The sequence below is a fragment of the Paenibacillus sp. J22FR83 genome, from assembly GCF_059691955.1.
The window spans coordinates 1-57,671 of the sequence record NZ_JCAUAM010000029.1; the positions used below are offsets into that span (position 1 = coordinate 1).

The 57,671-nt window shown below is 46.8% G+C and carries 54 protein-coding genes, 1 rRNA gene, 1 pseudogene and 1 riboswitch (1 of these 57 running past the window's edge); of the genes and pseudogenes, 3 read left to right on the plus strand and 53 right to left on the minus strand.

Annotated features, from left to right (window positions below; genetic code table 11):
- From AC58PV_RS32660 to pth, 40 genes are all read right to left on the minus strand, one after another.
- Window positions 1-59: ribosomal RNA gene (locus AC58PV_RS32660) — 16S ribosomal RNA — on the minus strand; the annotation flags it as partial.
- Between the two features lie 332 nt (window positions 60-391).
- Window positions 392-1,888, minus strand: a complete 1,497-nt coding sequence (lysS, locus tag AC58PV_RS32665; RefSeq protein WP_057313278.1) for a lysine--tRNA ligase — start codon at window positions 1,886-1,888, stop codon at window positions 392-394.
- 96 nt (window positions 1,889-1,984) lie between these two features.
- A complete protein-coding gene (greA, locus tag AC58PV_RS32670) occupies window positions 1,985-2,461 on the minus strand; it encodes a transcription elongation factor GreA (protein ID WP_497437169.1) in 477 nt (158 codons plus the stop codon).
- A 223-nt stretch (window positions 2,462-2,684) separates the two neighbouring features.
- A complete protein-coding gene (gene dusB / locus AC58PV_RS32675) occupies window positions 2,685-3,701 on the minus strand; it encodes a tRNA dihydrouridine synthase DusB (RefSeq protein ID WP_497437171.1) in 1,017 nt (338 codons plus the stop codon).
- A 17-nt stretch (window positions 3,702-3,718) separates the two neighbouring features.
- Window positions 3,719-3,931: a helix-turn-helix domain-containing protein gene (locus tag AC58PV_RS32680; protein ID WP_497437173.1), complete on the minus strand. Its 213-nt coding sequence runs from the start codon at window positions 3,929-3,931 to the stop codon at window positions 3,719-3,721.
- Window positions 3,913-4,425: a 2-amino-4-hydroxy-6-hydroxymethyldihydropteridine diphosphokinase gene (gene folK / locus AC58PV_RS32685; RefSeq protein WP_497437174.1), complete on the minus strand. Its 513-nt coding sequence runs from the start codon at window positions 4,423-4,425 to the stop codon at window positions 3,913-3,915. The genes AC58PV_RS32680 and folK overlap by 19 nt, the downstream gene beginning before the upstream one ends.
- Window positions 4,422-4,790: a dihydroneopterin aldolase gene (gene folB / locus AC58PV_RS32690; protein WP_497437175.1), complete on the minus strand. Its 369-nt coding sequence runs from the start codon at window positions 4,788-4,790 to the stop codon at window positions 4,422-4,424. Before folB ends, folK begins: the two co-directional genes overlap by 4 nt.
- 51 nt (window positions 4,791-4,841) lie before the next feature.
- Window positions 4,842-5,663, minus strand: coding sequence for a dihydropteroate synthase (folP, locus tag AC58PV_RS32695; RefSeq protein ID WP_497437176.1), 822 nt, complete (start codon window positions 5,661-5,663; stop codon window positions 4,842-4,844).
- Between the two features lie 22 nt (window positions 5,664-5,685).
- Entirely contained in the window at window positions 5,686-6,552 is an 867-nt protein-coding gene (gene pabC, locus AC58PV_RS32700; RefSeq protein ID WP_497437178.1) for an aminodeoxychorismate lyase, read from the minus strand.
- A gap of 7 nt (window positions 6,553-6,559) precedes the next feature.
- On the minus strand, window positions 6,560-7,141 hold the full coding sequence (gene pabA / locus AC58PV_RS32705; RefSeq protein ID WP_497437179.1) for an aminodeoxychorismate/anthranilate synthase component II: 582 nt from the start codon (window positions 7,139-7,141) through the stop codon (window positions 6,560-6,562).
- A 35-nt stretch (window positions 7,142-7,176) separates the two neighbouring features.
- Window positions 7,177-8,706 (minus strand): anthranilate synthase component I family protein, encoded by a 1,530-nt coding sequence (locus tag AC58PV_RS32710; RefSeq protein ID WP_497437180.1) that lies wholly within the window; start codon window positions 8,704-8,706, stop codon window positions 7,177-7,179.
- Window positions 8,707-8,824: 118 nt separating this feature from the next.
- Entirely contained in the window at window positions 8,825-9,766 is a 942-nt protein-coding gene (gene cysK / locus AC58PV_RS32715; protein WP_497437181.1) for a cysteine synthase A, read from the minus strand.
- A 112-nt stretch (window positions 9,767-9,878) separates the two neighbouring features.
- Entirely contained in the window at window positions 9,879-10,829 is a 951-nt protein-coding gene (locus AC58PV_RS32720) for a peptidyl-prolyl cis-trans isomerase (RefSeq protein ID WP_497437182.1), read from the minus strand.
- Between the two features lie 63 nt (window positions 10,830-10,892).
- The gene (hslO, locus tag AC58PV_RS32725; protein ID WP_497437183.1) at window positions 10,893-11,768 is read right to left on the minus strand and encodes an Hsp33 family molecular chaperone HslO; all 876 of its coding nucleotides are present in this window, start codon (window positions 11,766-11,768) and stop codon (window positions 10,893-10,895) included.
- A 23-nt stretch (window positions 11,769-11,791) separates the two neighbouring features.
- Entirely contained in the window at window positions 11,792-12,556 is a 765-nt protein-coding gene (locus AC58PV_RS32730) for a type III pantothenate kinase (RefSeq protein WP_497437185.1), read from the minus strand.
- Entirely contained in the window at window positions 12,553-13,422 is an 870-nt protein-coding gene (gene nadC, locus AC58PV_RS32735) for a carboxylating nicotinate-nucleotide diphosphorylase (RefSeq protein WP_497437186.1), read from the minus strand. Before nadC ends, AC58PV_RS32730 begins: the two co-directional genes overlap by 4 nt.
- A 1-nt stretch (window position 13,423) precedes the next feature.
- Entirely contained in the window at window positions 13,424-15,034 is a 1,611-nt protein-coding gene (gene nadB / locus AC58PV_RS32740; RefSeq protein ID WP_497437187.1) for an L-aspartate oxidase, read from the minus strand.
- A gap of 128 nt (window positions 15,035-15,162) precedes the next feature.
- Window positions 15,163-16,101, minus strand: a complete 939-nt coding sequence (gene nadA, locus AC58PV_RS32745) for a quinolinate synthase NadA (protein ID WP_028557389.1) — start codon at window positions 16,099-16,101, stop codon at window positions 15,163-15,165.
- Between the two features lie 202 nt (window positions 16,102-16,303).
- The gene (gene ftsH / locus AC58PV_RS32750; protein ID WP_497437188.1) at window positions 16,304-18,265 is read right to left on the minus strand and encodes an ATP-dependent zinc metalloprotease FtsH; all 1,962 of its coding nucleotides are present in this window, start codon (window positions 18,263-18,265) and stop codon (window positions 16,304-16,306) included.
- A 97-nt stretch (window positions 18,266-18,362) separates the two neighbouring features.
- Window positions 18,363-18,902 carry a hypoxanthine phosphoribosyltransferase gene (gene hpt / locus AC58PV_RS32755; RefSeq protein WP_497437189.1) on the minus strand — a complete coding sequence of 180 codons (540 nt, stop codon included), beginning with the start codon at window positions 18,900-18,902 and terminating at the stop codon, window positions 18,363-18,365.
- 61 nt (window positions 18,903-18,963) lie between these two features.
- Window positions 18,964-20,391 (minus strand): tRNA lysidine(34) synthetase TilS, encoded by a 1,428-nt coding sequence (gene tilS / locus AC58PV_RS32760; RefSeq protein WP_497437191.1) that lies wholly within the window; start codon window positions 20,389-20,391, stop codon window positions 18,964-18,966.
- A 35-nt stretch (window positions 20,392-20,426) separates the two neighbouring features.
- Window positions 20,427-21,332: a protein kinase domain-containing protein gene (locus tag AC58PV_RS32765; protein WP_497437192.1), complete on the minus strand. Its 906-nt coding sequence runs from the start codon at window positions 21,330-21,332 to the stop codon at window positions 20,427-20,429.
- Window positions 21,316-22,038, minus strand: coding sequence for a vWA domain-containing protein (locus tag AC58PV_RS32770; protein WP_497437236.1), 723 nt, complete (start codon window positions 22,036-22,038; stop codon window positions 21,316-21,318). The genes AC58PV_RS32765 and AC58PV_RS32770 overlap by 17 nt, the downstream gene beginning before the upstream one ends.
- A gap of 211 nt (window positions 22,039-22,249) precedes the next feature.
- On the minus strand, window positions 22,250-25,621 hold the full coding sequence (locus tag AC58PV_RS32775) for a collagen binding domain-containing protein (protein ID WP_497437193.1): 3,372 nt from the start codon (window positions 25,619-25,621) through the stop codon (window positions 22,250-22,252).
- Between the two features lie 154 nt (window positions 25,622-25,775).
- Window positions 25,776-26,525: a class D sortase gene (locus AC58PV_RS32780; RefSeq protein WP_497437194.1), complete on the minus strand. Its 750-nt coding sequence runs from the start codon at window positions 26,523-26,525 to the stop codon at window positions 25,776-25,778.
- Between the two features lie 164 nt (window positions 26,526-26,689).
- Window positions 26,690-29,182: a stage II sporulation protein E gene (gene spoIIE / locus AC58PV_RS32785; RefSeq protein ID WP_497437196.1), complete on the minus strand. Its 2,493-nt coding sequence runs from the start codon at window positions 29,180-29,182 to the stop codon at window positions 26,690-26,692.
- A gap of 742 nt (window positions 29,183-29,924) precedes the next feature.
- On the minus strand, window positions 29,925-30,524 hold the full coding sequence (locus AC58PV_RS32790; protein ID WP_065854339.1) for a S1 domain-containing RNA-binding protein: 600 nt from the start codon (window positions 30,522-30,524) through the stop codon (window positions 29,925-29,927).
- 220 nt (window positions 30,525-30,744) lie between these two features.
- Window positions 30,745-31,068 (minus strand): FtsB family cell division protein, encoded by a 324-nt coding sequence (locus AC58PV_RS32795; protein ID WP_497437197.1) that lies wholly within the window; start codon window positions 31,066-31,068, stop codon window positions 30,745-30,747.
- A 15-nt stretch (window positions 31,069-31,083) separates the two neighbouring features.
- Entirely contained in the window at window positions 31,084-31,659 is a 576-nt protein-coding gene (yabQ, locus tag AC58PV_RS32800; protein ID WP_497437198.1) for a spore cortex biosynthesis protein YabQ, read from the minus strand.
- Window positions 31,656-31,943, minus strand: a complete 288-nt coding sequence (gene yabP / locus AC58PV_RS32805) for a sporulation protein YabP (protein ID WP_497437200.1) — start codon at window positions 31,941-31,943, stop codon at window positions 31,656-31,658. Before yabP ends, yabQ begins: the two co-directional genes overlap by 4 nt.
- Window positions 31,944-32,020: 77 nt before the next feature.
- The gene (locus tag AC58PV_RS32810) at window positions 32,021-33,454 is read right to left on the minus strand and encodes a stalk domain-containing protein (RefSeq protein ID WP_497437201.1); all 1,434 of its coding nucleotides are present in this window, start codon (window positions 33,452-33,454) and stop codon (window positions 32,021-32,023) included.
- 95 nt (window positions 33,455-33,549) lie between these two features.
- Window positions 33,550-33,813, minus strand: coding sequence for an RNA-binding S4 domain-containing protein (locus tag AC58PV_RS32815; protein ID WP_028557379.1), 264 nt, complete (start codon window positions 33,811-33,813; stop codon window positions 33,550-33,552).
- Window positions 33,813-34,085 carry an HU family DNA-binding protein gene (locus tag AC58PV_RS32820; RefSeq protein WP_028557378.1) on the minus strand — a complete coding sequence of 91 codons (273 nt, stop codon included), beginning with the start codon at window positions 34,083-34,085 and terminating at the stop codon, window positions 33,813-33,815. The genes AC58PV_RS32815 and AC58PV_RS32820 overlap by 1 nt, the downstream gene beginning before the upstream one ends.
- A gap of 120 nt (window positions 34,086-34,205) precedes the next feature.
- On the minus strand, window positions 34,206-35,732 hold the full coding sequence (yabN, locus tag AC58PV_RS32825) for a bifunctional methyltransferase/pyrophosphohydrolase YabN (RefSeq protein ID WP_497437202.1): 1,527 nt from the start codon (window positions 35,730-35,732) through the stop codon (window positions 34,206-34,208).
- A gap of 56 nt (window positions 35,733-35,788) precedes the next feature.
- On the minus strand, window positions 35,789-37,579 hold the full coding sequence (locus AC58PV_RS32830) for a putative polysaccharide biosynthesis protein (protein WP_497437204.1): 1,791 nt from the start codon (window positions 37,577-37,579) through the stop codon (window positions 35,789-35,791).
- A 131-nt stretch (window positions 37,580-37,710) separates the two neighbouring features.
- Window positions 37,711-38,253, minus strand: coding sequence for a stage V sporulation protein T (gene spoVT / locus AC58PV_RS32835; protein ID WP_068663574.1), 543 nt, complete (start codon window positions 38,251-38,253; stop codon window positions 37,711-37,713).
- 341 nt (window positions 38,254-38,594) lie between these two features.
- Window positions 38,595-39,686, minus strand: a complete 1,092-nt coding sequence (locus AC58PV_RS32840; protein ID WP_497437205.1) for a peptidylprolyl isomerase — start codon at window positions 39,684-39,686, stop codon at window positions 38,595-38,597.
- Entirely contained in the window at window positions 39,673-43,194 is a 3,522-nt protein-coding gene (mfd, locus tag AC58PV_RS32845; RefSeq protein ID WP_497437206.1) for a transcription-repair coupling factor, read from the minus strand. The genes AC58PV_RS32840 and mfd overlap by 14 nt, the downstream gene beginning before the upstream one ends.
- Before the next feature lie 75 nt (window positions 43,195-43,269).
- Window positions 43,270-43,497, minus strand: coding sequence for an anti-sigma-F factor Fin (gene fin, locus AC58PV_RS32850; protein WP_068663572.1), 228 nt, complete (start codon window positions 43,495-43,497; stop codon window positions 43,270-43,272).
- 135 nt (window positions 43,498-43,632) lie between these two features.
- Entirely contained in the window at window positions 43,633-44,193 is a 561-nt protein-coding gene (gene pth, locus AC58PV_RS32855) for an aminoacyl-tRNA hydrolase (RefSeq protein ID WP_497437208.1), read from the minus strand.
- 128 nt (window positions 44,194-44,321) lie between these two features.
- Between pth and AC58PV_RS32860 the strand changes: the two genes are divergently transcribed.
- Window positions 44,322-44,522 carry a hypothetical protein gene (locus AC58PV_RS32860; RefSeq protein WP_497437209.1) on the plus strand — a complete coding sequence of 67 codons (201 nt, stop codon included), beginning with the start codon at window positions 44,322-44,324 and terminating at the stop codon, window positions 44,520-44,522.
- 217 nt (window positions 44,523-44,739) lie between these two features.
- Here the strand turns inward: AC58PV_RS32860 and glmU are convergent, their stop codons facing one another.
- The 11 genes and pseudogenes from glmU to AC58PV_RS32915 form a co-directional block, all read right to left on the minus strand.
- Entirely contained in the window at window positions 44,740-46,137 is a 1,398-nt protein-coding gene (gene glmU / locus AC58PV_RS32865; protein WP_497437210.1) for a bifunctional UDP-N-acetylglucosamine diphosphorylase/glucosamine-1-phosphate N-acetyltransferase GlmU, read from the minus strand.
- Window positions 46,138-46,281: 144 nt separating this feature from the next.
- Window positions 46,282-46,566 (minus strand): septation regulator SpoVG, encoded by a 285-nt coding sequence (gene spoVG, locus AC58PV_RS32870; RefSeq protein WP_028557369.1) that lies wholly within the window; start codon window positions 46,564-46,566, stop codon window positions 46,282-46,284.
- Between the two features lie 118 nt (window positions 46,567-46,684).
- Complete coding sequence (locus AC58PV_RS32875) at window positions 46,685-47,068, minus strand: RidA family protein (protein ID WP_497437212.1); 384 nt, start codon at window positions 47,066-47,068, stop codon at window positions 46,685-46,687.
- Between the two features lie 15 nt (window positions 47,069-47,083).
- On the minus strand, window positions 47,084-47,908 hold the full coding sequence (gene purR, locus AC58PV_RS32880) for a pur operon repressor (RefSeq protein ID WP_056617995.1): 825 nt from the start codon (window positions 47,906-47,908) through the stop codon (window positions 47,084-47,086).
- A gap of 195 nt (window positions 47,909-48,103) precedes the next feature.
- Window positions 48,104-48,958 carry a 4-(cytidine 5'-diphospho)-2-C-methyl-D-erythritol kinase gene (gene ispE / locus AC58PV_RS32885; protein WP_497437213.1) on the minus strand — a complete coding sequence of 285 codons (855 nt, stop codon included), beginning with the start codon at window positions 48,956-48,958 and terminating at the stop codon, window positions 48,104-48,106.
- 294 nt (window positions 48,959-49,252) lie between these two features.
- Window positions 49,253-49,426, minus strand: a pseudogene (locus AC58PV_RS32890) (small, acid-soluble spore protein, alpha/beta type); the annotation flags it as partial.
- Window positions 49,427-49,578: 152 nt separating this feature from the next.
- Window positions 49,579-49,854, minus strand: a complete 276-nt coding sequence (gene veg, locus AC58PV_RS32895) for a biofilm formation stimulator Veg (RefSeq protein ID WP_068663565.1) — start codon at window positions 49,852-49,854, stop codon at window positions 49,579-49,581.
- A 386-nt stretch (window positions 49,855-50,240) separates the two neighbouring features.
- Window positions 50,241-51,122, minus strand: coding sequence for a sporulation peptidase YabG (gene yabG / locus AC58PV_RS32900; RefSeq protein ID WP_497437215.1), 882 nt, complete (start codon window positions 51,120-51,122; stop codon window positions 50,241-50,243).
- A 56-nt stretch (window positions 51,123-51,178) separates the two neighbouring features.
- Window positions 51,179-52,087 (minus strand): 16S rRNA (adenine(1518)-N(6)/adenine(1519)-N(6))-dimethyltransferase RsmA, encoded by a 909-nt coding sequence (gene rsmA, locus AC58PV_RS32905; protein WP_497437216.1) that lies wholly within the window; start codon window positions 52,085-52,087, stop codon window positions 51,179-51,181.
- 49 nt (window positions 52,088-52,136) lie between these two features.
- Window positions 52,137-52,670: a ribonuclease M5 gene (rnmV, locus tag AC58PV_RS32910; protein ID WP_497437217.1), complete on the minus strand. Its 534-nt coding sequence runs from the start codon at window positions 52,668-52,670 to the stop codon at window positions 52,137-52,139.
- A 118-nt stretch (window positions 52,671-52,788) separates the two neighbouring features.
- A complete protein-coding gene (locus tag AC58PV_RS32915; protein WP_497437219.1) occupies window positions 52,789-53,928 on the minus strand; it encodes a resuscitation-promoting factor in 1,140 nt (379 codons plus the stop codon).
- A gap of 287 nt (window positions 53,929-54,215) precedes the next feature.
- Window positions 54,216-54,410: riboswitch (cyclic di-AMP (ydaO/yuaA leader) on the minus strand.
- Between the two features lie 283 nt (window positions 54,411-54,693).
- On the opposite strand from AC58PV_RS32915, the gene AC58PV_RS32920 reads away from it, so the two are divergent.
- A complete protein-coding gene (locus AC58PV_RS32920) occupies window positions 54,694-55,437 on the plus strand; it encodes an ABC transporter ATP-binding protein (RefSeq protein ID WP_497437220.1) in 744 nt (247 codons plus the stop codon).
- The gene (locus tag AC58PV_RS32925; RefSeq protein ID WP_497437221.1) at window positions 55,434-56,684 is read left to right on the plus strand and encodes an ABC transporter permease; all 1,251 of its coding nucleotides are present in this window, start codon (window positions 55,434-55,436) and stop codon (window positions 56,682-56,684) included. Before AC58PV_RS32920 ends, AC58PV_RS32925 begins: the two co-directional genes overlap by 4 nt.
- Here AC58PV_RS32925 and AC58PV_RS32930 read toward each other — a convergent pair.
- Both AC58PV_RS32930 and AC58PV_RS32935 read right to left on the minus strand, forming a co-directional pair.
- The gene (locus tag AC58PV_RS32930) at window positions 56,667-57,434 is read right to left on the minus strand and encodes a TatD family hydrolase (protein ID WP_068663558.1); all 768 of its coding nucleotides are present in this window, start codon (window positions 57,432-57,434) and stop codon (window positions 56,667-56,669) included. The two genes, AC58PV_RS32925 and AC58PV_RS32930, sit on opposite strands and share 18 nt — an antisense overlap.
- Before the next feature lie 91 nt (window positions 57,435-57,525).
- Window positions 57,526-57,671, minus strand: the final stretch of a protein-coding gene (locus tag AC58PV_RS32935) for an HD domain-containing protein (protein WP_497437223.1). Its footprint extends 1,132 nt past the window's final position; the window shows 146 of its 1,278 coding nt (coding positions 1,133-1,278); its start codon lies beyond the right edge, outside the window — the gene reads right to left on this strand; the stop codon is at window positions 57,526-57,528.

A 57,671-nucleotide genomic window follows, 5' to 3' on the forward strand; every position in this document is an offset into this window, starting at 1 on the left:
TGCATGTATTAGGCACGCCGCCAGCGTTCGTCCTGAGCCAGGATCAAACTCTCCATAATAGAAAAGCTTAATTGTACTCATTTGAAGCTAGCGAGATTTTGCAATCTCATTTATAGTCGATTACTCGACTGTGCTTACTCACTCGTTGTTCAGTTTTCAAAGATCAATGACTCTTGTCCAACCCGCTCTCTTTCGAAAGCCGGAAGACCAATATACCACACTGAGTTTTTATTTGCAACTCTTAATTTCGAGTTGTTTTTTGTTGTGTTTCTTGTGTTTCTCGTGTTGTCCTCAGCGGCAACTTTTATAAGATACCACAGACCACATATACTTTGCAAGTCCTAATTTCAAAAAAATTAGAGGCACCGAATGGCGCCTCTAAACGAAGGTATTATTCGCCTTGGCGTTCACGCATCAACGGGAATAATAAGACATCACGTATCGATGGCGCATTCGTCAATAGCATAACCAAACGGTCAATTCCTATACCTAATCCACCTGTTGGTGGCATACCATACTCAAGTGCACGGATGAAATCTTCATCCATTTCATGCGCTTCATCATTACCTAGATCTTTCTCGCGCAGCTGCGCCTCAAAACGTTCTCTTTGATCGATTGGATCGTTAAGCTCAGTAAAAGCATTCGCATGCTCACGTGCCACGATAAAGAGCTCAAAGCGATCCGTAAAGCGCGGATCCTCAGGGTTCTTTTTGGCAAGCGGAGAAATCTCTAATGGATGCCCATAGATGAACGTAGGCTGAATCAACGTCTCTTCAACAAACGTCTCGAAGAATTGGTTCACGATGTGACCAAACGTCATGTGCGGTTCAACAGAAACCTTGTGCTCTTTGGCCAGGCCGTGCGCTTGCTCATTCGTCATATGAACGCTAAAGTCTACACCTGTGACCTCTTTAATCGCATCAACCATGGAGACACGTCTCCAACCTACAGCCAAATCCACCTCATGATCACCATAAGGAATCGTCGTTTGACCAAGCACTTCTTGCGCAATATGAGCAACAAGCTCTTCTGTTAACTTCATGATATCTTTGTAGTCTGCATATGCCTCATACAATTCGATCATCGTGAACTCTGGGTTGTGGCGCGTAGAAATACCCTCATTGCGGTATACACGACCGATTTCGTACACTTTCTCCAGTCCGCCAACAATAAGACGCTTCAAATGAAGCTCGATCGCAATACGCATATGAAGCTGCATATCCAATGCGTTGTGATGCGTGTTAAAAGGACGTGCAGAAGCTCCACCTGCGATAGAATGCAGCGTTGGTGTCTCCACTTCCAAATAGCCTAAGGAATCTAAGTAACGGCGCATGGATTGAATGATTTTGGAACGCAGAATAAACGTCTTCTGAACATCCTGATTCATAATCAGATCCACATAACGTTGACGGTAGCGAAGCTCGACATCACTAAGACCATGGAATTTATCCGGCAATGGAAGCAAAGATTTCGTCAGTACCTCAAGAGATTTCACTTTAATAGAGGTTTCGCCTGTTTTCGTTTTGAAAACGACGCCTTCCACCCCTACCATATCGCCTAGATCAAGAATATCAAAAGCTTTATAAATATTCGCTTCTAAGGCATCTTCACGCACATAGATTTGAATTTTCCCCGTGATGTCTTGCAGATGCGCGAAGCTAGCTTTGCCCATACTTCTCTTCTGCATGATACGCCCTGCAATACGAACCTCTACGTTCGCCTCATCCAACTCTTCTTTGCTCATCTCTTGATAAGCCGCAAGAATATCCCCTGCCGCATGCGTTCTTACAAACTTGCCGCCGAATGGATCGACGCCAAGTCCGCGAAGCTCGTCCAATTTGTTGCGTCTAATAACGAGCAATTCATTTAATTCTAGTTCCTGACTCATGGTTTTCATCTCCTACGAATTAGTTTAGATCCGTGAACGGAAAAAACGGAAAAAAGCTTCCTGAGGGAAGCTTTCCAAAAGGCTTGCGGCTGCACGCTACTTTTTAATATCAATAATTTGATACTGAATGACGCCAGCAGGTACTACAACATCAACGTTGGTGCCCTTTTGCTTGCCTAGAATAGCTCTACCCACAGGGCTTTCATTAGAAATCTTATTCTGCAACGGATCGGATTCAGCCGAACCTACAATGTTGTATTCTACCAAGTCACCATATTCCAAGTCTTTCAGCGTAACAATCGATCCCACACTAACTGTGTTAATATCGACATCATCGTTATTAATAATCCGCGCATTGCGCAGCATTTTTTCTAAAGTAATGATTCTTCCTTCAATAAAGGCTTGCTCATTCTTCGCATCTTCGTACTCAGAGTTCTCACTGATATCGCCATAACCGATGGCAACCTTAATTCTTTCCGCAACTTCACGGCGTTTCACGGATTTCAGATGCTCAAGCTCATCCTCTAATTTCCGTAGCCCTTCTGGTGTAAGAATGACCTCTTTTTCAGCCATTGCCAACTGATCTCCCGTCATGTGAAAGATTTTCATATCGTTGAATCGATGCTTCCTGCTAGGAGTTGGGTCTTTATAGAGCTGATTCAAGTAGTATGAATTCACGTTTCATAATAAGTTGCTTACTCGTTAGTCTTTCAATATATGCAGGAACACACATTAATATTGACTGATTATATTGCAACGGTTTCAAAATGTCAATGTCAACCATAGCTGCTTCTTTTTAATGCAGTACAGCTGATTCTTCGGCTGTCCCAGACACGGAATTCGTCGCAAGATGTTCAACATAAGCGTCCAATGTACGAACCATTTCGTCCCGCTTCTCAGTCTCCATAATGATGTCTTTCACACGAGCTGCTCCTGTCATTCCTTTGAGATACCAAGCCATGTGTTTACGCATTTCTTTCACAGCCACATGTTCACCCTTGAGAGCAATCAATCGATCCATATGCAAAATCGCGATGCGGATCTTCTCTTCTGCCGACGGTTCAGCTGGAAGTTCGCCATTCGCTAGGTATTGGACGGTACGATACAACATCCATGGGTTGCCTAAGGCACCACGACCAATCATAACACCATCTACGCCTGTCTCATCTAGCATGCGTTTCGCATCTTCAGGTGTCACAACATCACCGTTGCCGATAACGGGAATGGAAAGAGCCTGCTTAACATCACGGATGATGTTCCAGTCTGCTTTGCCTGTATACAGCTGCTCGCGCGTACGCCCATGAACACTAACGGCGCTGCCGCCGCCCCTTTCGACAGCTTTCGCATTTTCGACAGCATAAATGTGTTCGGAATCCCAACCGATACGCATCTTCACCGTAACAGGTTTACTCACAGCCGCAACGACTGTTGCGATCATGGCTTCAATTTTATCAGGTTGGAGCAACCATCTAGCGCCCGCATCACATTTCGTGATTTTGGGAACCGGACACCCCATGTTGATATCAATGATATCAGCATTTGTATGTTGATCAACAATTTTAGCCGCTTGAACCAATGTCTCTGTGTCACCACCGAAAATTTGGAGACTCAACGGCTTTTCACGATCATCGACATATAACATCTCCAACGAGCGTGCATTGCCATGTACGATTGCTTTATCACTAACCATCTCCGCACAGACTAAGCCTGTACCGAACTCTTTGGCAATTAATCGAAACGCTGGATTACATACGCCCGCCATGGGCGCTAATACGACTTTATTGGGAGCTTCGACATTTCCTATTTTCAGCACCGAAGATTCCACTCCTCTCATTTCACAATTACTGCGACTAACTCCTCGGGTTCTATGCCTAGAACTTGCGAGATATTATGAATCATTTTATTATCTGGCTTGCGGGTTCCACGTTCAATCGCCCCTAGAATGGCGATCGATACACCTAACAAATCGGCTAGTTCACTCTGCGTATAACCTTTTAGCTTACGAAAAGCGCGAATGCGCTGTGCTATTGAGCTTTTTTCCATAGGATGACGCCTTCCTTTCCTTCCAGTTTCTCCAAGTGTGCAGAGATAGATTCAAATAGAGACTCCTGCCGCGCGTAGAGAACCTCAGAGAGGGGCACTAATACAAAAGCCCGCTCATGCATCCGCGGATGCGGAATGATCAAGTCGGGGGTCGTAAGCTGATGTTCACCATACAAGAGTAAATCCAAGTCAATTGTTCGGGGGCCCCAACGTAAATCCCGCGTCCGACCCAAACGGTTCTCGATGGCTAGCAAGGTACTCAGTAACGCTTCAGGCGATAAGTCCGTATGAATTTGAATTACCATATTTAGAAAAGCAGATTGATCCACATAGCCAACAGGCTCGGTTTCATAGATGGAGGACTGCCCCATCACGGTTATCCCCGATTCCTCATTCAGCGCTGTGATTGCATCCTGCAAATAAAGTTCACGCTTATCAATATTGGAGCCTAATGCGACATAAGCAATTGTGCGTTCTCGATCTTCGGCTGTCATTCCAATGCCCGCTTTCGGTTGATCTCTATGGTAACACCGTCAAAAATAACGGCGAAGGGCGGATGCGGCTTAATGACGCGAACCGTCACTTCATTGATACTAGTATAAGTATGCAAGAGCTCGGATGCAATGTTTTCTGCTAATGCCTCGATTAATTTGTATGTACGCCCTTCTACAATCTCCTTAATTAGGAAAAATGCTTCGCCATAATGTACCGTCTCTGTCAAGTCATCGGTCTTACCAGCTTTATCTAAAGGGAGCATCATTTCTACATCTACGTAGAAGCGTTGGCCCAACGTATTTTCTTCAGGGAACACACCATGATTGCCAAAAAATTGCATGCGGGAAAGGATGATTTTATCCATAGGGAAAGCCTCCAGGGTCGAAATAGCGATATATGTTCATCTACATAGAACTTAAAGTTTGCTGCGCAACATGGCATCTGTCATAAGAGCTAGCCTTTTGATAGCTTGAATATCGTGGACTCTAACGATTCCACATCCCTGAGCGATGCCAAGTACGACAGTTGCCGCCGTTCCTTCAAGACGCTCTTCGGGAGGCAGCCCAAGGGTTAATCCGACGACGCTTTTGCGCGATGTTCCTAAAAGAACCGGATATCCTAGATCTACGATCGGACGAAGATTGTTCATGAGAAAGAGATTTTGCTCATAGGATTTGGCGAACCCGATACCGGGATCGAGAATGATATGCTCTGGCTTAACGCCTGCATGAAGCGCCTGGTCTGTATAACGCTGGAGATCTCCAATGACTTCCGGGAGAAATTCGACATATTCCGAGCTTATCCGATTATGGGTAATAATGAAGGGACACTCATATTGCGCCACGACAGTTGCCATGTTCACATCCGCTTGACCACCCCAAACATCATTAATGATGTGGGCCCCTGCTTCTAAAGCTTGTTTGGCTACTTCCGCTTTGTAGGTATCTATGGAAATAGGGATGTTGATTTCACGGCGAATCGCTTCAACGACAGGAATGACGCGTTCTAGTTCCTCATCTACGGTTACAGTCGCAGCACCAGGTCTTGTGGATTCTCCGCCAATATCAATGATGTCTGCACCTTCCGCAACCATTCGATGGGCCTTGCGAACCGCATCTTCGACGTGTTGGTAGCTGCCTCCATCCGAAAAGGAATCCGGCGTTACGTTTAATATGCCCATAATGATCGTTCGATCACCGATGGGCAGTTCGTGTCCTCTGCAGGATAACATATTCATGTAAGGTTCACTTCCTGTTATTTTACTGTGACAATGCATAGCGTCCGATCAAACGTTCCGTCACCGGCCCTCGTGAACCCGTACCTACGGTGTAAGCTTGTCCACTCGGTGTATACAAGGTGGTGACTGGCACGATTTCTTGAATCGAATTAACGAGAAACACTTCATCTGCGTCTACAAGATCCTCCCAACGGTATAGACCGTCCTGGGTAGGCGTTTGAAGCTGTTGTGCGAGACTGAGCACATGCGCTCTTGTGATGCCAGGCAAGATGCCCGTATCGAGCGATGGGGTGTAGAGGGTGCCATTTTTGACGAAAAAGAGATTGCTGACGATCCCTTCCGCTACATAGCCATCTTCCGATAGCATAAGGCCTTCCGCTCCCGTAGCCCATGCGTACTGTCCAAGCTCTCTGCGGGCCAAAATGTTGTTCATATAATGAAAGGACTTAAACCGATACATGCCTTCTGGTGTGTTGCGTGGCAGCTTCAGTAGTTGCAGCGCTTTGCCATGAAGGTAGGTTCGTTCATCCCTCGGAGGTAATGGCTTGATGTAGATGATTTCTGATGGCTTCGTATAGTCGCCAGAAGGAAGACCTAATGCCTCGACACCGGCAGAAACCGTGTAGCGGATATATGCCTCTTCTAGGTGATTGGCTTGGAGCAGTTGTTCAATGAGGCCTGTCAGGCTCTCTAAGTTGGGCTCGTATACGATGCCAAGCTCCTGGCACCCATCCGTTAAACGACGAATATGTTCAGCAAGTAAGAAAGGCTTGCGGTTGTAGGTGCGAAAAGTCTCAAACAAACCGATCCCGTAGAGAAAACCGTGATCGTAAACAGAGACCACGGCTTGTGTTTCTTCGGTTAAGATACCATTGATAGCGATAACCATACGTTCGTTAGACCCCTGACTTCGCCGTGCGGCGAAGGAAGTTACGCAGCATCTGATGGCCATGCTGGGTGATAATCGATTCTGGGTGGAATTGCACCCCTTCGATCGGATACTCTTTATGACGCAAAGCCATGATTTCACCCTCAGCTGTTTGTGCACTGATTTCTAGGCAATCGGGCAATGTTTCTTTTTTGACAATTAAGGAATGATAGCGTGTTGCAATGAAAGGTGACGGAAGCCCTTCGAATAAGGTTTTGCCGTCGTGGAAAATCTCCGAGGTTTTGCCGTGCATCAAGCGCTCTGCACGAATCACATCGCCACCGAAAGCTTGGCCAATGGATTGATGTCCGAGGCAAACGCCGAAAATCGGGATTATTCCTTTAAAATGATCAATCAGTGATAAGCTAATTCCAGCTTCATTCGGCGTGCAAGGACCTGGGGATATTAAAATATGGTCCGGCGCCAACGCCTCGACCCCTGCCAAATCAATTTCGTCATTCCGACGAACGATGACTTCCTCGCCAATCTCTCCTAAATACTGAACAAGGTTGTACGTAAACGAATCATAATTATCAACCACTAAAATCATACTAAGCTCCCCTTTCGTCTCAGCCCATTCGGGCCCTAAGCTCGGCTCATGCTCCGCTCGCTATACTCAATTGCTTTCCACATCGCTTTGGCTTTGTTCAAGGATTCGATGTATTCACGCTCCGGAATGGAATCGATAACGATCCCAGCTCCTGCTTGAATGTGTCCCATCCCGTCAACCGCCACTAACGTGCGTATAATAATATTAAATTCCATATTGCCATTATAGTCAATCCATCCCATTGAACCTGTGTATGGACCACGACGAACTGGCTCTAATTCTTCAATGATTTCCATGCAGCGAATCTTCGGTGCGCCTGTGATGGTACCACCCGGAAAGGTTGCCGCAATGACATCGTAGGCGTCTTTGTCTGGGGCAAGTTCTCCGACGACCTCGGAGACGATGTGCATGACATGGGAGTAGTACTCGATGACCATGAAGTCTTTCACATGGACGGAGCCATATCGCGAGATGCGGCCTAGATCGTTGCGTTCGAGGTCGACCAGCATGACGTGCTCGGCGCGCTCTTTGTCGTTGTCGATGAGCTCGCCAGCTAGGCGCAAATCATCTTGTTCGTCCTTGCCGCGCGGGCGCGTGCCAGCGATCGGACGCGTCCGCAGGACGCCGTCCTCGAGCTGCACGAGCAGCTCCGGCGAGCCGGAGACAAGGGCGAAGCCTGCGAAGCGCAGCAAGCCCATGTAGGGCGAAGGATTTACGAGGCGCAGCGCCTCGTAAATCTCCTCCGGCGTCGTGCGCAGCTGCCGGCTCTGTCTGACCGACAAGTTGACTTGGAACACGTCACCTTGGGCGATATAGGCTTGGATGCGTTCCACCGCAGCCATAAATGCGGCTTTGTCGAAGGCAGGCTGGATGCCTGCGATGCTTTCGACGTCGATGTGCAGCTGCTCATGCGCCATCGCGGGTTGATCGGCACCGCTCAGCGGCGTGCCGGACCAGTTGCCGGCGCGGATCGCGTGCCAGCGAACGAGCATGGCTTCGGCGCGAGCGTGCGCCTGCGCGTAGAGCTCGCTGAGGTCTGCGCCTGGCGTGAAAAGCATGTGCACCGCGATGAAAAGGCTTTTCTCGGTGTGATCCAGCGTCCACACCTGATCATACATCGCGAAGCTGTAATCAGGGATCGGTAGATCATTCCGCGCTTGCTCTGGCAGTTTCTCAATGGTGCGAATCACATCATAGCTCCAATAACCTACGCAGCCGCCGACAAACTTAGGGGCGCCTTGGACTTTCGGGCTACGATAACCGGACATCCATTGCTTAACGATGTCTAATGGCTTTCCCTGAACATGTGATGTCGTGGAAGGCGTGTGACCTGTGATTGCTGCCTCCAAGCCTGTGCCCCGTACAGTCGAGAACGGGTTCAACCCAAAATGCGTATAGCGTCCGCCTTTTCCACTCTCGAGTACGAAGGAATCCGGCGAGGCCTCTTTCCACGCATCTTCCCACGAGGCTATCCGATCGTCGGCTAATCCTAATTTGATTATATACGGCAGCATGTTGTAGCTAGAGGACCATTCCTGCCATTGTTCCACTGTAGTTAAAATCATACTTGTGCTCCTTAGAATCCGTTAATTCGTTGTCCATTAGTATACTCTAACCCTATACAGAAAAAAAGCCCCAGCTGTAATAGCTGAAGGCTTAATCTATTATGCATAGGGCTCGTTCTTATTGCTCTTCGAATTGGTACAAAGGCGTGGAAAGGTAACGCTCACCGTTACTTGGAATTACAGCAACAACACGTTTGCCAGCGCCTAGCTCTTTAGCAACCTTCAATGCTGCAAAAATCGCTGCACCAGAGGAGATACCGCCAAGAATACCTTCTTCTTTGGCAACACGGCGTGAAGTTTCAAACGCATCTTCGTTCTCAACTGTAATAATTTCATCATAGATATTCGTGTCCAAAATACCAGGAACAAATCCTGCGCCGATACCTTGAATTTTATGAGGACCTGGTTTACCACCAGAAAGAACTGGGGAAGCCGAAGGTTCAATAGCGTAAACTTTGATGTTCGGGAAGTTTTCTTTCAAAACGCTGCCCGCACCTGTGATTGTACCGCCAGTACCGATACCGGAGATGAAAGCATCCAGTTTGCCATCATGTGCATTGATTGCTTCCACGATTTCTGGACCTGTTGTTTCACGGTGAACTTTCACGTTCGCTGGGTTATTGAATTGTTGCGGGATGAAGTAGGAAGGATTCTCAGCTTGAAGCTCTTCTGCGCGTTTAATCGCACCCTTCATACCTTCTGCTCCTGGCGTTAGTACAAGCTGTGCACCATAAGCGCGAAGTAAGTTACGACGCTCCAAGGACATTGTTTCTGGCATAACAAGAATTGCCTTGTATCCTTTAGCTGCTGCCACTAAAGCAATCCCAATTCCCGTGTTACCACTCGTTGGTTCTACAATGGTGTCACCTGGCTTCAATTTGCCTTCTTGCTCGGCAACTTCGATCATGGAGATGGCAATACGGTCTTTCACACTAGCTCCTGGATTCTGATACTCTAGTTTAACATAAACCTCTGCACTGCCTTCTGGAACAACACGGTTCAAACGAACTAGTGGTGTATCTCCAATCAAATCCGTAATGCTCTGTACTAATCTTGCCATAATATTTCCCCTCCAGATTAAGTTTGAATGATTTCCGAGTTAATTAGTCGGTATTAATTACATTAATCTTAACAATGCGTTTACGGGTTGTCAACCCATTTCTCACAATCACTTACTGGAGCGTTGGATCTACCACACTTGCCTTCCATTTACCGCGCAGCTGCGTGACAAAATCTTTCAATGGAGGCGCTTGTTGCAACGCAAGCTCCCTACGTACATTCTCCCGAATGAACGCTAGATCCGGGTTCTTCTTGTCCCGTCTACCCTTGAGCAAAACGACCGCAAATCCTCGTGCTACAGGGATAGGCTTACTCACTTCGCCAACCTTCAGCAATTTCGCTGCCTCCAAGATCGGCGCCTCCACGAAAGGATCGTCCCCTTCAATCCAACCCAAATCACCACCCGTGTTATTGGTGGCATCATCAAGGGATCGATCTCTAGCGAGAATCCCGAAACTCTCGCCTTTGGCTAGTTCAGCAATGACTTTCGTTGCTTGATCCTTCGTGGATACAATGATTTGCCCAATGTTGTATTCGATTTCTTGTTCAAACTCATCTGCATGGGTCTTTATGTATGTATCAACCTGAGTGTCTGTGATGTGAATGGCTGCCGTTGCTAACTTCTCAAGTAACAACTTATTCGATACATCCTCGAAAATTTCCTGCTCCGACATGCCCAATTGACTTTGCATGGAATCATAAAACTGCCTTTCGCTTTCATACCCTTGCTGCATCCTTTTCAGCTCACGATTGATTTCCGCACTCTCTACCTTAATCCCCGTCTCATTTCCCTCTAGGCGAATTACTTCACGATCTAGCATTTGACTTAGCTGCTCTGGGCCATAATGGCGTGCGAGCGCTGATTCGAGCTCATCCATGGTAATTTCACGATTTCCAATTTTGGCAATAACTCGTGTATGATTCTTCTCACCCTGCTGTTCTGGCTCCGGTGATTGACTTGGTTCTGAATGGTTGATGGCATGACTGATCAGCAAGGATGCGAGCACGAGAATACATATCGCCATCGCGATGATGACTCCCCACAATCGCTTAACATTGCGCATCCTGTTTCCCTCTTTTACTTCCATATTACTGTTTGCACCTAGGTTCACTAGCTAATCAACAGATTACCAAGCTTGTTGCTCAATCATCCGTTGCAAATCTTCTCCTTCATACCGATACGCTTCATTACAGAAATGACAGACGACTTCCGCAACTCCCTCTTCTTCCAGCATTTCTTGAAGCTCTTGTTTGCCCAACGATATCAGTGAAGATTCCACTTTCTCCCGACTGCATTTGCAGCGGAACATAACATCCATCTCGTCAAGCTTACGGAAAGAAGGGAGCACGGTTTGTAGAATCTCTTCTAAATTCAATCCTTCGCCTAACATGTTCGTGAATGTCGGGATTTGACCTAACATCGCTTCAATCTCATCAATTTCACTACTCGTTAAACCTGGAAGTAATTGAATGACAAATCCCCCAGAGGCAATGATTGAATGGTCTGTATTCACCAAAACGCCAAGCGCAACAGCCGAAGGCGTTTGTTCAGACATCGCAAAATAGTAGGTAAAATCTTCTGCCAACTCACCTGAAATTAAAGGAACGCTTCCTTTATACGGCTCTTTCATTCCTAGATCTTTCGTTATGTATAAAAAACCGTCTGTACCCACAGCAGCAGCAACATCTAATTTGCCATTCTCTTTGAGGGGCGGATCTACAAAAGGATTATCAACATATCCCCGTACTTCACCCTTCGCATTCGCATCAACCACGATTTGCCCGATCGGGCCATCCCCTTTAACTTGAACAATGAGATGTTCTTCTCCCTTAAGCATAGAAGCAATAAGAAGCGCCGCCGCTGCTGTTCTTCCTAAGGCAGCCGTCGCTGTTGGCGTCGTTTGATGCCTCCGACTAATCTCTTCCGTTAGAAGAGTTGTCTGCACGGCGAACGCACGCACACGTCCGTCTAGCGCTGTTCCTCGAATTAAATAATCAGCCATGTCGATGTCCTTCCTTAAGCAGCCTAAACATTTTTTTCATAAATCATTTGCAACCCTTGTAAGGTAAGCAAAGGATTGACGACCTGAATCGTCTTTGACTCGCTGGAAATAAGCTCCGCCAAACCACCCGTCGCGATAACTGTTGGATTTACATTGAACTCTTGAATGACCCGTCCAACGATCCCATCCACCTGACCAACATACCCATAAATAATTCCCGCCTGCATCGCGGCTACGGTATTCCGACCGACAACGCTTTTTGGCTTAACTAGCTCAATACGTGGTAACTTTGCCGCTTTCTGATACAACGCTTCCGTAGAGATCCCAATGCCAGGCGCAATGGCGCATCCCACGAGTTGTCCTGAAGCATCAATGTAATCGTACGTTGTAGCTGTGCCAAAATCGACGATGATACACGGGGCACCATATAGCTCTAACGCCGCTACCGCATTCACGATGCGATCTGCGCCAACTTCCTTTGGATTGTCCACACGGACGTTCAACCCTGTCTTGATCCCTGGGCCTACGATAAACGGCGCTCTCTTCAAGTAGTGTAAGCAAAGGTTTTCCATCGCATTCATCAATGGAGGCACGACAGATGAAATAATGACACCTTCTACTTGGCTAATGGAAATGCCCGAGTGTTGGAACAAGCTGTGCAACTGCATGCCATACTCATCCACGGTAGCCGACCGATTCGTGCTTACCCGCCAATGATGCAAAAGTGTACGTTCTTGGTAGAGGCCGAGCACAATGTTCGTATTCCCGACATCGATAACGAGAATCATAGTGCCGTCTCCTTCCGCTCATTCAAATCTAATGAAATATCGAGCGCTGCTACCGAGTACGTCAGCCGTCCAACAGAAATCACGTCTACACCCGTTTCTGCCATGGCTTTAATCGTTTGCGGGGTGACTGAACCTGACCCTTCTACTACAATATGCGGCGCTTTACTTTTAATTATCGTTACTGCTTCTTTCATTTGAACTGGAGCCATATTGTCCAACATAATGATATCCGCACCCGCTTGGAGCGCTTCATGCAGTTGCTCGAAATTCTCAACTTCCACTTCGATCTTCATCGTGTGGGGAATGTTCTGACGAGCCCCTTGGACCGCTTGGGTAATGCCACCAGAGCCCTTGATATGATTATCCTTGATCATAACCGCATCATAGAGACCGAAACGATGGTTATAACCACCACCAACGCGCACAGCGTATTTCTCAAGCAATCTGTGTCCAGGCGTTGTTTTGCGCGTGTCCACAAGTCTAGTTGGCAAACCATCTAAAGCAACCACAAACTCATGCGTCTTCGTGGCGATCCCCGACAATCGTTGCATCAAATTCAGACTTAACCGCTCGCCTAACAGGATGCTACGTGTATTGCCTTCCACCTCAGCTAGTATGGTCCCTTTCTTAACAGACGATCCTTCGACCACTTTTGTTTCAAAACGCAGAGAAGCATCAACCACAGCAAAAACCTCCTGTGCGATGCGAAGCCCACAAACGATTCCATCTTCTTTGACGTGGATAATCCCTTTGGATACTTGTTCCAAAGGGATTGTTGTCAAGGTCGTGACATCGCCAGTGCCGATATCTTCTTCAAGCCAAAGGCGAATTTGCTTTCGCACTAATTCCATATTTACTTCTAACATACTAGATCCACTCCTCAATCCTATCTTCCCCACGTTGGAAAACGATATGCTTCCTCCATACGGAGTCATCCCGGTCCGGGAAATCCTCTCGATAGTGGCCGCCGCGACTTTCCTCTCGGGCCAATGCTGCTGTCGTTGTTAAAAGGGCTACGTTCAGCAAATTAGCAAACTCATACTCTTCACGTTTGGTCATCAACGAATCAAAAATCGACAGTTGTCTCGCCAATTCTTCGTATCCCTTCTGCAAGCCTTTGGCAGAACGCTTGAGACCCGCATAGCGGAGCATGACTTTCTGAAGCTTCAACTTCTTCTCTACAACGGCTTGATTCGGAATCTCCGTCCGAGATGCTTCGGATGCCGAACGAATCTGAATATCCCCCTGAAGATCAGGCAATTCCTGGATACGTTCAATAATGCGACGTCCGAATACAATAGCTTCCGATAATGAGTTACTTGCTAAGCGGTTAGCACCATGTACACCTGTAGATGAGACTTCCCCGCATGCAAACAGGCGGCGAACTTTGGTTTCACCGTATAGATCCGTTTTGACGCCGCCCATCATATAATGCGCTGCTGGCGCAACCGGGATCCAATCCGTACTCATATCGAGCCCGTAATTCAGACAATATTCATAGATCGTTGGGAAACGATGTTTAATTAATTCTTCTGATTCGTGTGTAATGTCAATGTAAACAAAGGTTGATTTGCAATTCTCCATCTCATCGACAATGGCACGTGCAACAACATCCCTTGGAGCAAGCTCTAATTGCGGATGATAGCGCTCCATGAAGCGCTCTCCTTTGATGTTGCGCAAATAAGCACCTTCTCCTCTTACCGCTTCGGAAATGAGAAACCGCGGTGCGCCTGGATAGCATAGCGCTGTAGGGTGGAATTGGATGAATTCCACATCCTGAATTTGCGCCCCAGCCCGGTGAGCAATCGCAATCCCATCGCCAGTAGCGATGTCGGGATTCGTTGTGTAGCGGAACAGCTGTCCCGCGCCACCGGAGCAAAGAATCGTGGCGTTGCCACGCACAAACACACGTTGTCCGTTTGGTTTCTGCACGAGCGCACCGTAACATTCGCCGTCTTGGGTAATCAGGTCGATCACAAAGTGGTCGTCCCAGATTTCGATATTCGGATCTTGCTTCGTACGCTCCGAAAGAGCTCTGACGATTTCCGCACCTGTCGCATCGCCATTAGAGTGCAAAATTCGGCGTTGGCTATGTGCGCCTTCCTTCGTTAAAGCAAATTCCCCGTTCTCTAGGTCGAATTGGGTTCCCATACGAATCAAATCTTGAACGCCTTCAGGCCCTTCATGTACAAGTACATCAACAGCTTCTGTCGAACAAAGCCCGGCTCCTGCAATCACCGTATCTTGACGATGATATTCCGGTGAGTCTTCGTCTGAAATGACAGCTGCAATCCCGCCTTGCGCATAGCGTGTGTTGCTATCCAGGAGGGATTTCTTCGTAATCATAAGCACTTTCTTCGTCTCGCTGGCACGTAGCGCCGCGAATAATCCAGCAATACCTGCTCCAATAACAATTACATCCGTATGTATATGAGGAATAGAATCTAAATCAACATCTACGAGATATCTAGGAATCATGACAGTTCACCTGTTCTTCACCATTAATACCTCGTAAAGCAACGTCAGTTCGTCCACTATTCGCTTATCGGGTCGAAACTAACCTTGCTTCACGAGGGCACCTATTCAAGACAAGAGAGTAGCGCATGCTACTTAACTTGTAACATGCGCTCCAAGGACAATCTTGCTTTATCTGCTACGTCTTCTGGTACATAAATCTCTGGTTGCATCGTCTCAAGACACTTCACAATTTTTTTCAAATTATTCACTTTCATATTAGGGCATACTAAGTACTTGGTAGCAAAATGAAACTGCTTATTAGGACTGTCTAGACGCAACTGATACCCTGTACCATCTTCTGTCCCTACAATAAACTCCTGGCAGTCGGATTCTTTACAATATTTGATAATCGCCGTCGTGCTGCCAACAAAGTCCCCGAGCTTCACTACTTCCGGACGACATTCGGGATGAACAACGAATTGTGCATTCGGATATTGCGCTCTCATTTCTTCTACATCTTTAACCGTCAACATATCATGCGTGTTGCAATAGCCTTCCCAAATGATCACTTTTTTGCTTGTGAATTTTGATACATAGTCACCCAAATTTTTATCCGGTACCCAGATGATCTCATCTGAATCGACGGAATTGATGACATTGATCGCATTCGCAGAAGTACAACAGATATCGGTTTCGGACTTCACATCCGCCGAGGTATTAATATAAGCAACGACTTTGGCATTCGGATGCTGGCGTTTCAGAGCGCGCAACCCTTCAACATTGACCATATCTGCCATTGGGCAGCCAGCCCGTTCGTCTGGAATAATTACGGTTTTATTCGGCGCAAGAATCTTCGCGCTTTCCCCCATGAAATGAACACCACAGAATACGATGACATCCGCATCGGTTTGTGCCGCCTTCTGAGCAAGCAAAAAGGAATCCCCTCGAAAATCCGCTACCTCTTGAACTTCGTCACGCTGATAATAATGAGCAAGAATAATGGCATTACGTTCTTTCTTCAATTGCAGCAGTCGTTCTTTGAGCTCGCGGTTTTGTTCCGCTTTGCGCTCTAGTGCTAAGGCTTCCATGGTGCTTCCTCCCCTATTTGGGACGTAAGAATCGTCTCAATCGTCTATCTAAAAGTAGTATGATCTAAAAGCAATAAAATTAGAGATTTACAACTAATTTACACATTCTCCTATCGCCTGTCAATGCGCAAATACACCAAAAAAACTCGGAAATCCGCGCACACTGGACGTGTACAACGGATTTCCGAGTTCGCATTGCAACTTACTCTTCTGTTTGGTCTGGCTTAATCTCTTTAACTTCTTTGTCTTTGTCAAATTCCAGCTTGTTGCTTTCGCTAGCTTGACTTTGACCTTGAATCGTAACTTTAACATCTTCCTCATCGGTGCTTGTGTTAAGCTTACCTTTTTCCAAGAGTTCGATGATTTCGTCTTTATCCAACGTTTCTTTCTCCAACAACGTCTTGGCAACGAGATGAATTTGATCCGCATGCTCCGTAAGAATCGTGCGTGCACGTTCATAACACATACGAATTAAGCTTTGCATTTCTTGGTCAATCTCGTAGGCAATCGCATCACTATAGTTCTGCTCATGTCCGATATCGCGGCCCAAGAATACTTGACCTTGGGAACTGCCGAACTGCATCGGTCCAAGCTTATCGCTCATCCCGTATTCCATAATCATGCGACGAACGATTCCTGTTGCTTTCTGGAAGTCGCTGTACGCCCCAGTACCAATTTCTCCGATAAATAATTCTTCGGAAACACGGCCACCCAACAGTCCAGTTACTTTATCCAACAGCTCGTTCTTCGTTTGCATCATGCGATCTTCGCCTTCTTTAGGCAGCATCATCACATATCCGCCAGCGCGGCCACGAGGTACGATTGTAACCTTGTGAACCATGTCCGCATTCTCTGCATGATAACCGATGATCGCATGACCCGCTTCGTGGTACGCTACGATACGTTTCTCAGCTTCGGAAATAATACGGCTTTTCTTCTGTGTACCCACAATAATACGGTCAAAAGCTTCTTCAACTTCAGCCATCGAAATATCTTTACGATTACGACGAGCTGCAATCAAAGCTGCTTCATTCAATAAATTCTCAAGATCAGCACCCGTAAAACCAGTTGTATAGCGTGAAAGCGAATCTAGCTTCACATCTTTCGCAAGCGGTTTGTTACGCGCATGAACTTTCAATACCGCTTCGCGGCCTTTGATATCCGGACGATCTACCGTGATTTGACGGTCGAAACGGCCTGGACGCAATAAAGCAGGGTCAAGAATGTCAGGGCGGTTCGTTGCTGCTACGATGATAATGCCTTCGTTCGCGCCAAATCCGTCCATTTCAACAAGCAATTGGTTGAGTGTTTGCTCACGCTCATCATGTCCGCCGCCTAAACCAGCGCCACGTTGACGACCAACCGCATCGATTTCATCGATAAAGATAATACAAGGTGAATTCTTCTTCGCATTCTCGAACAAGTCACGAACACGGGATGCACCGACACCGACGAACATTTCAACGAAATCAGAACCTGAGATCGAGAAGAACGGAACGCCTGCTTCGCCAGCAACAGCACGAGCAAGTAATGTTTTACCTGTTCCTGGAGGGCCATTCAATAGAACACCCTTAGGAATTCTAGCGCCAACTGCTGCGAATTTGCGAGGATCCTTGAGGAACTCAACAACTTCGATCAATTCTTGCTTCTCTTCATCCGCACCTGCCACATCTTCAAATGTGACACGTTTCTTCTCCTCGTTATATAGGCGCGCACGGCTCTTGCCGAAGTTCATCACTTTACCGCCGCCGCCTTGCGCTTGATTCAATAAGAAGAAGAACAAAATGAAGATAATGACGAATGGAATAATGGACGTAAGAAAGCTAATCCAAACGCTATCGCGTTCCATCGGCCCGTACTCTTCCGAAGGTACGCCGTTCGCTTCAATCATTTGTACAACTAACGGCTCATAAGGAGCATGTGTTTCGAAGCTCTTCTTATCCGCGCCATTAGGCGGGTTAATATACTTACCCTTAATCGAATAGGTATACCCATCGAACTTCAACACGACGGACTCTACATTTTTGTTAACAACCGCTTGTCGGAATTTATCGTAAGTGATTAACTCCTTCTGTTCATTCTGCGTACTGATGAAATGAACGATCCCCACGGTAACCAAAAATATAAGCAAATAAAAGCCGGTATTCCGGATAATTCGATTCATAACGAGCCTCCTCTCAAACGGCACACAATTATTATTTTACCACACCCCGGTAAAGCGCTACAACATTACTGCCTTAGCGCGCATGCGGAACGTGACACTAGCTCGAATAGATCTCTGGTTTCAATATGCCGATAAATGGAAGGTTACGATACTTCTCTGCATAATCCAGACCATATCCGACAACGAACTCATCTGGCAGCTCATACCCTGTATAATCAGGTTCAAGTTCTACCGTTCTGCGTGCCGGTTTATTAAACAGCGCAACAACCGAGATAGTCTTCGCATTGCGACGTTCTAGCACATCTATCAGATAACTTAGCGTTAAGCCACTATCGATAATATCTTCCACGATCACAATATGACGTCCTTCTACGGGTACATCAAGATCTTTGATAATCTTAACAACGCCCGAGGATTTCGTGGATTGACCGTAACTAGATACCGCCATAAAGTCAATTTCCAGAGGTACTCTAATTTGCTTCACGAGATCGGCCATGAAAATAAAGGCGCCCTTCAGTACACAAATAACCAATGGATTCTTACCTTCGTAATCAGTGGAAAGTACATCCCCTAATTCTTTAATCTTGCCTTGAATTTGTTCTTCACTGTAAAGTACTTCTTGAATGTCGCTGTACAAGGATGAACCCCCTAGATTATATTATGAATCCTTATAAATTTACATTCTAGAAGAACGAAATTTACATATGTTCCTGCAGCACTAGCTTCATATGAAGCACACGTTCTGTGTCTGGTCCGACCAAAGCGTGTTTGGACCTACGAAATCCAGCAATCCAGAGAATTCGTCCAGATGCATCGACCAGTAGTGGGATGGCATCGCGCCGAGCCTTCGGCATTTTGGCATCAATGAACATATCCTTTACCTTTTTGGACCCGTTTAAACCAAGTGGTTCCAATCGGTCTCCCGATCTGCGGCTTCTCAAACAAAGCGGCAATTCTACCTGGTCAGCATCCAAAAAAACGTCGCTATTATGGTCTGGTGATATGGCAGCTAGCTTATACGAGTTCAAAGGCATCCATGCGTAGATCAATTTGGCGTTCATGTCCGGCAGTTCCAGCTCATTTGATGTTAACCGGATCTCATAAGCATAAGGCTTAGGATCTGGTGCAAAGGTCTGAAATTGAATAGATCCATATTCTCTCACAATATAAATCTGTTCATCCACTTGAAGGACTTGATTCGACATCTGATCTTTAAGCATTAATTCACGGACGCGCTCAATTCGTGTAAATACCAGCCTTTCCCTTTCCAAACAAAGACAGTTTAATATTAATTTAATCAAACGCCTTTGTAAAGCAACGTGAAGCTCGGCGAAATCACTCCGATTTAAGCGGCAGATGTTCGATTGAAATGTCACGATTCGGCGAAAAATCTTATCCGTTTCTCCATCGAAATAATCATTCTCCGCTTGCATCACATCCGTCAATCGATTGAGTGACTCTGGAAGTTGTTCATTATACTGTTTCAGCATCGGCATAAGATCTAACCGAATCTGATTGCGGAAATACTTCCGCAGCTCATTGCTGCTGTCCTTACAATAGGTAATTTCATGCTGAGCGCAATAATTCACAATATCTGATTTGTATATACGTAGAAAAGGACGAATCAGTTCCACTTTTTTTTCGCGCCTGCGTTCCGGCATACCAACGAGCCCCGATGGGCCTGTCCCACGTAAAATTCGCATCAACATCGTCTCCGCTTGATCATCGGCATGATGAGCCAAAGCGATTCGATGTGCACCGTATTGATTAGCGACTCTATGTAGGAATTCATACCTTTTCTGCCGCGCTGCCGCTTGCCCATTTAAAGATGATTCCTCTATATAAGCAGGTACATCAATACTGCCAATTTCGCAAGGGAGTTCTAGTTCCGCTGCAAGCTCCTTCACGAAATCTGCTTCAGCATCCGATTCACGGCCCCTGAATTGATGATTGACATGGGCAACAACGATTGTCCATTGGTGGGTAGCCGCAAGACGAAAAAGGACATGCAACAGCGCCACTGAATCAGGTCCCCCTGAAACCGCGACGACAATTACATCTCCTGCATTTGCAAGCTTTTCTTCTTCAATTCGTCGTTCCACTCTGGCAACAAGATCCGTTTCCATCTCGTATTCCTTTCGGCCCTTAGCTAAAGCCTGCCCTACCAAAACATATAAATCGTTGCTCCACAAATAAAAATAGAGGCAGCAAAACATATTTTAAGCCATGGCATTTTCAGCGTCGACAGGGCAATCTTCTTGCCTGCAACTAGCTTCTTCCATTCTACAATCGCTTCTTCCGACGAATGAAACTCGCCGTGTAAAGCTTTATTCAGAAAAGGTGCCAGCTGCGCAGCAACTGGATTCTCCCGCATGATTGACGTTAATTGGTCCAACTCCCGATTTTGAGGGAGCGTTTTGATAAAGCCAGCGAAGCGTCTGCGGTTATCTAGTGTTTTTAATAGTAAAATAGCAAATGAGAATAGATCGTAACTTTCCTCCGCAACCCGCTCCCCCATATTCCAGAACCCACGATCGTAGACTTCAGTTAATTGTTTAATCGCTCGTCCTTTGGGTGATACGCCTCCGAAATCAATAAGGTCCACATCGCCATAGTTAGATACAATCATATTCTCGACCTTCAAGTCCCCGAATACATACCCACTTCTATGAATTTCAGTGAGTTTCCGCAATAGATTCGTACCTATTACAAATATCCAGTCTTGCCCGCGTTTATGTATAAAATCAGTTAGCGTCACGCCCTCAATATACCGCATGACATAGAAGGAGATCCCTTTCCCTTGAATCACCATATCATCCGAATCAATCAGAAAGTTCTTAAATGAATTCTCTTTCAATGAAATAGCAAGCAAGGAATTGATCTCTGACTGATGGTCAACCGTTTCATATCCTGCTTTCAGCGCAAATCTAGCGTTTCCCCTTCGAACCAGAGCAACAATACCATTGGAGCCCGCTCCTAGTAAACGCTCGACCACATACACATGGCCATTCCACTTTCCCTTGATAACAGCCCCTGGGCGAAAGGCCTCATCATACCACGTAGTCACTCAGCATCCCTTCCTCAGTCGTCTTTGGTGAGAAAGGCTTTTCTGTCACGAACTGCAACGTTTGCAATAGCGCTGGACCGGTTGGCGTCGTACCCTTCATGTTTATTTTATAGAACATCTTGTCGACATTTGCAAGCTGATTCGTCCAACCATGATCCATCTCTAGTTCTTGATCACTTGATTTGGTAGATGGAAAGTGGAAAACCGCAAGCTCACTCACGCCGCTTCTGGCTCTTAAACTAAGCAAAAGATCGTGGATTGCTTCGCGTACAGCAGCAAGCTTCGGCTTCATACTAGCACTTGCATCTATTAAAAGAGCCACACGCAGAGACGTAGTTTCACTCATATTATCAATAACTTGCACGACTTCTGCTCGTTTCTCCGGCGGTAGATGCTCTAATTGCGAGGTCCCTAATATACTTTGCAGTTCCTTACCCACCGCATGCTGGATGGTCGCATTCACAGTTTTCCGGGTCATCATTTGTACCGTATGCGACAACTGTTCGGAATTCACAATCCGACTCATGCCACCACCTGCTGCCGCAATCTCTCGAATCTCTTCTGAGCCTAGTACACCTAACTCTCCATGATCAATCACACCAATGACATTCACAGCAACACCTTCTGCCTGCGCTTGTGCCGCCGCTATTACGGGGCTTACACCAACATTGGAACAACCGTCTGTAATCAATAAAATTTGTTTCATCATGATCTTCTGCCTCCCTGGCCGATAAGATTCGCTCTCTAGTAGGTTCATATCCTAGTTTTTCCATTTCTGAGAGTGTCTAATCATCTTGCAAGCAGGGATTGAGAAAGGTATTTATTTCGACAGCATATTGAGAAGCATACGGTAACAACCAAATAAGCAGAGGGCATCCCTCTGCTTATTCGCAGTGCTACTGCAACCATCGATGACGTTAGCGTCTCCTTCGAACTTTCCATCCTAGCATCAAGCCAAAAAGTACAAACGTAAGACCAGTAAGCTTAACATAGAGGTGACTAGATTCTCCAGTTACCGGCAACATTGCCGGCTCACCAGTTGAAGGAACCACTACGCCAGGATCAGGCGCTTTCGGTGATGGCACCGTCACTAAAGGCGGTGTAGGCTTAGGTGTAGGTGCAATAGATGGACTTGGCGTTAGGCTTGGTGTCGGCGTTATAGATGGCGATGGTGTCGGTGGCGATGGTGGCGGCGTTGGCGTTGGTGTTGGTGTTGGCGTTGATGTCGTTGGTGGTTCTGATGTTGGTGGTGTTGGTGTTGGTGTTGGTGTTGGTGTTGGTGTTGGTGTTGGCGTTGGCGTCGGTGGTGGTGTTGATGTTGGCGTTGATGTCGGTGGCGGCGTTTCTGCTTTGGTATTCGTATACGTCAATCTCTTATTCTCTCCCGATTGCAGCGTGAATGGATACTCTTTTCCATCTAGCGAGTAGCCAGCAGGAGCCTTTATCTCCTTAATCGCATAGTCTCCAGCGAGCAACCCTTGGAAAATGGCGATGCCATTTTCATTCGTCGTTTGGGTTTGAATGAGATTCTTCGTATCGCCAGACTTCCGATAAAGCTCATAAATTGCACCCCGAAGCGGTATTTCCCTGTTCGCGGCATCAATCTTCTTCACTTCCAACGACCCGCGAACACCGTTGCCTGTGCCCGAACCTGTCGATACACCGACCACAATGTCTTTCACTGTTTCTTTCGTGATCGTAGTCACATTGTTTCCGCTGAAGCTCACGCTATTAGAGACTGATTCCTGATTACGGGCTGCTATAACCGACTGATATTCCAGCACAAATGCCGTCGAGATCAGGCTCTTGAATTTTAGACGGAATGTCTGGTTCCCCTCTGCATCCGTTTGAATATCAACCGTGTAACCAGTACCCTTTACTAATTCCACATCCTTCGTCAAATCACCATTAGTGGCCGCCTTCATACTGAATAAATGAAAGGAGTCCGATAGTAACACTTGATTCTTCGATGGCGTATCGAATATTTCCGCATCGGTTAGCTTGGATTGACCCTGGTTGACGGTAATCTGCCAGTTGATCTTATCACCGCTTTGTGCTCCGTTCTTGCTCACGTATTCTCCGCCATGAGGAATATTAACAGAGGCTGTGAGGTCTTTCGTTACTTGAGAGGTACCATCGAATAGCTTTGCTGTATTGAACACTCGACTAATGATCAGTTGGTTCTCTAAACTTGTAGCAAAATCGATGGTATACCCCTCTGTAATAGGATCGTGAAACGTTATTATTATTTTCTTCTGGGGCGTTACCTCATAGTGGTACCGTGCAGGATCCACCAAATCACCTAGTGAATGGGCACCGCTAGGAGCGATAACCATTTTGTGAATAACTAACGTGTTAGCAACCAGAGTCTGGCCAGACTCCAATACGTCCTCAATTATGGCTTGGGAAATATTCTTTCTGTTATAGTTGACCCCTACACTCCAAGAGATTTGTTTATTTACGGCGTTATACGTACCGCTTTTAAATCCATTTTTCTTCACTTCGTTGAAGGGATTGAACTCCGCCGTTACAGTCTTCGTATGCTCTGTATTTTGCCTGATCCAGTCTATTCTAGCTTGGTTGGTAAATACATTTGCACTGCCTAACGGAAGTGCTAATTCGAGGTTATACGCCGTATCATAAGTGATTTTTACAGGCTGAGAAATAGGGTCGGTAAATGTCAGGGTGAATCCGACATCTGCGTCAACGCTACTATCAAGTGTGTAATCTACTGGATTATTGAGTACAACATTTCCTTTCTTTACGACCAAAGAGCCCGGTATGAGTTGTAGACCTTTGTTAGAAAATGTATCCGTTACAACAACGTGATCCATCTCCTGACTATCGCCATTAATGACAATTTGCCATCCGACTACCTTCGACTGATAGTTCACGTCACCTCTTGTTTTAACAATACCAACTTGCGTGAATGGCTTAGTGATTGTAGTACTGCTGTTTTCGCCCGTATAAACCTTATTCGTAAGAAGTCCATCCTCGTAGACGGGCCCTATTGCTTTCGTTGCATAAGTGATTTTATATGCGGAAGAGATATCTTCAAGAAATTGCAATTTAAAGCCTGATTTCCCTTGTTCCGTATGTAAGGATACCACGTATTTATCCGATGGCACTTCGCCAGCAAGTGTGGCAACACCAGTACTATTGAATGTCACCTTATACACATGGAGGGAATCACTCACCAGCCCATGAATATCATCAAAAACATCTGTCAGATTAGCCTCTGATTGCGGAATTCCCTCTTCTCCTCCGTTATACAAGACAGCCCATTGCATGGTCTGCGTTGTTGAATCATACGCCGTCCTTTCCTTCACCAACATTTGCCCTCGAGATACATTGACTGTTGAAGAGGCTCGAACAGGTTCAGCCATATTCGTCCCAAAGAAACTCGCTGTATTCGTAAAGGAAGTCTTGAGCTTATCCGTAATTGGCGTTGTATATTGAATACGATAAGCAGATGTGATCGGACTCTCCGCAAATTGAATGCGAAGAACCCCGCCTTCGGTACTCATTGAGTAGCTGCTACTGTCTAATTTCACCCCCTGTATAACTGTACCATTGAGTTGTACTTGCAGTTGGTAAACAGCAACCGTCACAGGAGCCGCTAATCCTACCGGAATCGTATCCGTAACAACGGCGTTCTGTATGGTATCCAATGTCTTGTTCACATCCACTGTCCAATCAATCGACTTCGCATTGTAGCCAAGAGGAGCGCCTGACTTACTGATCGTTGAATCTACGGTAGGCCTGAACTTGATGGTAAATATCTGGTCCCCGCTTCGAACAGGAATAACGATTGTTTGTTCCGTCGTCCCAGTAATTTGGCTCTTATTGAATTGTGTAAGGAAACTCAACGTTCCCTTCAAATCATCATGACTCTCAATAAATTCATTAAAGGTAATCACCACATGATGACTATCTTTGTCGGCATGGAAATCCCCTACGGTTGAATTGTTATCAATGACAAGGGCACCGCTTACATCATTGAACAAAGTAAATTCCTGCGGCAGCGTAAAAGTAAATGTATCTCCGCTATGATAGCCGTGACCATTGGGCAAAGACCAGCTATAATCCAGCTTCGCTTGTGCGTTCTGATCATAAACATTCCCCGTAACCACTTGACCGTTACTATCGTATACCGCTAATGTGACACTATCTAGGATGTTGCCCGATATCTCCGTTGCATTCACTTGGCTAGATAAGGTAATTCCATAAAGGCATTGCATAAACATTAAGAGCGCAATCAGCATGGCCTTTGTTTGTTTCTTCACCATCTTTGTTTAGCCTCCATTCCAGATATGTGCCTATCCGAAGACAAAAAAGTGCATATAAAGAGTTTTGATACAAATTGTATCATAACAGCCATGAGAAAATACAGCATGTTTTGAAAATATGTCATTTCCATCCTTTCTATACGTCAACTCCTAACTATTCAACTAATTTCCCTTTCACAATTAAGCGATGCGTCGGGTCTACCATGGGATCACACGTTATTAACGTAATTTCCCGATTGCTCTCCGTACTTTGCAATACCCACACATCCGTAGGCAGAACATATAACTTCTCCTTTACGCGGTAGACGAATTTCTGGCTTCCTGTCTCTACTTCAATTTCATCACCAGGGGCAACCTCATCTAAGCGATTAAAGTTTTTGCCGTATGTCAAATTTCGATGACCGGCAATCGCATAATTGCCTATTGCACCAGCCTTCCCTGTATTTGCAATGCTGGCAACTGCGACTTTCATATTATCCATGGTTGCACCCGTGAGAATAGGAAGTTTCAAATCAATTTTATCAATGCTTAGAACTCCCTCCATGTTCTTAGGTTTCGCAGGGGGCGGCTTCGCTGTCGCTACGACATTCACAGGCGCTTTGCTGCCAGCGCTACTTGTGGGCTTCGCCACATTGGACTCCAACGGCCCAGCATCACTTGTACTTGCACTTGCATCTGATAAGGGAGTCACAACACCACCAATGAGTGTAGTGTTCAAGACACCTGCGCTATGCGGATCCTCACCTTCCTCACCTATCAACTGATCCATTGCTTGCATGTTGTCTTGCCATTGTTGCAAGATTTGTTGCTGCTGATAACTTTCATAGCGATCATTCATCGTGGGATACAGAAACACCCCTACACCCAGGAGGATGAGTAATAAAGCAAACCATCTCCTGCTCATTCAACTACCCACCTCTCTTGTCGCCCAATAAACAGCTATTTTGTCCTCTTAGGACGCATGTAAGCATAAATGGAAATATATGACTAATTTATCATGTGAGACCTATACTTTCCACTACTTCAAAAACCGCGCCGGCAAATGAGCCGGCACGGCTTATTAGAACCTTAACTCACTGTTTTCGGACGCTCCATACGTGTAATGCCTGGCCAACGGAACGTAGCCCATTCCGGCTGCCGTCTTTCAATACGTGCGACGACCACCGTCATATCATCCTGAATCTCGCCGTGATGATGACGGAAGATACGCTCCAACAAGCAATCCGCGAAATCTTGCGGCAACGTCGTATCAATCTCTTGAATCATCCGCTTCATCCACATCTCCTTGTTCACAGCATGGCCTGGAGCATCGAAGATACCGTCCGTCATCATCACAAGGATATCCCCTGATTGCAGCGGTATAGAAACTAGATCGACATCAATCTCGCTCAATATGCCTACCGGCAAATTGTTTGCTGAGATCGGGATAACCTCTGTCCCCCGCTTAATAAAGCTTGGCGTAGAGCCAATCTTCATGAACGTTGTATTGGCGTTGTACATATCAATCAATGCCATATCCACCGTGGCGTACATCTCATCCGATGAACGCAGCATCAACACCGAGTTCAGCGACTTGATCGCGAGCTTCTCGTCCATCCCCGACTGCAGCAGCTGCTGCAGGATGCTAAGCGCCGTCTCGCTCTCCGCGCGCGCTCGCTCGCCATTCCCCATACCGTCGCTCAGCGCAACGGCATACTTGCCATTACCCAGCTCCACCGTTGAGTAGCTGTCGCCCGAGAAGAGATCGCCTCCCTTGGCCGCGCCGGCGACTCCGGTCTCCACCTCGTATTCCTTGGCGGAGCCGAATACGACTGTGCTGTAGCCCTCGCCGCGCGTGTGCATCTCTTCACGCATGACGGCGACATTCTCGCCGATGATCTCGCTCAGAAGCGGCGCGATGATCTTCCGACATTCATCAAATCCCTTCGTATATTGATGGATGATTTCAATTTCGATGTTACCTTCGTCTAAAGAAATAACATCGATGGTATGAATAGATAAGCCCAGCTCCTCAAGGGCATTACGAATTTGCTCTTCTTGGAGGAACAACTCCTGTCCTTCCCGCTTGATTTCCTTCGCTAAGTCTTCCATAACCTGCGAAACACCCGACAACTGCTCGGCAACAAGATGCCGGCTATCGATGATTTGCTTTTTCCAATGCCTATCATTCTTATATAAACTATATTGCCCCTTCATCACATCTAGCACCTGTTCCGTACGGATACAGGATTTCTTCCACTCGGGTGGAATCTGCTTCTTCGTCATACTCTCCTTCGACTCAATTTGGCTCATCATATCCGTCATATACGTATACGTTTGATAGAATTTCTGATCCCAGCACTGACTCTTCTTCCAACAAGACTCACAGGTCTTCTGGGCGACAGCGTTCATGAAATGTCCGACATCCTCCTCCTTGCGACTCACCTCATCTTCTGTCGTCAGTTGTTTGAAGCTGCGAGCGAGTTGACGGAATACCTCCGAGAACTGCTCTACGCGCCCCGCTGTCACATCACGTACACGCTTGGCATAGTCCTGTTGCGACTTGAGATTCTCCTGCGTGCCCGGTACATACTTAGCCAACATGAGAATGACACTTCGAGGTGTCAGTAGAAACAAGGCTACGGCAGCAAGTGACTCCCACGCGGAATTGACCATATCCACACTAGAACCCATATAGAAAGATAGAATCGTTGATCCTATCAGCATCCCAAAGGCAACCATCAAGCGATTCCCCTCTTTAAGGAGACCTGCGAGCATACCAGAGAATGCAAGTAAACTCATCTGATAAATGGCATTGCTATTCGCAAGACTTAGGATAAGCCCTGTAACAACACCCACCGATGCCCCAAAAGGGGCCCCTCCTACCAATGCAAACAAGAGTATCAAATAACGAGATAGCACATGTTCTATCGTGACAGGACCCACGAGCCAACCAACCGTACCTGTCATAACGGAAGCCAGCAAAATAATTAAACAAATGATCTCCTCATGTTTTAGATGGTAATTTTTGCGGGTAAGGGTGAATACAGGGATCGCTTGAATAAAAATGAGCGTCAGCACCAAACTTAGCAACGCTTCAACGGTAAGCATCATTAAGGAGTACCACGTCAGATTAGAAACAACCAACTCCGCAAAGAGCTGTACGAGGAACGTTGAACTGAATACAAGCAGCGGCGCTAACGATACGTCTGAGCGTTCATATTTCTCAAGTGCCTTCTGGATCAATAAGAAGATCACGATTTCTGTCACCAGATATCCGGTATTCCCATTCACCGCGAGCAAGCTTCCAGCAAATGCTGCAATACCGACCCAATGCAAGATATCCTTTCTTGTAAAATAGATGACTGCGACAAAAGCCAAAGCAAATGGTGATAACTGTTCCAGAATCATCGCTCGACCCAGCAGGAAGCCCATAACAATGAGCAGTAACGACCATTTCTTAGCAACAAAAGCTTGAACCCATCGATTCTCCACAGCTGCACTGTGAACACCTACTCTTGCTTTCTGCCAAATCCCAGACCATCCACTACCCATCACCGCGCCTAAGCTTCGTCTTTGCATATTCTCGAACACCATCCATTTCTTCCCTTATTTGTTACTCTAGTATAGAGACAATCTAGCAGAAAGTTTGTCAGAATGAGTTGATAGATTCAAAGAAATTTCCGACATGTCCCGATGTCTTTGTCAACAGCTCCCAGCCCTTGCCTACTCTAGGTTCTTTATGTTGAAATCGTTTCCATAAGTCTGATTACCTCGAATCGACGCGCCGCATATGAGGGAGATACCCGTAACTCCATGTCGATTGATTTTCATTCTTTTTGCCGGACTTGTCGCACATGACAAAGAAAAACGTCTCCCCCTTCCTTTAAGGACGGAGCGTTTATGGAGAAATACAAGAAAAGGGACTGTACTTGAGAAGTACGCCCCTTTTGGTATACGGCAGCCATAGACCAAACACTAGAGTAACTGTATTATGTACAGCTAATTTCACGTCTAATTCGTGTTTCCGTGATTTAACTGGAAATTATCCATGTAAATTTCGAGATTTAAAGAGAATACGGATGAAATTCGAATATTTAACCACATAAATTCCATCTAATCGTTGAATTTGGGGGAAGTTGCGAAAATTAACTGTATGTTTTCCATTTAGCTGGGTTGGAAATCGATATCAGATAAAGCGAAGTGTGATTATACTTGAAATAAGGGGGAAGCTTCGCTTACCCAACCCCAAACATATAAATTCTTATATGGCAAAGAAAAAACCACACTCGCCTAAGCGAATGTGGTTCATCATCTGCATCTATTAGTCTCTTCTTCCGCCTCGGCCACCGCGTTTGGACTCGGTGTTCTTCTTCAAGGACGAAATCCGCTCTTCACTATCTTTGAGGAAACGAGATACTTTATCTTCGAACGAAAACGGTCTAGCTCCGCCCTGCTGCTTGTTAAAGCCGCCGCGACCACCACCGCCGCCGCCACGATTGAAGCCACCGCCGCCACCTGGACGACCGCCACCACCACCTGGACCACCGCTTGGAGGGCCACTACGTTCTCCACCACCGCTTGGGCGACCACCTTGGTAACCGCCGCTTGGACGATCTCCACTAGGGCGACCTTGATAGCTGCTGCCACCTGTACGTTCAGGACGAGCTGGTCTTTCCTCAACTGGCTTGTCAATCGTTTGCTTGATCGACAGTCCGATCTTGCCATCCTTGTCCACGTTAATTACTTTGACCGTTACCTTGTCTTCCAGCTTCAAGTGGTCATTAACGTCCTTCACATAATTGTCCGCGATCTCCGAAATGTGAACAAGACCGGTAACTCCTTCAGCAAGCTCGACGAATGCTCCAAAGTGAGTAATCCCCGTCACTCTTCCCTCTAACTTGGTGCCAACTTCAATTGCCATAAAGTAAAATGTTCCTCCCTTAAAATGTTGAAAACACTGGCTACGCCGATTATAACCGATGCAGAAACCACGGTCAACACGGCATTCGCCACTTCTTTGTAACGCTTTTACCAAATAAAGAAAGTATAAGTTCTCGGTATCCGAAAATTGCTTTGTTATTGGCAGTAAAACCTACACCTAAACACGGTCGCGCACCTTCAAATTACCTGATAAGGGGTTCTCATTGCGGCTTCGAGGCGCTTAGCGGCGTCTCTCCCGGTTTACTGTAATGAAAGTCCCGGCGAATGATCTGATCCAAATATTCGTCGTTATGCAGCCGTGCGATTTCCTTCGTCGTTAAGGCATTCACCTTCTGCGCCTCGACGAGTTGTTGCTCCATATTCGCTACGACGGCTTTCTTCTCGTGCAGCTTGGCGAACTGCCCCCAGATGTTAACAGCAGCCCAGCTCAGAAAACATAAGACGATGATCAAAAGGATACGCAGTCTTCGCTTCGAGCCTTCCCGACTGATGCGCTTGGTTGAAACGGTTGCTTGAGCATGCATGAATAGGAAATCCTCCTACTTCGAGAATATCCTGCGATAAAGCGCAAGGATACGTCCCTGTAGTTTCTTCAACCAGCCAGGGATCACCATGTACTTATGCACAGGCTTAGTCATCCAGAGGAATAGTCTCCACAAAGGATAGAGCAATTGTAGCACAATTCTGTAAAGGAATATAGCTACGGCCAGCAAAAAGCCCAAAATTATCACGGTTAGACGATATAAGCCAATAATCGGTTTAATGATTAATATTTCGACAGTCCGCGTGAGGAAGCGGTAAATCGCCACAACAATTCGTATGAGAATGAGGGTTAGACGAATGACAAGGGAACTTAGAAGGCCGAAATAGAAACAGATTCCGATCCCCATTCCGAGAAAAATAAAAATGCGAACTTGTCCTTCATTACTGTAAATAAGCATCTTGAACACTAGGATTATCGCCACAATCCAATAGATGCCATCTACAATGGGGATGGTCCAGCGTGGCAATCGCAGCTTGCCCGACAGTACATGGAAAATATCGAACAGAGCCCCTATGCATATACCACTCAGGAACATCATGAATATCGTCTGAAATTGAACGTGAAGCGTCACTTAAATAGCTTACCAAGAAACCCCTTGGATTTCTCCTGGGTGTTCCCGTCTACATAATCTAATCCACTTACCATACCTTCAATGGCGACTAGACCTTGCTCCAAGCTCAAGTTCTTGATGTGCAAATTTTGCCCCTTAATCATCAAGTAGCCCATTTCCGTCTCTAGGAGGAATTCTTCGCTATCAAAGCTTTCTACGTTCAAAACTCCCGATATTTCCAAGAGCTTGCGATTCAGCATCTTAATTTCTTGCCTTTTGTTGTTGTTTTTCACAGGTTCAATCATGGCCTGTACCCCTCCTTCACCTAATCTTACGATATGGGAGGATGTCCATTTTTAGAACCGGGCAAGGTCAATTAACCTTATTTATTTAACTCGCGTTCATATACAGTTTGCGTATCACTACCGTCTAAATTACTCTTCTTCATATAGAACGTATGTTTCTTAAACCTATCATAAGTAGCCGTTTCGTAAAAGATATGATTGGGAACGGCGAAAATAAGTCCTTCCGTATCCGCTATCTTCGTGGCAAGCGTTCCATCTAGACGCGCTCTATATATACTGCTTCGATCTTTCGGATTCAAATAGTACAGCCAGTCGTCAACAATCGTGAACTCAGAGCCTGCACTGGCTTGGACCACTTCGCCTGAAACGGACGTTCCATCCTGCCGTACGCGCAATAACGAGTAAGCGGGATAGCTAAACGACAAATAATATAACCAGCCATTCTCAAATTTGAAAGAATTGAATGGTGTATAGGATGGCGTAGCTAGCCTTTTTTTATCCGTGCCGTCTAGACGCATGCTATATATCGCTGAAGTATACTTCTTGTGATCATTGACTTCATAAAATAGCAGATCACCCTCGATGCCAAATGCTATCCCGCCTTGCTCCTGGACCAGTACCTTTGCGGAAGAGCCATCTACTTTCATTTTGGAAAGCGAAGAAACACCCTCTTCGGAGGTGGAAACAACGTATAACCAGTCCTGCCATATAAGAAACGTGTCCATGGCCTGCTCTAGCAGCAATGTCTTCTCAGAGCCGTCTTCTCTTATTTGGTATAGACGCCCATTATTACTATCTTTGACATGTTCTAGATAATAGAGCCATCCGCCAGAAACTTGCAAACTAGTAGGCCCTGGCCCACCGTCTAGCGTGGTAAGAATAACAGGTGGCAGAGACGCCTGTATGCTTGTTTTGAAAATAACAGCCTCCGTATTGTCCCTATCCTTGTATTGCGTGAAATACACGTCCTCCTTATTGAACGTGAACCCACCTCCACTCATAAGGTTATGCCTGTTTAACACCTGAGGGCTGCTGCTAGTCGAACTAGTTGAATCTAGCGCCAATTTCTCCGCCGAGGTAATCGTCACCGTCTTCGTCTTATCCTCCCACTGCACCAGCGCACCTAAGGCTTCACTGATGAACCGAATCGGAACCATGGTGTTTCCACTCGTGACAAACGGTCTAGCACTTAACTGAATGGCCTTTTCATTGATGTAAGCAGTCTGCGTACTCGTAGTCAGTTTGATCGTTTTATCCCCTTTAACAGCCGTGACCATCCTTCTAATTTCATTCCACGTCACCTTCGCTTGAAAGGCTTCAAAGATCGTCCTCATCGGCACCATCATGACGCCTTCCTCAATCATCGGGGCAACTTCGAAGCTCAATTCTTTACCGTCCATAATAATATGAGAAGCAGGTGTCCTGCTTGGCGTCGCAGCTTGTGTGTGACTAGGAAGGAGACACGAACCCACAACCGAACAAACGGTTAGAATAACTGCATATAATTTCACAACTCAAATCCCCTTTTCTCTATGACCATCATTTGCACATAAAAATAGCCCCAGATCCCCTCTGCAGGAACCCAAGGCCACTCTTATCTACCCTTCTATTCGGACTGGAAAGCTTCTTCCTTCAGCAATGTGTACATCTGCGCAGCGTCTTCCTTACGGGTCGACTCTGATAGAAGTTCAACGCGAATCGTCACTTTCTTCTGACCGAACTGAATGGATAGCTCATCTCCAACTTTCACATGCGTACTCGCTTTAGCGTCCCTACCGTTAATCCACACGCGTCCTTGGTCGGACACATCCTTAGCAACCGTACGGCGTTTGATCAGACGAGATACTTTGAGAAATTTATCGATACGCATTATTTTACAGCGTCTTTAAGCTTGTTGCCCGCTTTGAAAGCAGGAACATTGGATTCTGCGATTTCGATTGGGTTGCCCGTTTGCGGGTTGCGACCTGTACGGCCAGAACGCTTACGAGTTTCAAATGTACCGAAACCGATCAATTGTACTTTATCTCCGGATGAAAGAGCGTCCGTCACTTCACCAAGGAATCCGTTAAGGACAACTTCTACGTCTTTCTTAGTAAGTCCGCTTTTTTCAGCGATGTTGTTGATCAAGTCTGTTTTGTTCATGTGTTTTCTTTACCTCCCAAAATGATTGAAGATCCCATCTTCTATGTACCAAGTGCGGTTACATTTCATAACTATACCTTGCAACAAGTCTAGTATTCTGCTTTTTTCGGCAAAATCCTTCTATCGTCGGTCAAGTTTTATAACTTTTTTTGCTTCCTGCCAGTAAATTTCCATCTCTGATAACCCAGTTTGTTCAAAAGATAAGCCCTTTAAACGTAGCTGTTCTTCGATATATGAAAATCTTTGAATAAATTTCCGATTCGTGTGTGCTAGCGCCTCTTCGGGGTCTACTTTGAGGAATCTAGCAACATTCACGATAGAAAAGAGAACATCTCCCAGCTCGTCACGACGCTCTTGCGCGCTCTCTTCCGCTGGTTTCGCAATCGCTTCGCGCAGCTCAGCCAGCTCCTCTTCCACTTTAGCTAACACATCATTCAGTTCTGTCCAGTCAAAACCGACCGCTGCCGCTTTCTTCTGCAGTTTCATCGCCTTCATCAAGCCCGGCAACTCACGTGGAACCCCGTCCAGCACTGATTGTTTCGTCACATCAATGCCTTTCTTCCGCTTTTCTTCGGCCTTGATCGCATTCCAATTCACTAATGCCTCATCGGCGTCCTCAGCGGATGACTCTCCAAACACATGCGGATGCCGGCGGATCAGCTTCTCATTCAACGTCGCGATCACATCGTACACAGAGAATGTACCGATCTCCTCTTCCATTTGTGCATGCAGCATGACTTGTAAAAGCAAATCACCAAGCTCCTCACACATATGGTCCGGATCATCTTCATCAATCGTTTCGAGCACTTCGTAGGCTTCCTCAATTAAATTCTTACGCAAACTCTCGTGCGTCTGCTCACGGTCCCATGGACATCCCTCAGGGCTGCGCAGGGTCTGTACAATCTCATGCAGCTTACCGAATGTACGGTAATACGTTTCTTGCCCTTCACTGCGAGGCACCCATACAAGCGACAAATTGCCGTAGCCTTTGACATGATCCAACTCATAGAGCGGCACTTCGATGATCTGTTCTTGGCCGGCTACGCCTAATGCATGACCGACAACAACGCGATATTCATCAGGGTAAGATTCCATTAAGCTGATTTTGAGATCCGATGCCGTGTACGTATCATACACCTGGCCAATCACCGTATGCAGCTGAGGGTTCAATGCATATCGGCTGATACTTGTCGCATCCAGCAACTGAAAGCCGTCAATCGGGTCGAAGCCAAAGCGCAAGAACGCTTGGTCTAGGAAGCTCTCGCCTCCCGTGATTTGGAGGTCAATGCCTTCAGATGGGCAGCGCTGTTTCAGTAGCTGCACTGTGTACTCTGCAACCATGGGATGACCCGGAACAGCGTAGAGCACTTCTGTCATATGGTTTTTCGCTGCCTTGATTAATTCTGTCGCGATAGATTCATAGACGCCCTCGAACGACTCATTCGACATGTAATTCGCATCGAACGTTTCGTACGGGATGGCGTTCGCATCCAGCAGGTGAACCATCGGATGATCTTTCGTGCGCAGGAACAACTTGGCTTGCGACTTCGCTGTCAGTTGCAGCTTCTTCCATACGCCTAACGTTAATTGATCTTCGTCCCCTGTGCCGAGTCCAAGGACGGTAATTCGGGGGTTGCTTGTTGACATGGGATGACACCTCCAACGTTCAAAATATATTTAAATAACGTTATGTTATAGCGTTACTACTTGGGTGGGGCTGCGCCGCCAGAAGCCTCTCGCGGCCCTAGCTTCGCCAGGAGCGGCGCCAGCTTCCGCGCAAGCTCCGGCATCAGCCGCAGCTCTTCGCGGCTGATGCCCCCGCTGCGCAGCAGCACAAGCGCGTAGACGGCTCCGCCGGCGACTACGCCTATGAGAGCGATGGCGCTGGCGCCCCACCGCTCAGGCACCTGCCATGCCGCGCTAGCGAGCATGGCCAGCCCTTGCAGCGCTGCAAGGGCGCCGCCCATCAACCCCACGGCAAGCGTGGGACTGACGGCGTACGGCCGCAGCGCGAAGCGCACCCCGGTGCTGCGGCGCAGCTGCACCAGGTTCAGCCCCGCGGCAGCGGCATAGGCGATCACCGCGCTGAGCGCGGCGCCGTCGATGCCCCAGCGGGGCAGCAACACGACGTTGCCGAGTGCTTTCAGCACGATGGCAACGAGCAAGGCATTCATCGGCGTGCGGATCACGCCGATGCCTTGGAGAACGCTGGCGCTGACAGCGTTCAGGGTACTAAACAAGGCCGTGAAGGCCAACACGGCCATGGTCCAGCTCGCCTCGGTGCTCGTATAGAGCATCAGATTGATCGGCATCGCTAAGCAGGCGAGGCCAAACGAGGCGCCGAGCCCAACCACCCATGCGAGCCTCACGGACATTTCCGCGCGAAAGCGAATGAGTTCGACATGCCCGCGCAGCTTCGCTTCTGCAATGGCCGGCACCAAAACGGCTGACATCGAGGAGGCTACCATCACGACCAGCTGAACAAGTGGAAACCCACGGTTATATAGGCCAAACTGACGCATAGCTTCCAACTCACTGCCTGATGCAGCTTCCAGTAAGCGAGGCATCGTGAACGTATCCACGAGCGTGAGCAGCGGCACGACAATTGCACCTAAGCAGACAGGGATTGCATACAACGTAATCCGTTTCGCCCACTGCCAAGATGACGTCACTTGCATTATCTCTGAACCAGCAGCTATCGCTTTCCTCGTATCCTGCTCTGTCATTGGCTTCGTCCCACCTGCTTGCTCCCCATTCACCAACAACTCCGCCCTCACATGCTTCACACGTTGGGCACGGCGTTCTCTGCGCCAATACACTGCCATCACCACAAGACCCGCTCCAGCGCCTGTTACAGAGCCAAATGTGGCCCCTGCGGCGATCCATGCTTCATCATAAGCGAGGGCAACCAAGTACAGCAATAGGGCAACCATCGTAATAACACGAATAAGCTGTTCGATGACTTGTGAGATCGCGGTCGGCACCATGTTCTGATACCCTTGGAAATATCCCCTTAGAACAGCAAGAACTGGAGATAGGAGCAGTGCAAATGATACACTGCGGATCGCTGTCACGGTTTGCGAAATGCCGATCCAACCAGCAATCGTCTCCGCCCCCATATACAGTAGGATAAACAAGAGAAATCCTGCGCTCATTAAGAGTGCAGATGAAACAAACACAATCCGCTTCGCACCTGGATGATCACCTTCCATGACACGTTCGGCTACAAATTTAGACACCGCGACTGGAAATCCAGCCGTTGCTGCAAATAAGATCAAAATATAGAGCGGATAAACCGCGTTATAAATGCCAAAAGCTACATCTCCAGCTACATTCTGCAAAGGGATCTTCTGCATCGTCCCCAGCAGTTTAGAGAGCACAGCTGCTCCCCCAAGCAAGGCTGCACCCTTTAACAGGTCCTTCCCCCGCTTGCCATTCCCCTGCTTCAAGAGCCCTTCTTTCTGCCCATCTTGCTCCTTGAAGGTAGCTCTCATTCCCGTTTACTCCTCTACGCTAACATGATTCCTATGTACGTATTATAGCGAAATCTACTCCTTCAGACAAAAAAAGCTTCGCTTACAGATGCATCATGTCCGTAAGGAAGCCTTCGTTTGAAATTATGTGTTCATTGCTCCATCTGCTTCGCTAAGAACCCAGCAGCAGTCTCGACCATTTTAACTTCCATATTACCCATCTTCACATTCTCGTCCTTCGAAATCAGGATTACTGAACCAATAGGATCTCCTCCTGCAACAATCGGCGCAGCTACAAAGGAAGTGAATGTTTCATTGGTATCTTTAATGATCTCGAATTGACCTGAACTGCTTTCAATGACAGCCTTACGATTTTCCATGCAAGATTCAATGACCGCCCCAACGGATTTCTCTAAGTAATCTTTCTTAGATCCACCAGCCATTGCAATAATATGATCTCGATCCGAAATTAAGGCCACATGATTGGTGCTTTCAAACAGCGATTCCGCATACTCCTTCGCAAAATCACCAAGCTCACCAATCGGTGAGTATTTCTTCAAAATAACTTCTCCATCACGATCCACGAAAATTTCCAAAGGGTCACCTTCACGAATGCGTAGGGTGCGCCGTATTTCCTTGGGGATTACAACTCTCCCTAAATCATCTATCCGACGGACAATTCCAGTTGCTTTCATACTTCTAGATGCCTCACTTTCCGCTTTCGAATTAGATACGACACGAGCATGAAACCTTGTATGCTAGATCGGGATTTGGTGGGAACTTGAAATCTATCCATAGTATTCTTCACTTCCCATTCTTCTATGCAGACGCCCCGACTAAGCAATTTACTCAAGGATAAACGGTCGTGCCGTCTTCCAAGGACGGCTTCCGTTTACCAAGGTTGATGCGAAGCTATAAGTGCGTCGCACTTATAAATCCTTATCAACTTATTTAGCTCTGCATCCTGCTGCGCTTATCATGTCCAAAAATGAGAAATAAAAACAGGATGTCCATTATCGGACATCCTGGTAAGTTCTTACTTTGCCGCCGGGCTTGCTGCAGGACTAGCTGCAGGGCTTGCTGCTGGCGCTGGCGCTGCTTCTACTTTAGGAAGGTTATTCGTTTCGATCAATTTCGGATACTCAGTTTCAGCAAATTCAGACAAGGATTTCTCTGCAAGCTGAGATTTGATTTGCGTTTTGAGCGTATCATCCAGTTGCTTCGTGCTTCTGGATTCTACTTTCATCACGTGATAACCGAAACTGGATTCTACAGGATCACTGATTTTGTTCAATGGAAGCGTGCTTGCTGCATCTTTGAACTCTGTTACCCATTCATTGATGTTAGCATCTTTGTACGTACCGCCTACATCTTTGGAACCTGGATCATCGGAGAATTCTTTCGCAAGCGCTGCGAAATCGCCACCGGCATCCAGTTTCGCTTTCACTTCTTTTGCTATTTTTAGCGCTTCTTCCTTCGTACGAAGATCCTTTTGTGTTGCGGAATCTTTCAAGGAGATAAGGATATGGCTAACCGTTGCAATGTCAAACGCATGTGCTGCTGCTTGTTCTTTGTAAGCATCTTGAACCGCTTGGTCCGTAATTTTACTTTCCATGCTGCCCATTGTGTAGAAGCTTAATTTCATCAGAGACTCGATATCCTTCAACTCGATACCGTTATCTTTCAACTGCTTGTCCATTCCGCCTTCTTGCTTACCGAAGTAGTCCGTAATGGCTGTCATTTGCTCCTTAACTTGTTTGTCAGCATCCGTTTTCACTTTGTCATCTGCCTTAGCAGAAAGAACACGGAAAGTAACCATTTGCTTCAACATATCTTGTTGGAAAGCTGGATCCGCCAAGTATTGAGCTAATTGCGGTGAGAACATTTTATTTACGTTGATGAAAGAATCGAATTCACCGCGTGTAATTTTCCCGCCTTCTTTGTACGTAGCAATGATATCGCTTGGATTACCTGTAGCAGCCGCAGATGCGGAAGGCGTAGCTGTTGCAGCGCCCTCCTTTTTGTCTCCACACGCGCTGAGGACAGAGAAAGCAAGGACGACTGTCGCCAATCCTAATATCCATTTTTTCGAAGTACGTCGTTGTTTGCTAGTTTCATTTGGCAACATCCTGTAATTCCCCTTTCGTTTTCAGAACATCCTTATATTGTACCAAGAATTTCTCCAACAATTCGATGGAGGCTTCCGGCTTCATGCCTTTAAAGCGGATAACAATAAGTAGCTGCGGATCTGCATTCAATTTGATACGACCATCAAAGCCTTTGGACAAAGCAAGCAGCTTCTGACCATCCAGCCTGCCGTTCTGGTCGATATGCACCTTGATTAGGTAATCCTCTCCTTTTTGGCTAATCGTTTCAATCCGGTACTCGGAACCGTATGCTTTCAAACGAGCCACTGTGAGTAGGTTGAATACGGCCTGCGGCAGATCGCCAAAGCGATCAACGAGCTCATCGTGCAGATCCGCGGCTTCTTCCAGCGTACGAATGGCGGCCACTTTTTTGTAAATTTCGATTTTTTGCATGCTGTCATAGATGTAATCAGAAGGCAGATACGCATCCAACTGAATGTCGATTGATGTATGCCATTCCGGTTCTGGAATGACCGCATCTCCATCTATCGCAAGCTTCAGCTTCGCAATCTCTTCAGCCAACATTTGCGAGTACAAATCAAAGCCGACAGATGCAATAAAGCCGTGCTGTTCAGCACCCAATAAGTTTCCTGCGCCACGAATGGATAAGTCCCTCATCGCAATTTTAAAGCCTGAACCAAGTTCTGTAAACTCTTTAATCGCTTGAAGTCGTTTCTCGGCTACTTCTGTCAACACTTTATCACGCTGATACGTGAAATACGCATAAGCGACACGATTCGACCTTCCTACACGTCCGCGCAGCTGATAGAGCTGGGAAAGACCCATTTTATCCGCATCATGGACAATAAGTGTATTCACATTCGGGATGTCGACACCGGTTTCAATGATGCTTGTGGAAACAAGCACATCGTACTCCCCGTCCAAGAAATCGAGAATCGTTTTCTCGAGCTCCTGCTCACCCATTTGACCATGCGCTACAGTAACTCGTGCATCCGGAATCATCATCGATATTTGATCAGCGATTTGGGTAATGCCTTGCACGCGATTGTACAGATAATAAACTTGCCCCTCACGCGCTAGTTCTCGCTCAATGGCTTCTCTAACCAGCGTCGGCCCGTATTCCACTACATACGTCTGGACCGGGAAACGGTTCTCGGGCGGAGTTTCAATAACGGATAAGTCACGAACGCCCAGCATGGACATATGCAAGGTTCTTGGAATTGGCGTCGCCGTTAGCGTCAGTACGTCCACGTTCGTCTTCAGACGCTTAAGCTTCTCTTTGTGGGACACGCCGAAACGCTGCTCCTCATCGACGATGAGCAAGCCAAGGTCCTTAAACTGGACATCTTGTGACAAAAGGCGATGGGTCCCGATGACAACGTCAACAGTACCTTTCTTGACGCCTTTCATGACTTCCGTTTGTTCCTTCTTAGATCTGAACCGGCTTAATACCTTTACATTGAACGGATAGCCAGAGAAGCGTTCACGGAACGTTTCATAATGCTGCTGCGCCAAGATTGTGGTTGGTACGAGCACGGCCACTTGCTTCCCGTCGATCGCAGCTTTGAAGGCTGCGCGGACCGCGACCTCGGTTTTGCCATACCCAACATCACCGCACAACAGACGGTCCATTGGACGTTCTTTCTCCATGTCCGTTTTGATTTCTTCTATCGCGCGCAGCTGATCTCGCGTCTCGTCATACGGGAACATCGCCTCGAACTCGTTCTGGTACGAGCTATCCTTGCCGAAGCCATACCCCTTCGCCGCTTGACGTTCGGCATATAGCTTAATCAGCTCATCTGCAATATCTTTGACAGATGCGCGTGCTTTGCTTTTCACGCGGGCCCAGTCAGCCCCGCCAAGTTTATATACCTTCGGTTCTTTCTCTTCGGAACCGACATACTTCTGAATTAAATCAATCTGATCGATTGGAACAGACAGCTTATCGCCGCCAGCATACATAATATGCAAATAATCCTTATGAATCCCGCCAACCTCTAACGTGCCGATGCCAACGTACTTCCCGATCCCGTGATTGACGTGAACAACGTAGTCTCCGATCTTGAGCTCTTGATAGCTCTTGATTCGTTCTGCGTTCTCCAGCTTCTTCTCCACTTTGCGTGCTTTACGCTGTTTCTGTGTGAAGATCTCGCCTTCTGTAATCACAACGAGATGAATCGAAGGCATTTCGAAACCGGTTTGCAGATTCCCATCGACAATCTCAGGAACTTCGATCTGGTAATCGCCAAGAACACGACGCACGCGTTCAGCACGGTCATCCCCATTAGCGAGCAGAATGACCTTACTGCCATTCTTCTTCCACCGCTCCATCTCCGCCTTGAGGAGATTCATCTGCCCATGGAAGTTTTGCATCACCCGACATACGAAGTTAACGATATTCTGTGGCTGAATACCCGCGACCTGACGAAGGAAAAGGGACACATACAGCGTCGGGAACGGTCTGCGGTGCAGCAAGGTATCGTAAGATTTGGACAGCACAAAAGCCGGCAAGCTCTTCCCCTCGGTTAACGCATGCATCATCCACTCCGCTTCATCACGCTCGAGCTGCTTCGCCGTTTCCAAGAGGCGGGCAGGCTCATCGATAATGAGGATGGAGTCTTTGGGCATATAGTCCATGAGCGTCTGTCTTTCCGTATATAGGAGAGAAATATATTTATAAATGCCCGGGAACGTCTGACCCTCTCGCATTAGCTCGATATCGCGGCCTACAACTTCCAACAGCTTGTCTTTGGCTGAGCGCTCCGTCATCTTCGCCAACTGCGCCTGCAGCAACTCATACGCATGTTGCGCCGCTGAATGTAACCGCTTTCTATCCGCTTGAATCTCCCGGCATGGAGGGATCGTCACCGTTGTTAGTTTATCAATTGACCGCTGGTCACTTACATCGAATGTCCGAATAGAGTCGACCTCGATATCAAAGAGCTCGATCCGAATGGCATTCTCCGATGTTAATGGAAATATATCCAGAATTCCGCCTCGCACACTCATTTCGCCTTTCGTTTCAACGCGTTCAACACGTTCGTAACCTAGGCTGGATAAGGAAGCTAGCAGATCGTCTAATTGAACTGTGTCCCCAACATTAACCGTTACTCGGGATTCTTCGAACACCTGTTTGAGTGGCAGCAATCTTCGCACGCCAGCAAATGGGGCAATCACAACACCGCGGAATCCACCCGCAAGTTTCGTAAGAACGTCAATACGCTGCGCTAGCATCTCAGGGCTTGAAGCAGCTTCTTCCGTAGTCAGAAGCTCTTGAGATGGATAGAGCAGCACTTCATCAGGGGATAGACACTCCAAGAGGTCTTCCGCTATTTTTTGCGCAGCAAACATATTGTGTGTAACAACGAAAAGCGGACGCTCAAGCTCTCGCGCAAGTGAGGCCAGCATGACTTGCCGGGAGGAGCCAGTTAAACCGGCAATGAGCTGCTCTTTCATTTCGGACCTCAGGCCTGTCACGATCGTTTGAAAGTCGGAATCCGCAGAAAAAGCTTGAATTAAAGCTTGCAAACAAGTACACTCCCCTCACAAAAAGAAGCCTCGGCACACTTGCCTCGGCTATTAACTCTTTATCTTCATCATAAATTATTGCAACGGACTGGCTAGCAATGATAATTCGGGATTCGCTTCTAATGCCTCACGACAGTAGTCGCAAACGACTCTAACCGTAACATCTCCGTTCGTATTATACGATATTATATCTCTACGCTCATCAGGGGTCAAGAAATGGAAGCCTAACTGCTGCTCGGTAATCGCGCGCTGATTAATTTCCCCGACAAAGGTATGACAGTGCCTGCAAATATACTTGATCATATGTATGCCTCCTTCGACAATTCGATTACATCCTAGTATGACCATTCTTCGGAATAATTAGCCGAATCTGCCATTGTCATTTTTGAATAGGGAGCTTACATATCATCATATATAGGGCACATTCATGCGTTGTGACTATTTATTAAACTTAGCCATCGTTTTCTCGAAAGATTCGCCTAAACTGAATTCCATGGCATCGCAAGTTAAATCGAGCACGTTATTAATGGACTTCATCTCTTCTTTGGAAAAGTTGGACAGCACATAATCGGCAATATTATAGCCTGGTGCCGGGCGATTCACCCCAATCCGAATCCGATTGAAAATCTGAGTGCCCCCATGTTGAATAATGGACTTGATACCGTTATGTCCGCCTGGGCTGCCTTGATAGCGAAGACGAATTTGACCGAAGGATGTGTCCATATCATCATACACAATTACGACATCTTCCAATTTGGCTTTATAGAAGTCAAGGAATGCGCGCATGGATTCACCTGAGAGGTTCATGTACGTCATTGGTTTGAGCAGATACACTTTCGTCCCATTCACATTACCTTCTGCGAGCAGCCCTTTTCCTTTATTCTGAAAAGAGGTCATCCCCCACTTGGCGGCAAAGCGATCAATCGCCATAAACCCAATATTGTGCCGATTTAGCTCATATTGCTTTCCCGGATTTCCCAGTCCGATAAAACATTTCATAATTTTCTAAATCCCCCTAACAAAGAACTAAAAAACCTTTGCGGAACCCGCTTCTAAAGGTTATTGTTTACAATATACCTTTTACCTAATGTTATCCATTCCATAAAGCTGTAGGTGATAAACGAACAATGTATCTACATGGACAACAGCTTACAGAAGATGATCATTTCCAAGATCATCTCGATGCGGACGTACCCGTCCAAGTATACTATCAAAATCTGCACAAGGATATAGGCTTCGTTGAAATGTACAACCTGCATTTCGTTAAGATTAATCGTATCTTTTATAGCAGAAAGAAGCATACTTTTGTTTCGCGCCCTGGATATTAAGCGCTTTCATTAGGGTGGCGCTGTTGCTCTCCCAGCTCAACAACCCTCCTACAGGCGCACTAGCACGGGAAAAAGAACCTCTATCGGTCTCGCTCAGCCTAAACGTTTCCACGTAAATCAGGCTGAGTGGGCAGCACTTCATTTGTAGCGTACCCCACCTCAAGAGGTTCCATTCCTATTGCTTAATTACGCCATACTAACTGATAACACCCGTCTATCAACGGCCTTTATTTTCTTTCTTCGCCTTCATTCGCGCTTTAATTTTATCCGCATAACCGGCTTTATTCTCTTGTCGTACACGGGCGATAGCCAGGTCGCCTTCGCTCACGTCATGTGTGATCGTGGTACCAGCAACGACATAAGCCCCGTCCCCGATTTTCACAGGTGCGATTAAATTAACGTTACTGCCTACGAACGCATTATCGCCGATTTCTGTCAGGTTTTTATTAAACCCATCATAATTCACTGTTATAGCACCGCAGCCGATATTCACATTCGATCCAACTACCGCATCACCTACGTAGCTCAAATGAGAAACCTTCGTTCCTTCACCAAGCGTCGCATTTTTAATCTCAACGAAGTCACCGACCTTCACTTGCTTGCCAAGCTTAGCGCCAGGTCTCAAATAAGCAAATGGCCCCACGGATGTTTCACTATCCACATAAGCCTCTTGAAGAACAGACTGCTTAATGGTTACTTCGTTCTGAATGATGGAATCGATGATTTCAGTTTGCGGTCCAATCGTACAAAGCTCACCAACCTGTGTGTTTCCGCGCAAAATCGTGCCCGGCAGCAGCACCGTATCGGCACCAATCGTAACATCCTTCTCGATGTACGTATTCAGTGGATCAATAATCGTAACCCCATTCAACATGTGCTCACGGTTAATCCGCGCTTTGAACAGTTGCTCCGCTTCGGACAATGCCACTCGATCATTCACGCCAATGGATTCAGCTGGATCTGCCATGCAATAGCCCTGAACGATTTCGCCTGCTCCTGTCATTATGCCGATAACGTCGGTTAGGTAGTACTCATTCTGTACATTCTTGTTCGTAACTGACCCCAGCGCAACGAACATTTTGCGATTATCAAAAATGTACGTACCCGTATTAATCTCCTGAACCGCCGCTTCCTCTGGTGTGCAATCCTTCTGCTCGACGATCCGCGCAACCGCGCCGTCTTCTCCGCGAATAATACGCCCATAGCCTGTCGGCTCATCTAGCTTGGCCGTCAGAATCGTCGCTGCCGCGCCTGATTGTTGGTGCAGTGCAATCGTTTCTTGCAGCGTAGCTGCTGTAATGAGTGGCGTATCACCGCAAATAACAACCGTCATTCCTTCTTCGTCACCAAGCAAATCCTTGGCCTGAAGCACGGCGTGCCCTGTTCCAAGTTGCTGCTCTTGCAGCGCGTACTGGGTACGATTCCCTAAATAGCCTTTAACAGCCTCCGCACCAAATCCAACAACTACTACCGTTTGCGTAACCTCTATATGTTGCAGCGTATCCACAACGTGACCCACCATCGGTTTACCAACAACCGGATGAAGCACCTTGTATAGCTTTGATTTCATTCGTTTCCCTTGTCCTGCTGCTAACACAATTGCCATGAGCTTCAACGAAAATCCAACTCCTTTATAATGAATTTATGATTTCTCTTTTCTGTCTCTGAAGCCTATCTCTAACGATGAGTTCTCCCCCAATATAGCATCATTACCTGTCAAAAGAAAAGAGAGCCCCAAGGGCTCTCTCAATAATCTGAATTATGCGCCTTCTTCAATAACTTCCTCTTCTACAGCTGCGCGATCGTATTCAGCGAGTACTGCTGCTTGAATTTTCTCACGAGTCGTGGACGAAATCGGATGAGCGATATCGCGGAATTCACCGTCTGGTGTTCGCTTGCTCGGCATAGCAACGAACATTCCGTTATTGCCATCGATGACACGAATGTCGTGTACGACGAACTCGTTATCAATGGTAATAGAAGCAATCGCCTTCATCCTCCCCTCGGAGTTTACCCGGCGGAGTCTTACATCTGTAATTTGCACTTGTGTTCACCACCTTTTTCCATCTCTGAGACTTGGGTGATATATTCAACATATCCATGCAAATTCCTTCTTATTTTTTTGAAATTTTTGATAATTTAATGTGTTCTTAATGTTTCTGTTAAATTTCGACAGGAATCACAGCAATTAGTTCAATTTCGACAAAAACATCGCGTGGTAATCTCGCAACTTCAACGGTAGATCTAGCCGGTTTATGATCTCCGAAGTAGGTAGCGTAGATCTCATTCAGCTCGCCGAATTGGTTCATGTCCTTCAAGAAGACAGTCGCTTTCACAACTTGCCCAAGGGATGAGCCCGCTGCTTCAAGCACGCCTTTCAAATTTTCAAAAACTTGAACAGTCTGTTCCTTAATACCGCCCTCTACGATTTGGCCATCTAAGCCGAGCGGGATTTGTCCCGAAGTAAATAACAGGTTCCCCAGTTTAACCGCTTGTGAGTAGGGGCCGATAGCAGCAGGAGCTGCTGTAGTTGAAATAAGTTCCATTTTCAGAGTTCTCCTTTATTTCGAATCAAAATAGTTACCAGGCTCTACCGTAATTTGTTTCGTCTTGGAGTCTACGCCATATAAACGCGCTAGTGATACGTAGTTATCCACCAACTGCTCCTCGGCTTCACAGGACTCCATGAATACGCCCACGCCTTGCACCGTTGCTTTAAACTCAGCTAGCAGGTCCATCATGCCATGAATCGTTCCGCCAACATGCATGAAGTCATCAATGATCAGCACCTTGGATTCTTCTTTCAGCGCGCGCCTTGCAAGCGACATCGTCTGAATCCGTTTGTTGGAGCCTGACACATAGTTAATGCTAACGGCTGAACCTTCCGTCACTCGGCTGTCTCTACGCACGATAACAACAGGCAGATTCATATAGGTAGCCGTCGCATAAGCGAGCGGAATCCCTTTCGTTTCAACGGTCATAATCACGTCCACGTCGCGTCCAGCGAAAGCGGATGCAAAGGTTTTGCCTATTTCGTTCAAATACTGGGGTTGTCCCATGATATCTGACATATACAAGTATCCTCCCGGAAGAATCCGTTCGGGTTGTTGAAGTTGCAAACATAAGTTCTGGATAAACTTCAGTGATATTTCTTTCGGTACTTTCGGTGAAAATTTCACGCCTCCGGCTGCTCCGGCCAGCGTATTCAGTTCGCCTAATCCTTCTTCTTCAAAAACTTCCTTGATGATGGCAAGATCTTCGCTTATGGAAGACTTTGCGGAGTTGTAACGCTCGGCAAAAGTCGTTAAAGGGATTAACGAGTGGGGGCGAAACAACAAATATTGTGTCATTTCTACCAGCCTAGCGCTCCTTTTCAACTTTTTCATCGCACTACCCCCCAAAATCCGAATATTATAATGAAAATATACCACTTTTATACGTATTTATTCAAGCAAACCATGAAAAATATGTTAACACAGACCTAACACAGACCTAACACAGTCTACTATTTAGACACGACTCTTACCATTATGCCCCATTACATGAAAAAGAGCCCCTTTACGGGGCTCTACTAAGCTTCTTTAGGTTAGCATGCGCACGGCATAAACATCCTTGCAAAAGCCTCGCAGCCCATTATAAATGCGCGCCACTTTCGCTTCCTTGGACACAAGGCCAAAGACGGTTGGTCCGCTGCCTGACATCAATACGCCGTCTGCACCCAAGCGCTGCATGCACTCCTTCAGATGTCTGACCTCTGGATATAGGTCCAGCGTCACTTCCTCCAGTACATTGCCTAGATTATTGCACAAACGATCGAACTGCTTGTCCCTTATCGCACTTAATACACCTGCTGTGGAAGGATGATGCTTAATTTCGCGCGCCCTCAGCTTGCCGTAGATCTCGGAGGTCGACACATTAATAGGCGGCTTCGCTAAGACAACCCAGCACTGCGGCGGGGATGAGATATGTTCCAGCTTCTCGCCACGCCCTGTTGCGAGCGCAGTCCCTCCCGTCACACAGAAAGGCACATCAGAGCCAAGCTCTGCGCCAAGCACTTGAAGCTCCTCATTGGAGATATTGAGGTTCCAGAGGCGGTTAAGGCCTCTCAACGTAGCCGCTGCGTCACTGCTCCCGCCTGCCAATCCTGCTGCCACAGGTATCCGCTTGTCCAGATGAATATAAACGCCCTGTTTGACGTCATAGCGGTCTTTAATGAGACGTGCAGCCTGAAAGGCTAGATTCTTCTCGTCGAGCGGAATATAGCCCGCCTGACTCGATATGATGATCGTGTCACGTGCCATCTCCTGCATTTCGATCCGATCCGCCAGATCCACCATTGTCATAACCATCTCAACTTCATGGTAACCGTCTGGTCTTTTATGTAAAACATCTAGAGACAAATTGATTTTAGCCGGTGCTTTCTCAAAAATCTTCATCCGATCACCTTCTTTTGCTCGTTAGCCACCCCGATATTATAACAAAAGCATAAAAAAAAAGCTAAAGCAATTGCTTTAGCTGTAATACGGACGTTGCGACCCTTGTCCAGACTGTTGATAAGACTGCTGATAACCACCTGACGGCGGATAGTTGATAGGGCCCGTTTGTTGCTGAGGCTGACTGGTTGATAACGACATGTGGCTCGTATAACCCTGTCCGTTGGGTGCCGGTTGATTAGCTGCCGTCTGACGATAATTAGACCCGCCCACATGCACATTGTTCGGAGCTGAAACGTGTTGTTTGGCCAGATGCTCCTCCGCAATTTGAATTGCTCGCTTCACCATGTTCCCTGCATCCTTCGTTCGAATCCCTGACCAGCCTTCTCGCTCTACAACATCGTAGAAACCAAGGTCCTTCGCTAACTCATATTTAAAACTTTCTGACATCACACTTCTTCTTCGACTCATACCGAATCCTCCTTATCCTTTGCGTACAATGAACACTGCAACCATCATAAGCACTGATTAATGACGATTTCGATTAGTATGCCCTGGCAAAGAGGATAGATACAAAGCAAAAACAGGCCACTAGGCCTGTCTAATATCGGAACGCTATTAAGCTAATGCTGTATATAAGTGATGCGAACCTGACCATCGTCATTGCACACGGTAACTTCGACGGACTCAGTTAGGATATCGGCGTAGCTGTATGACACTCGTTTGAAGGCGTGGGATTCTTGATCTAATTTCACAATAAACACAGAAGGGTAGGTTTCTTCTAAAACACCGGAACGCTCGACAGTCTTACGACGGCCACCATTCGCTCTCAACATGATCTTCCGCCCAACATGGGGCTCCAAACTGCGTTTGATTTCCAATAGCGCATTTTTTGCCATTGTCAACTACCACCTCTTTCCTTGTCAATTATAACCCATTTACCCCATCATGTCAAATGAGGTCAAATATTATATCAGCACCATAATCCCGTTGTCAACGGCATTTTTATAGGATTTGGGATTTCCTCTCCCTTCAGGTTGTCACCAATGTTCGCAAATTATTCACACTTTTCCAGTTAAGGAGAAACTTCTCCCCTTCAACTTACAAAAATGGTACTAACAGTACGAACAACGGTCTCCGCAAATAAAAAAGAACACTCTCTGCCATCCTCCACACCATACGGAGTTCATGACAAAAAGTGTTATTTGAATCCTGCAAATAGGCAGGCCTGGATCCACGTAGAATGATTCCAAGCCCTATTCGTCCTCTAGCGGGCTTAATCTAGCTATACAGACTCTTCCGTGTGCTGTATACCAGGAACACCCATCCGATAACTGCCACGCGTCTCCACCCCGCCTAGCCCTTCTAGACCTGTCACCGTCAAATCCATAATATCCAACATCGAAATCGTTTCTCTTGTCGGCGTATAGGACAGCTTAGCAGCGATGCATAGCGGATCTAAGGCATGAATAAGGATGCGCGCAGGAGAACTGGCGAAATTAGCCCCAGCTCGCAATAAGGCTTCGAAATGCGACTGACAAGCCCCTGCTACGATAATTAAGGAATCCCGATTTCTCTCATATTGCCGGGCCACCCGAACTGCATTCACGAAGTTCTGCGAATTCTTATAGCTCGACAGATTGTTCGGGCTCACGCTTTGTCGATTTTTCAAAATACCATCATGCCCCGTAATGACGACAATGTCCGGTTTATATTGAGGAAGCAACCTTTGCAGCGCTTCCGCCATTTGTGCCTCAGGAATGAAGAAACCTTCTGCCGGAATGCGTAATTCGCCGTAGAGCTGCATACTTTTGCGCAGATAGCTCGGATCGCCATCCAAGTGCAGAACCCTTCCTGGCACTTCGAAATAGCTGTTATGAGCTGGTTGTGAATTTTGTTTATGATTGACGGCCATCTGATTCTTCTCCTGCAATTGCACTTGGGACACCGCTAGTCGACGCAGCGACTCACGAAATTCAGGCGAGCTTGACCGTGGATGATCTAAGGTCTCCTTAGGATTCGCTTTTGTCAGATCCGTGAGCGGCGCATCTGCAAGCAACCGAACATCGACACCCCTCAGAATGGCCTTGAGATGCTCAATTCGTTCAATTTTAAACACGACGTCGCCGCCATAGGAAATACGGGTAACAAAATCACCTTGCCTCATCGCACAAATCCCCTCCTAAGGGTATCCTATGGCGAGACTAGGCATTTGGTGCGGGTTTATTTGCAGCCGTGCACACGAAGCGCCGTGGACAAGCGTGCGAACTCCTCCATGCTGAGTGTCTCACCTCGGCGTGAAGGCTCGATTTGGATGCCCTGCAGCAACGCTTCCAGCTCAGGCTTATTCTCTTTGGTAAAGAACCTCGCCGCGAGGTTGTTATAGAGGGTTTTGCGACGCTGAACGAAGGACGCTTGGACGACAGCGAAGAAGAAGTCCACGTCCGCCACTTCAACTGGCGGCGCTTGGCGCACGCGCAGCCGAATAACGGCGGAATCGACGTTCGGCTGCGGGACGAAGACGGTGCGCGGCACGATTGTGACGAGCTCCGGCTCGCAGTAGAACTGTACGGCAATACTTAAGCTGCCGTAATCCTTGGTGCCTGGACGAGCCGCCATGCGGTCGGCCACTTCTTTCTGGATCATCACGACGATATTCTCCAGGGGAAGCTTCTCTTCCAGAAGCTTCATGATGATCGGCGTCGTGATGTAGTACGGAAGGTTGGCGACAACACTGACGCCCTCCACGCCTTCGAAATGCTGCCGGAACAATTCCGGCAGGTTGGTTTTCAAGATATCCCCATGAACGACAGTGGCATGGGGGTAAGGCGCCAGCGTCTCGTCCAGAATGGGCAGTAGACGCTGATCGATCTCGACCGCAAGCACGCGGCCAGCGAGCTTGGCAAGCTGCTGTGTGAGCGCGCCGATGCCGGGGCCGATCTCAAGCGCAGCCTTCGTAGGGCCGAGCTCAGCGGCCATGACGATCTTGCTGAGGATGTTTTGATCGATTAAGAAGTTCTGGCCTAAACTTTTTTTGAGCACGAGACCATTCTTCTTAATAATTTGTTTCGTTTTACTTGGTGTTGCCACGTCTTCGGCTGTTACAACAACCTCTTGTCTGGTTATATTCATTGTATAGACCTCGTATCTATTTAGGGTTCTAGTCACTCCAAGAATTCTACTAGTTCAAATGTTCGAGCGCCGCCTCAAATTCCTCTTTTGAAATCTGAAACATCGCACAACGTTTATAGAATTGCTTACCATTGCAATAACCAATGCCCAGCGCATTGCCTACCGTCAAGCGGCGAGCAGCCGCATCCGGATGCACGATGAGCCCGGCAGCAATCAGATCCTCCATCGTCAGCAGCGAAACTGCTGCTTCATATTCCGTCCTCAGGCTCTGAAGCGCCTGACGAATCGTCTCTGGCGTCGCGTTCTCGACGCCGATATCACCCTTATACGCAGCTTGCTCCTGCGTAATGAAAGCATGCTTGCAGCCAGGTACCTTGGCTGCCACGATTTTGCGGATCCGTTCCCCTGCGTGATCGGGATCCGTGAAGATAATGACGCCTCTGCGCTGCTGAGCCAGAGCAATTCGCTTGAGCACGGCTTGTCCGATAGCAGATCCGCCTGTTTCAATCGTATCCGCCTGCACAGCCCGCCTAATAGCAGCTGTATCGTCCTTGCCTTCCACAACGATCATTTCTTTTATCATTGATGCGTTTCCTTCCTCAGTACGCAGAAAAAGAAGAGGGGGCTCCTCTTCTTCGCGCAGGCAGATGCCAAGCTACGTGTATGTTAGTAGTGTTCCCGCACAAACTACCGTTTACACGTTAGTTTTGGGATGGTTTTGTAGGGCCAACCACATATACAGTGTACCCTTGCTTCGTGCCAAATTTATTTGCATAACCGTGATCTTCATAGTACACATCGATCATTTGGCCTTTCACACCGCTGCCGATATCTTCAGCACGACGGAAACCAATCCCTTCGATGTATACCCACCATCCAAGCGGAATAACCTTCGGATCGACAGCGATCGTACGGCCTTCAGTAACGGTAGTACCTGTGTAGGTTTTACCATAACCAGCAGAGCCCTCCGTCTTACCTGTCGACGCAGCACCCGCAGAATACGCAGTAAGCTTCACGTTCTTCAGAATTTGTTTGTAACCGAAGGTCACACCATTCTTGGAAACTTCATCCACACTCGGTGAAGAGGCGGAGAGAACAACCACAGGATTTTTCGTGCCTACGGAAACTACTTTCTTAATGCTTTCTGTTTGTACTTCTTCACCCACAACTGCTTCCGCGACTAAAACGCCGTCCTCGAAAGTCTTTTCTTTCTTTTTGACCAACACGCCTTCTTTACCTTCTTGGACCACTTGCTCTTTCCCTTTAAGCAAAGATGCGTCATTCTTTTTCTCTGTCTCGAATGCGATCGATTCAGAGACTTCCTCCGTCTCTTTGGTCACACGGACGATTTTAATCTCATCGCCTGTGCTAAGAGCGGCTGTCGGTTCGGGAGAAATACGATCATTCTCACCAAGTGCAATATGTAAACGTTGCAATGCACTTTCTACCGTTCTTGCAGTTGTGTAAACAGTGGTGGTCTTTCCATCAGCAGTCAATTGAATCGGTGATGCATGCTCAATAACAATTTTGTCTCCACCCTTGAGCTTGGTCGTGAGTGAAGCTGAAATTTCATCGTGCTCACCAATCGTTATGGCTTGTTCATCCAGTAGGCGTTGCAGGACCCATTGCTTCGTGTGCACAACGGTTTCTTGTCCATTCACAACCACGGATACGCTCTTGGTAGCCGTTCCGTACAACAACACCAAAAACATGAAAGTCATTGCGATTGAGATTATAGCCAGGCTTAAAATCAAACGCAAGTTTTCATGCTTCCATCGCAATGCGAAGGACATGCTGGATGATCGTTTTACATGGGTCTCGCTAATTGAGATACTGCCCACTTCTTCGGTCCTCCTTCAAAGCCTCGCCGCCAGGTTACAGCATGATTAAATTTGACGCGACTAAGGTTTTTTATAGTTTAACTTAACACGCTCGCCATCATCAGCCTTGTTTCCTTGCTGAATCTGGTCGTCCCCCCCTTTTACCTATTCATCATCCTATGATTTCCGGGTTGTTTTATGTCATATGATCTGTGTAGGACCCTAAATGTGGACAAAAAGCCAGCAAGAAGAGGACTCTTCTCGCTGGCTTAGTTTGCATAGTGAAATACAAATAGCACGCACGACAATCGTTACCTCTCTTACGCTTACGAGGTTAGCTGACGGATTCGGACGTGAGAGTCGCCCTACGTAGACGCAAACTGCTTGTTTGACGTCTATGATTCACCCCTATTACTCTCTGCTTACTTAACCCGCATTGGAATGCTCATTAAGCTTGCAGTGGTTCCCCCGTTCCCACATTTGGAACTCAGCGAATGGAAAATTGGCAAATTGGATATTAAGTTATTATGAAAAGTATATTACGCTGTTAATCTCAACCTGTAAAGGGATTAACACCCGTTAAAAAGGGCTAAATCGATTAAATTTTGTTTATTTTCCATATATAACCCACTTATATCTACACGTGCCTAACTTTAACGTACGTATACTCGTTTTTTCAGTATATAATGATCAAAACTAGGCTAAAAATGCAAATTTGTTTATAATGATTCTGGTAGTATTTGATTAAAAAATACCAATAATTTGCTATTTAGGGAGGCAATTGTGATGGGCCCCATCCTGCAAGTAAACGCTTTATTCGGTGGATATTTACCCAACAAACCCGTTCTTCATAATCTAACTTTCTCGATCGGCCAAGGAGAAATGATGGGTCTAATTGGACTCAATGGTGCAGGGAAAAGTACCACCATCAAAAATATTCTGGGACTGCTCCAACCGCAAAAAGGGTCAATTCGCATTAATGGTTTAACGCTAGCCGAGGATCCGCTGCCTTACCGAGCGACATATGCTTATGTACCTGAAAGTCCAGAGTTATACGAAGAACTTACGATTCGCGAACACCTTGAGCTAACGGCACTAGCTTATGGATTATCTAAAGCGGATTACGAAACCCGTTCTCGCTCCTTATTGGAGCAATTTCAGATGAAGGACAAGCTGAACAGCTTCGCTAGTCATTTATCCAAAGGGATGAAACAGAAGGTCATGATCATGAATGCCTTCTTGATCGAACCCTCTCTCTATATAATCGATGAACCGTTTCTTGGACTCGACCCTTTAGCGATTCGTTCCTTGCTTGATCTCATGGTTCAAATGAAGAAGAAAGGTGCGTCCTTTCTCATTTCCTCACACATTTTGTCTACAATTGAAAAATATTGCGATGCTTATGTCGTTCTCCACAAAGGCCACATGGTTGCACAGGGAGATTTAGTCGAATTACGCTCCCAAACAGCGCTGCCTCAGGCGTCATTAGACGACATCTTCTACAAGCTTGTTCAAGGAGACATGGCATGAGTCAACTAACAGATCCTACATCTGCATTTAACACACATGCATTATGGAAGCAGCGTTTCCAACATTATATGAAGGAATCCCTAGGGTATTGGCAGTATGCCGCACGCAGTAATTTCATCGGCTTCTTGTTGTTTCTTGTCATCGTTTCTTCCTATTATTATGCAAAAACATTACAGCGTCTTCCGACAGATTATCCGTACCTATGGATCGTGTTGCTCGTGCTCGTTCCACTCGTTGCTTCAAGCTCCATTCGCACGTTGACACGCAGTGCGGATCGCATGTTTCTATTGCGGATCGAACATGAAATGGGTGCCTATTTCCGAAGCAGCTTTCTGTACAGTCTATCACTTCAGAGCGTGCGGTTATTTCTTGGCTGGGTTGTAGTAACGCCCCTATATAATCACTGTCTAGGCACCGAAGCTCAGCCATTTCTTCTCATTTTTGCTCTATTACTTCTATTAAAGATAGCGAACCAATTAGCTCATTGGCAGGAAGGAAGATTTGCCACTGAACGAACTCGATTCATATCTGTTTGTTTTCGGTGGGTGGCATCCCTCGCCTTACTTACAATCCAGTTTCACTACAGCAGTTTATGGGCAAGCCTAGCTGCCATACTCCTCGTATTCGTTTGGCTGATTGCCTTCCGATACGCTGGTAAATATGTGATCGGATGGGACTATTTGATCGCCAAAGAGAAACAGCAACAAGCCCGACTCTACGCCTTCTTCAATTGGTTCGTAGACGTACCTCAATTACCAACACGAATAGCCCGCCGAGGATGGATTAGCGGGATTACCCGAACCATTCCATTTCGACAGGATTCTGCGTTTCTTTACTTATATATGAAGACATTGTTGCGCACCGAGATGTTCGCTATTGTGCTCCGATTGACTGTAATCGGCATCTTAGCTCTAGTCGTTGCAGACTCCACTACTGCACGAAGCGTCATTCTACTCATCGCACTAGTGATCTCGATGGTTCAACTTACTTCATTAGAGCGTGCACATCGCTATACGTTTTGGCTCACCATGTACCCATTGGATCCCCAAACTAGAGCAGGTGCCCTGGCCTTTATCATTTGGCTAACCCTCTTACTAGAGCTTGTCGTCTTAACGATTCCATTTATGATAGGAACCCCTATCCTGTATATCCTAGTCCCTTTACTCAGTCTTGCCTTCATTTCTTTCGCATGCGGCGTTGTCTTACGCCGGAAGTTCAAGAAGAACGCCCTACTTGAGGCCGAGTAACCGAATCGCATTGTTGGTTGTAATTTCAGCTATTTCTTCCAGCGTCATCCCCCGAATTTCCGCGGCAGTTTCGGCAACTAAGCGAACGTAACCCGTTTCGTTGCGTTTACCGCGGAAAGGGTGTGGCGTCAAGTATGGCGCATCCGTTTCGATCAACAAACGATCGAGCGGAACCTGCGCCAGTACTTCTTTCGGTTGCACCGCATTTTTAAACGTCACAGGCCCTCCAAAAGAAATATGGAAATTCATATCCAGACACTGCTTCGCTGTCTCCCAACTGCCCGAGAAACAATGCATAATCCCTCCGACCTCTGCCGCCTTCTCTTCTTTAAGAATCGTTAGAATGTCCTGATGGGCATCCCGATTATGAATCACGATAGGCATCCCCAGTTTACGCGCTAACCGAATTTGCTCCCGGAAGACTCGCTGCTGAACATCTCTTGGCGACTTGTCCCAGTAATAATCCAGACCAATCTCCCCAATCGCAACCACTTTCTCATGCTGGCATAAGGACTCAATCCACTCCAAATCACCAGGCATCATGTCTATCGCATCTACTGGATGCCAGCCAACCGTTGTATAAATCCAATCGTACTTCTCAGCAAGCTCAATTGAGCTAGGAATGGTTTCTCGATTAAAGCCAACGTTCACAATTCTCGTAACGCCAGCCTCTAACGCCCGTTGAATAACTTCATCTTGATCTTCTTTGAATTGCTCGGCATTTAAATGTGTGTGTGAATCTGTTAGCATGTTCGTTCTCCCTTATGAAACGGTATATGAATGTTAGTTCTTCTTTTTTGCCCATACCTTCTTATAGCTTCTTATTACTGACTAATCCTGCTTATTCTTGCTCCCCCAGCATCTCCCAAACTTCCTGATACTCTTCCGCATTCAATCGCTCAAGGAACTCCTCTGGATAGTACACATGATGTTTACCCATCTGGAAACCGCTAATCGACTGTACGATTTCGGAACGATGTGTAATTT

Coding starts and splice junctions, on each gene's coding strand:
- lysS (WP_057313278.1), bottom strand. CDS start 1,888: ATGAGTCAGGAACTAGAATTAAATGAATTGCTCGTTATTAGACGCAAC.
- greA (WP_497437169.1), bottom strand. CDS start 2,461: ATGGCTGAAAAAGAGGTCATTCTTACACCAGAAGGGCTACGGAAATTA.
- AC58PV_RS32680 (WP_497437173.1), bottom strand. CDS start 3,931: ATGGAAAAAAGCTCAATAGCACAGCGCATTCGCGCTTTTCGTAAGCTA.
- folK (WP_497437174.1), bottom strand. CDS start 4,425: ATGACAGCCGAAGATCGAGAACGCACAATTGCTTATGTCGCATTAGGC.
- folB (WP_497437175.1), bottom strand. CDS start 4,790: ATGGATAAAATCATCCTTTCCCGCATGCAATTTTTTGGCAATCATGGT.
- folP (WP_497437176.1), bottom strand. CDS start 5,663: ATGAATATGTTATCCTGCAGAGGACACGAACTGCCCATCGGTGATCGA.
- pabC (WP_497437178.1), bottom strand. CDS start 6,552: ATGGTTATCGCTATCAATGGTATCTTAACCGAAGAAACACAAGCCGTG.
- pabA (WP_497437179.1), bottom strand. CDS start 7,141: ATGATTTTAGTGGTTGATAATTATGATTCGTTTACGTACAACCTTGTT.
- AC58PV_RS32710 (WP_497437180.1), bottom strand. CDS start 8,706: ATGATTTTAACTACAGTGGAACAATGGCAGGAATGGTCCTCTAGCTAC.
- cysK (WP_497437181.1), bottom strand. CDS start 9,766: ATGGCAAGATTAGTACAGAGCATTACGGATTTGATTGGAGATACACCA.
- AC58PV_RS32720 (WP_497437182.1), bottom strand. CDS start 10,829: ATGCGCAATGTTAAGCGATTGTGGGGAGTCATCATCGCGATGGCGATA.
- hslO (WP_497437183.1), bottom strand. CDS start 11,768: ATGGCTGATTATTTAATTCGAGGAACAGCGCTAGACGGACGTGTGCGT.
- AC58PV_RS32730 (WP_497437185.1), bottom strand. CDS start 12,556: ATGATTCTCGTTATCGATGTCGGGAATACGAACATTGTGCTCGGCCTC.
- nadC (WP_497437186.1), bottom strand. CDS start 13,422: ATGTTAGAAGTAAATATGGAATTAGTGCGAAAGCAAATTCGCCTTTGG.
- nadB (WP_497437187.1), bottom strand. CDS start 15,034: ATGATTCCTAGATATCTCGTAGATGTTGATTTAGATTCTATTCCTCAT.
- nadA (WP_028557389.1), bottom strand. CDS start 16,101: ATGGAAGCCTTAGCACTAGAGCGCAAAGCGGAACAAAACCGCGAGCTC.
- ftsH (WP_497437188.1), bottom strand. CDS start 18,265: ATGAATCGAATTATCCGGAATACCGGCTTTTATTTGCTTATATTTTTG.
- tilS (WP_497437191.1), bottom strand. CDS start 20,391: ATGGAAACGGATCTTGTTGCCAGAGTGGAACGACGAATTGAAGAAGAA.
- AC58PV_RS32770 (WP_497437236.1), bottom strand. CDS start 22,038: ATGAAACAAATTTTATTGATTACAGACGGTTGTTCCAATGTTGGTGTA.
- AC58PV_RS32775 (WP_497437193.1), bottom strand. CDS start 25,621: ATGGTGAAGAAACAAACAAAGGCCATGCTGATTGCGCTCTTAATGTTT.
- AC58PV_RS32780 (WP_497437194.1), bottom strand. CDS start 26,525: ATGAGCAGGAGATGGTTTGCTTTATTACTCATCCTCCTGGGTGTAGGG.
- spoIIE (WP_497437196.1), bottom strand. CDS start 29,182: ATGCAAAGACGAAGCTTAGGCGCGGTGATGGGTAGTGGATGGTCTGGG.
- AC58PV_RS32790 (WP_065854339.1), bottom strand. CDS start 30,524: ATGGCAATTGAAGTTGGCACCAAGTTAGAGGGAAGAGTGACGGGGATT.
- AC58PV_RS32795 (WP_497437197.1), bottom strand. CDS start 31,068: ATGCATGCTCAAGCAACCGTTTCAACCAAGCGCATCAGTCGGGAAGGC.
- yabP (WP_497437200.1), bottom strand. CDS start 31,943: ATGATTGAACCTGTGAAAAACAACAACAAAAGGCAAGAAATTAAGATG.
- AC58PV_RS32815 (WP_028557379.1), bottom strand. CDS start 33,813: ATGCGTATCGATAAATTTCTCAAAGTATCTCGTCTGATCAAACGCCGT.
- AC58PV_RS32820 (WP_028557378.1), bottom strand. CDS start 34,085: ATGAACAAAACAGACTTGATCAACAACATCGCTGAAAAAAGCGGACTT.
- yabN (WP_497437202.1), bottom strand. CDS start 35,732: ATGTCAACAAGCAACCCCCGAATTACCGTCCTTGGACTCGGCACAGGG.
- AC58PV_RS32830 (WP_497437204.1), bottom strand. CDS start 37,579: ATGAGAGCTACCTTCAAGGAGCAAGATGGGCAGAAAGAAGGGCTCTTG.
- spoVT (WP_068663574.1), bottom strand. CDS start 38,253: ATGAAAGCAACTGGAATTGTCCGTCGGATAGATGATTTAGGGAGAGTT.
- AC58PV_RS32840 (WP_497437205.1), bottom strand. CDS start 39,686: ATGTTGCCAAATGAAACTAGCAAACAACGACGTACTTCGAAAAAATGG.
- fin (WP_068663572.1), bottom strand. CDS start 43,497: ATGATCAAGTATATTTGCAGGCACTGTCATACCTTTGTCGGGGAAATT.
- pth (WP_497437208.1), bottom strand. CDS start 44,193: ATGAAATGTTTTATCGGACTGGGAAATCCGGGAAAGCAATATGAGCTA.
- AC58PV_RS32860 (WP_497437209.1), top strand. CDS start 44,322: ATGTATCTACATGGACAACAGCTTACAGAAGATGATCATTTCCAAGAT.
- AC58PV_RS32875 (WP_497437212.1), bottom strand. CDS start 47,068: ATGGAACTTATTTCAACTACAGCAGCTCCTGCTGCTATCGGCCCCTAC.
- purR (WP_056617995.1), bottom strand. CDS start 47,908: ATGAAAAAGTTGAAAAGGAGCGCTAGGCTGGTAGAAATGACACAATAT.
- ispE (WP_497437213.1), bottom strand. CDS start 48,958: ATGAAGATTTTTGAGAAAGCACCGGCTAAAATCAATTTGTCTCTAGAT.
- veg (WP_068663565.1), bottom strand. CDS start 49,854: ATGGCAAAAAATGCGCTATTGGAAATCAAACGCAGTTTGGAGCCCCAT.
- yabG (WP_497437215.1), bottom strand. CDS start 51,122: ATGAGGCAAGGTGATTTTGTTACCCGTATTTCCTATGGCGGCGACGTC.
- rsmA (WP_497437216.1), bottom strand. CDS start 52,087: ATGAATATAACCAGACAAGAGGTTGTTGTAACAGCCGAAGACGTGGCA.
- rnmV (WP_497437217.1), bottom strand. CDS start 52,670: ATGATAAAAGAAATGATCGTTGTGGAAGGCAAGGACGATACAGCTGCT.
- AC58PV_RS32920 (WP_497437220.1), top strand. CDS start 54,694: ATGGGCCCCATCCTGCAAGTAAACGCTTTATTCGGTGGATATTTACCC.
- AC58PV_RS32925 (WP_497437221.1), top strand. CDS start 55,434: ATGAGTCAACTAACAGATCCTACATCTGCATTTAACACACATGCATTA.
- AC58PV_RS32930 (WP_068663558.1), bottom strand. CDS start 57,434: ATGCTAACAGATTCACACACACATTTAAATGCCGAGCAATTCAAAGAA.